Annotated in this window: 46 protein-coding genes and 1 tRNA gene (1 of these 47 running past the window's edge); 9 read left to right on the forward strand and 38 right to left on the reverse strand. The window is 63.1% G+C overall.

The features are described 5' to 3' along the window. From AC1D1J_RS08945 to AC1D1J_RS08960, 4 genes are all read right to left on the reverse strand, one after another. Positions 1-5,637, reverse strand: a 5,637-nt coding sequence (locus tag AC1D1J_RS08945) for a hemagglutinin repeat-containing protein (RefSeq protein ID WP_477694497.1), incomplete at its 3' end; no start/stop codon positions are given. Positions 5,638-5,666: 29 nt separating this feature from the next. Next, a complete protein-coding gene (locus tag AC1D1J_RS08950; RefSeq protein ID WP_477694782.1) occupies positions 5,667-7,337 on the reverse strand; it encodes a ShlB/FhaC/HecB family hemolysin secretion/activation protein in 1,671 nt (556 codons plus the stop codon). Between the two features lie 343 nt (positions 7,338-7,680). Beyond that, positions 7,681-8,583 (reverse strand): pirin family protein, encoded by a 903-nt coding sequence (locus tag AC1D1J_RS08955; RefSeq protein ID WP_477694498.1) that lies wholly within the window; start codon positions 8,581-8,583, stop codon positions 7,681-7,683. Between the two features lie 28 nt (positions 8,584-8,611). After that, positions 8,612-10,387, reverse strand: a complete 1,776-nt coding sequence (locus tag AC1D1J_RS08960; protein WP_477694783.1) for an amidohydrolase — start codon at positions 10,385-10,387, stop codon at positions 8,612-8,614. Between the two features lie 277 nt (positions 10,388-10,664). Here AC1D1J_RS08960 and AC1D1J_RS08965 point away from each other — a divergent pair, with 277 nt between their 5' ends. Together AC1D1J_RS08965 and AC1D1J_RS08970 are read left to right on the forward strand one after the other, a co-directional pair. Further along, positions 10,665-11,591 carry a LysR family transcriptional regulator gene (locus AC1D1J_RS08965; protein ID WP_477694499.1) on the forward strand — a complete coding sequence of 309 codons (927 nt, stop codon included), beginning with the start codon at positions 10,665-10,667 and terminating at the stop codon, positions 11,589-11,591. A 111-nt stretch (positions 11,592-11,702) separates the two neighbouring features. Beyond that, positions 11,703-11,984 carry a hypothetical protein gene (locus AC1D1J_RS08970; RefSeq protein WP_477685972.1) on the forward strand — a complete coding sequence of 94 codons (282 nt, stop codon included), beginning with the start codon at positions 11,703-11,705 and terminating at the stop codon, positions 11,982-11,984. A 197-nt stretch (positions 11,985-12,181) separates the two neighbouring features. Here the strand turns inward: AC1D1J_RS08970 and AC1D1J_RS08975 are convergent. The 5 genes from AC1D1J_RS08975 to AC1D1J_RS08995 all read right to left on the reverse strand — a co-directional run bounded on the left by AC1D1J_RS08975 (position 12,182) and on the right by AC1D1J_RS08995 (position 16,247). Next, a tRNA-Ser gene (locus tag AC1D1J_RS08975) sits at positions 12,182-12,269 on the reverse strand. Positions 12,270-12,410: 141 nt separating this feature from the next. After that, positions 12,411-13,751 carry a serine--tRNA ligase gene (gene serS, locus AC1D1J_RS08980; RefSeq protein ID WP_477694500.1) on the reverse strand — a complete coding sequence of 447 codons (1,341 nt, stop codon included), beginning with the start codon at positions 13,749-13,751 and terminating at the stop codon, positions 12,411-12,413. Positions 13,752-13,798: 47 nt separating this feature from the next. Continuing rightward, entirely contained in the window at positions 13,799-14,740 is a 942-nt protein-coding gene (locus AC1D1J_RS08985) for a threonine/serine dehydratase (protein WP_477694501.1), read from the reverse strand. A gap of 23 nt (positions 14,741-14,763) precedes the next feature. Beyond that, positions 14,764-15,762, reverse strand: a complete 999-nt coding sequence (gene ispH / locus AC1D1J_RS08990) for a 4-hydroxy-3-methylbut-2-enyl diphosphate reductase (RefSeq protein ID WP_477685975.1) — start codon at positions 15,760-15,762, stop codon at positions 14,764-14,766. After that, entirely contained in the window at positions 15,759-16,247 is a 489-nt protein-coding gene (locus tag AC1D1J_RS08995) for an FKBP-type peptidyl-prolyl cis-trans isomerase (RefSeq protein ID WP_477694502.1), read from the reverse strand. Before AC1D1J_RS08995 ends, ispH begins: the two co-directional genes overlap by 4 nt. 246 nt (positions 16,248-16,493) lie before the next feature. Between AC1D1J_RS08995 and AC1D1J_RS09000 the strand changes: the two genes are divergently transcribed. The 3 genes from AC1D1J_RS09000 to AC1D1J_RS09010 are packed head-to-tail and all read left to right on the forward strand — an operon-like array spanning position 16,494 to position 18,835. Further along, positions 16,494-17,798 carry a Zn-dependent hydrolase gene (locus AC1D1J_RS09000; protein WP_477694503.1) on the forward strand — a complete coding sequence of 435 codons (1,305 nt, stop codon included), beginning with the start codon at positions 16,494-16,496 and terminating at the stop codon, positions 17,796-17,798. Then, positions 17,795-18,292, forward strand: coding sequence for an ureidoglycolate lyase (locus tag AC1D1J_RS09005; protein WP_477694504.1), 498 nt, complete (start codon positions 17,795-17,797; stop codon positions 18,290-18,292). The genes AC1D1J_RS09000 and AC1D1J_RS09005 overlap by 4 nt, the downstream gene beginning before the upstream one ends. A 57-nt stretch (positions 18,293-18,349) precedes the next feature. After that, positions 18,350-18,835: a metallophosphoesterase family protein gene (locus AC1D1J_RS09010; RefSeq protein ID WP_477694505.1), complete on the forward strand. Its 486-nt coding sequence runs from the start codon at positions 18,350-18,352 to the stop codon at positions 18,833-18,835. Positions 18,836-18,934: 99 nt separating this feature from the next. On the opposite strand, the gene AC1D1J_RS09015 is transcribed toward AC1D1J_RS09010, so the two are convergent. The 6 genes from AC1D1J_RS09015 to AC1D1J_RS09040 all read right to left on the reverse strand — a co-directional run bounded on the left by AC1D1J_RS09015 (position 18,935) and on the right by AC1D1J_RS09040 (position 25,834). Next, positions 18,935-20,113, reverse strand: coding sequence for an amidase (locus AC1D1J_RS09015; RefSeq protein WP_477694506.1), 1,179 nt, complete (start codon positions 20,111-20,113; stop codon positions 18,935-18,937). Between the two features lie 17 nt (positions 20,114-20,130). Continuing rightward, a complete protein-coding gene (locus AC1D1J_RS09020) occupies positions 20,131-21,120 on the reverse strand; it encodes an ABC transporter ATP-binding protein (protein WP_477694784.1) in 990 nt (329 codons plus the stop codon). A 58-nt stretch (positions 21,121-21,178) separates the two neighbouring features. Further along, positions 21,179-22,216: an ABC transporter ATP-binding protein gene (locus tag AC1D1J_RS09025; RefSeq protein ID WP_477694507.1), complete on the reverse strand. Its 1,038-nt coding sequence runs from the start codon at positions 22,214-22,216 to the stop codon at positions 21,179-21,181. Between the two features lie 4 nt (positions 22,217-22,220). Continuing rightward, positions 22,221-23,159 carry an ABC transporter permease gene (locus tag AC1D1J_RS09030; RefSeq protein ID WP_477694508.1) on the reverse strand — a complete coding sequence of 313 codons (939 nt, stop codon included), beginning with the start codon at positions 23,157-23,159 and terminating at the stop codon, positions 22,221-22,223. Positions 23,160-23,161: 2 nt separating this feature from the next. After that, complete coding sequence (locus tag AC1D1J_RS09035) at positions 23,162-24,115, reverse strand: ABC transporter permease (RefSeq protein WP_457279581.1); 954 nt, start codon at positions 24,113-24,115, stop codon at positions 23,162-23,164. A gap of 96 nt (positions 24,116-24,211) precedes the next feature. After that, positions 24,212-25,834 carry an ABC transporter substrate-binding protein gene (locus AC1D1J_RS09040; protein ID WP_477694785.1) on the reverse strand — a complete coding sequence of 541 codons (1,623 nt, stop codon included), beginning with the start codon at positions 25,832-25,834 and terminating at the stop codon, positions 24,212-24,214. A gap of 324 nt (positions 25,835-26,158) precedes the next feature. Here AC1D1J_RS09040 and radC point away from each other — a divergent pair, with 324 nt between their 5' ends. Then, positions 26,159-26,833 carry a RadC family protein gene (gene radC, locus AC1D1J_RS09045; RefSeq protein ID WP_477694509.1) on the forward strand — a complete coding sequence of 225 codons (675 nt, stop codon included), beginning with the start codon at positions 26,159-26,161 and terminating at the stop codon, positions 26,831-26,833. Positions 26,834-26,851: 18 nt separating this feature from the next. On the opposite strand, the gene AC1D1J_RS09050 is transcribed toward radC, so the two are convergent. Continuing rightward, positions 26,852-30,343: a tetratricopeptide repeat protein gene (locus AC1D1J_RS09050; protein WP_477694510.1), complete on the reverse strand. Its 3,492-nt coding sequence runs from the start codon at positions 30,341-30,343 to the stop codon at positions 26,852-26,854. A gap of 214 nt (positions 30,344-30,557) precedes the next feature. Between AC1D1J_RS09050 and AC1D1J_RS09055 the strand changes: the two genes are divergently transcribed. Next, entirely contained in the window at positions 30,558-31,211 is a 654-nt protein-coding gene (locus tag AC1D1J_RS09055; RefSeq protein ID WP_477685984.1) for a Smr/MutS family protein, read from the forward strand. A 386-nt stretch (positions 31,212-31,597) separates the two neighbouring features. Here the strand turns inward: AC1D1J_RS09055 and AC1D1J_RS09060 are convergent, their stop codons facing one another. The 4 genes from AC1D1J_RS09060 to AC1D1J_RS09075 all read right to left on the reverse strand — a co-directional run bounded on the left by AC1D1J_RS09060 (position 31,598) and on the right by AC1D1J_RS09075 (position 34,955). Continuing rightward, positions 31,598-32,692, reverse strand: a complete 1,095-nt coding sequence (locus AC1D1J_RS09060) for a patatin-like phospholipase family protein (RefSeq protein ID WP_477694511.1) — start codon at positions 32,690-32,692, stop codon at positions 31,598-31,600. Between the two features lie 193 nt (positions 32,693-32,885). After that, positions 32,886-33,554 (reverse strand): NAD(P)-dependent oxidoreductase, encoded by a 669-nt coding sequence (locus tag AC1D1J_RS09065; protein ID WP_477694512.1) that lies wholly within the window; start codon positions 33,552-33,554, stop codon positions 32,886-32,888. A gap of 10 nt (positions 33,555-33,564) precedes the next feature. After that, a complete protein-coding gene (locus AC1D1J_RS09070; RefSeq protein WP_477685987.1) occupies positions 33,565-34,038 on the reverse strand; it encodes an AtaL-like protein in 474 nt (157 codons plus the stop codon). Positions 34,039-34,079: 41 nt separating this feature from the next. After that, positions 34,080-34,955, reverse strand: a complete 876-nt coding sequence (locus AC1D1J_RS09075; RefSeq protein ID WP_477694513.1) for an SDR family oxidoreductase — start codon at positions 34,953-34,955, stop codon at positions 34,080-34,082. Between the two features lie 101 nt (positions 34,956-35,056). Between AC1D1J_RS09075 and AC1D1J_RS09080 the strand changes: the two genes are divergently transcribed. Together AC1D1J_RS09080 and AC1D1J_RS09085 are read left to right on the forward strand one after the other, a co-directional pair. After that, on the forward strand, positions 35,057-35,956 hold the full coding sequence (locus AC1D1J_RS09080; RefSeq protein WP_477694514.1) for a LysR family transcriptional regulator: 900 nt from the start codon (positions 35,057-35,059) through the stop codon (positions 35,954-35,956). A gap of 202 nt (positions 35,957-36,158) precedes the next feature. Next, on the forward strand, positions 36,159-36,497 hold the full coding sequence (locus AC1D1J_RS09085; protein ID WP_477694515.1) for a hypothetical protein: 339 nt from the start codon (positions 36,159-36,161) through the stop codon (positions 36,495-36,497). A gap of 99 nt (positions 36,498-36,596) precedes the next feature. Here AC1D1J_RS09085 and AC1D1J_RS09090 read toward each other — a convergent pair whose 3' ends face one another. The 18 genes from AC1D1J_RS09090 to AC1D1J_RS09175 form a co-directional block, all read right to left on the reverse strand. Further along, the gene (locus tag AC1D1J_RS09090) at positions 36,597-37,028 is read right to left on the reverse strand and encodes a group II truncated hemoglobin (protein WP_477666112.1); all 432 of its coding nucleotides are present in this window, start codon (positions 37,026-37,028) and stop codon (positions 36,597-36,599) included. 686 nt (positions 37,029-37,714) lie between these two features. Continuing rightward, a complete protein-coding gene (locus AC1D1J_RS09095) occupies positions 37,715-40,276 on the reverse strand; it encodes an ABC transporter permease (RefSeq protein ID WP_477694516.1) in 2,562 nt (853 codons plus the stop codon). A gap of 69 nt (positions 40,277-40,345) precedes the next feature. Continuing rightward, positions 40,346-41,923, reverse strand: a complete 1,578-nt coding sequence (locus AC1D1J_RS09100) for a C13 family peptidase (protein ID WP_477694517.1) — start codon at positions 41,921-41,923, stop codon at positions 40,346-40,348. A gap of 23 nt (positions 41,924-41,946) precedes the next feature. Continuing rightward, positions 41,947-42,843 carry a formate dehydrogenase accessory sulfurtransferase FdhD gene (locus AC1D1J_RS09105; protein ID WP_477694518.1) on the reverse strand — a complete coding sequence of 299 codons (897 nt, stop codon included), beginning with the start codon at positions 42,841-42,843 and terminating at the stop codon, positions 41,947-41,949. Between the two features lie 75 nt (positions 42,844-42,918). After that, complete coding sequence (locus AC1D1J_RS09110) at positions 42,919-43,305, reverse strand: hypothetical protein (protein WP_477685993.1); 387 nt, start codon at positions 43,303-43,305, stop codon at positions 42,919-42,921. Positions 43,306-43,332: 27 nt separating this feature from the next. Further along, on the reverse strand, positions 43,333-44,511 hold the full coding sequence (locus tag AC1D1J_RS09115; protein ID WP_477685994.1) for a formate dehydrogenase subunit gamma: 1,179 nt from the start codon (positions 44,509-44,511) through the stop codon (positions 43,333-43,335). Between the two features lie 11 nt (positions 44,512-44,522). Further along, positions 44,523-44,759, reverse strand: coding sequence for a hypothetical protein (locus AC1D1J_RS09120; RefSeq protein WP_477694519.1), 237 nt, complete (start codon positions 44,757-44,759; stop codon positions 44,523-44,525). Continuing rightward, positions 44,756-45,376 carry a formate dehydrogenase FDH3 subunit beta gene (gene fdh3B, locus AC1D1J_RS09125; protein ID WP_457279598.1) on the reverse strand — a complete coding sequence of 207 codons (621 nt, stop codon included), beginning with the start codon at positions 45,374-45,376 and terminating at the stop codon, positions 44,756-44,758. Before fdh3B ends, AC1D1J_RS09120 begins: the two co-directional genes overlap by 4 nt. Positions 45,377-45,378: 2 nt before the next feature. Further along, a complete protein-coding gene (locus AC1D1J_RS09130; RefSeq protein WP_477694520.1) occupies positions 45,379-48,348 on the reverse strand; it encodes a formate dehydrogenase subunit alpha in 2,970 nt (989 codons plus the stop codon). A 61-nt stretch (positions 48,349-48,409) separates the two neighbouring features. Beyond that, the gene (locus AC1D1J_RS09135) at positions 48,410-48,619 is read right to left on the reverse strand and encodes a formate dehydrogenase (RefSeq protein ID WP_477659077.1); all 210 of its coding nucleotides are present in this window, start codon (positions 48,617-48,619) and stop codon (positions 48,410-48,412) included. Positions 48,620-48,825: 206 nt separating this feature from the next. Further along, positions 48,826-49,443, reverse strand: coding sequence for a TorD/DmsD family molecular chaperone (locus tag AC1D1J_RS09140; protein ID WP_477685997.1), 618 nt, complete (start codon positions 49,441-49,443; stop codon positions 48,826-48,828). Positions 49,444-49,464: 21 nt separating this feature from the next. Then, complete coding sequence (locus AC1D1J_RS09145; RefSeq protein ID WP_477694521.1) at positions 49,465-51,600, reverse strand: 4Fe-4S dicluster domain-containing protein; 2,136 nt, start codon at positions 51,598-51,600, stop codon at positions 49,465-49,467. After that, positions 51,530-52,243 (reverse strand): DUF3306 domain-containing protein, encoded by a 714-nt coding sequence (locus tag AC1D1J_RS09150; protein ID WP_477694522.1) that lies wholly within the window; start codon positions 52,241-52,243, stop codon positions 51,530-51,532. Before AC1D1J_RS09150 ends, AC1D1J_RS09145 begins: the two co-directional genes overlap by 71 nt. Further along, positions 52,236-52,748 carry a DUF3305 domain-containing protein gene (locus tag AC1D1J_RS09155; RefSeq protein ID WP_477694786.1) on the reverse strand — a complete coding sequence of 171 codons (513 nt, stop codon included), beginning with the start codon at positions 52,746-52,748 and terminating at the stop codon, positions 52,236-52,238. Before AC1D1J_RS09155 ends, AC1D1J_RS09150 begins: the two co-directional genes overlap by 8 nt. A 136-nt stretch (positions 52,749-52,884) precedes the next feature. Further along, complete coding sequence (locus AC1D1J_RS09160; protein WP_477648462.1) at positions 52,885-53,109, reverse strand: formate dehydrogenase subunit delta; 225 nt, start codon at positions 53,107-53,109, stop codon at positions 52,885-52,887. Beyond that, positions 53,106-53,921: a formate dehydrogenase accessory sulfurtransferase FdhD gene (fdhD, locus tag AC1D1J_RS09165; RefSeq protein WP_477686001.1), complete on the reverse strand. Its 816-nt coding sequence runs from the start codon at positions 53,919-53,921 to the stop codon at positions 53,106-53,108. Before fdhD ends, AC1D1J_RS09160 begins: the two co-directional genes overlap by 4 nt. After that, positions 53,908-56,808 (reverse strand): formate dehydrogenase subunit alpha, encoded by a 2,901-nt coding sequence (gene fdhF / locus AC1D1J_RS09170; protein ID WP_477694523.1) that lies wholly within the window; start codon positions 56,806-56,808, stop codon positions 53,908-53,910. Before fdhF ends, fdhD begins: the two co-directional genes overlap by 14 nt. Positions 56,809-56,854: 46 nt before the next feature. Beyond that, positions 56,855-57,671 carry the 3' portion of a formate dehydrogenase beta subunit gene (locus AC1D1J_RS09175; protein ID WP_477694524.1) on the reverse strand. Its footprint extends 746 nt past the window's final position, so 817 of the gene's 1,563 nt are visible here — the last part of the coding sequence; its start codon lies off the right edge, out of view; its stop codon occupies positions 56,855-56,857.

Genomic DNA, 57,671 nt, shown 5'->3' on the forward strand with positions numbered 1-57,671 from the left:
CGAGGTGCTCAAGGTGTTCTTCGAGGTGCTCAAGGTGTTCTTGCTTTTGTCGGCTTCGCTGGTGATGGCTGCGCCTTTGAGGTCGGTGGCGCCAGCCACCTTGATGTCGAAGCCGCCGGTGCCGGCGGCAATGCCACTCTGGCCGACTGCGCTCAGGTAGTTGTGGTCGACTTGCTCCTTGCTGGCGCTCAGGTTTCCGCTGACCGTTGTGCCGTAGCAGAACGGTGGGATGCACAGGCTCAAGCCAAAGCCTCCGGTGGTTTGCTTGCTTTCGTAGCGGCTGCTGTCTTGCAGTGTCTCGATGTTGAGCTTGCCGCCGACATCCATCTCCACAGTCTTGCCGGCAAGCTGTGCGCCGATCAGGTTGGTGTCGCTGCCGCTCTTGACGCTGAGGTTGTTGGTCGCCGTGATCTGAGTGTTGTCATAGGTGGTTTCGCTGCCGTCAGCGCGGCCCTTGGCGTTGTTGGCGCCAATCTGGAAGCTGATGCCGGTTTGTTCACCAAACCCGAATGTCACGCCAATGCCGGCCGAGCTGGAGTTGTTCCTGCTCTGGATCTCTGCGGTGTTCTGCGCAGCGGTCAGGTTGACATTTTTCGCAGCTTCAAGCGCAATGTTTTGCGCCTGCAACTTGGCGCCGACCATATTGATATCGCTCTCGGTGGCCTTGATATCTATGTTCTGGGCCTGAAGGTTCGTACCGCGCTGTTCGGTACTGCTTTGGCGGCTGTCCTGGCTGCTGCTGCTGGTGCCCAGGGTTACGCTGACTCCGAAGGCGCTGTTCGCGGGGTCGCTGGCACCGCCGGGCTGGATCTTGTCGGCACTCGCTTTGGCGTTGGCGTTGATCGCTCCAGCGTTCTGGGCCGATGAGTCCGATGCGAGCTTGTACGCGTCGTAGCCGGCCTTGAGCGCGGCCGCACCTTGTAGCCGGCTGTTGTCGCCCTGCCGGGCCTGCTGCGCCAGGTCGGCAATTTGCGTGATCTTGCTGCCGATCACGCCTGTGAGCTGGCTGCCTATGGTCAGGCTTTTGCTTTCGGCGTGGAACTTGCTGCTACTGGTGTTAGCAGCCGCCTGCAGGTCGATCTTATTGGCGCTCAGCTTGATTGTGTCGCCGGCCAGCAGGTCGGCGCCTTGCGTCGTGAGATTGCCTTGGCCGGTGTTCTTGTATTGGGCGTCGGTGCCGGCTGTCAGCGTGAGGTTGCCGGTATTGGCGCTCAGCAGGCTGGTCGCAGAGGTCGTGCTGCTGCCGCTTCCGTCCTGCACAGCGCTGGTCTTGCCGAACATCGTGAACCGCGGGCCAAGGCCTGGCGCGATGCCGATGCTCGTTGAGCTGCTGTGCGAATCGTTCTGTGTGTTCTCAATGTTGGTGGCGGCCAGCACGTTGATGTTGCGGCCGGCGGTGACCGCGACATCGCGATCAGCCAAGACAGCACTGGCATTGATGCTGGCGTCACGGCCGGCTACTACGGTGACATTGCTGCCGCTGACGGTACTGCCGGACTGGCTGACGATTTGCTGGTTCTGGTTCTGGTCTTGCGCGCTCTTGCCGTAGCTGATGCCGCCCATCAGGCTTCCCGAGAAGCCGCTCTTCTTTTCTTCACGGAAGCTGTTGCGGGTGGCGGTGCTGGTTGCCGCTTCAATTGTTACGTCGTTGACGGCCGCCAGTGTGGTCTGCCCATTACCGACCACCGAGCTGCCGCGCACCGTGAGGTTATTGCCAGCGCTGATGCTGACGGCGTTGCCGCTCAGACTGCTGCCAATTGCCACGTTGGAACTGCCGGTGTCGTGCCCCGTCTGGCTCTTGCTGCTGAGAAAGCCGCTGCTCTTGGTCTGGTTGAAAAGGTCGTACTCGCCCTTCTCCCTCGCCTCAATGATGTTGACGTTGTTGGCGGCCACCACGTTGAGCTGGCCGGTGACGGCGTTAACGCTGGAGCCCTGCACGGTGATGTTGCCCTTGCTGCCATCCGGTGCGGTCTGCAGGGCTGCCAGGGTGACGTTGCCGCCGGCCAGCAGATTGCTGCCGACTACGCGCTCTTGGGCGGTGTGGTCGTTGCGCACATAGCCTTTGGCGCGTATGTTTTCGTCAAGCTGGGTGGTGTCGGTGGCGGCCAGGATGTTGAGATTGCCATTGGCGATGACACTGAGGTTCTGGCCCACGCCGATTTGGGCTGCCCTGAGGGTAATGTCTGCACCGGATGACAAAGCCAGGTTGCCGCCGGTTTGCAAAGTGCTGCCCAGGTTGGTGGTGCCCTGTGTGCGTCGCACGCCCACGCCGCTCACGTCTTGCGTGCTCTGCTGGGTCTGGATGGTGTCGACCACCAGGTTGGCGCCGGCGCTGAGGCTGGCGTTGCCCTGCGCGGACACCAGCGCGCCGGCGAGCTTGATGTCGCGCCCGGCGCTGATGAGCAAATCACCTCGTGAGACCACGCTGCCTTGCGGCCCGACTTCGGTGTTGCTGCCGTTGAGGTTGCCGGCGATGGTCTGGCGGTTGATACTGAACTGGCGTGTTACCGCATCAATCTGGATGTCGCGGGCGGCATCAAGCTGCACGCTGTTGCCGCTGATCATGCCGGAGCGGTTGATGATGTCGGTGTCTGACACGATGGTCGTGCTGCCATGGCTCGCGTCGATCAGGCCCAGCTCGTTGGTGACCTTGTTGGCGGCCAGCAGGATGCTGTCTTGCGCTTGCAGGGCGCCGCGGTTGGTCAAATCACCCTTGGCGATGATGCTTACGCTCTTGCCGGAGATAAGCGCGCCGGTCGGGTGCAGGTCTGCCGTGTGGGTCTGGCTCAGGTAGACCACGGGCACCCAGGCCTGGGTTTTGCTGCCGTCTGAGAGGGTCACGGTCTGCTCGACCAGCCAGACGATGTCGCTGGTGAGCTGGGAGATTTGCGCGGCCGTCAGCGCGATGCCGGGGCGCAGGTTCCACTGCTGGGCTACCGTCACGCCGCTGGCCATCAGGGCCTGGTACTGCGCTTCTTCGCTGGTGTAGCCGTCCAGAAAGCGGCGGCCTGTGAGCTGGCCGACCTGGTCGCGGATCAGCTTCTGCTCATAAAACCCGTCGCCCAGCCGCTTCTGGATGAGCGCTGGGTCGGTGTTCAGCGCCGAGAGCATGTAGTCGCTGGACAGCCATTGCCGGTAGCTTGTAAAGCGCGGGTCGCTTTCGATCAGGTAGCGCTGGCCGGGGTTGGTGAGCGGGGGGATGACCAGCGCGCCCAGCGCCGGCAAACTGAAGGCAGCGCCGGCCGGGCCGGGGGAGGCAGGGCCGCTGACGCCGGACTGCCCGGGCAGCGCATTGGTATTGGTGACGGTGGTGGCATTGATGGAGAAAGTGGAGCCCGGGCCCGCGCTCATGGTGCCGCCCACGCGGCTTAGCACCGCGGTGCTGGCCTGCGGCGCCAGGCTTTGCGAGGTGGAGGTGCCGTAGCTGCGGTTCCAGCGGAAGATGGAGTATTCGTCGACCACCGTATTACGGTTCAGCACGGCGCCGATATTGGTCACGCTGGCGGTCTGGTAGCTGCCCAGCGGGTCGGCGTTGCCGATGGTGACGTTTTGCCCGGCGGCGATGTTGCCGTATTCATTGCGCAGGTTGCCGACGTTTTTCAGGATGAGGTTTTTGCCGGCAAGAATTTTTGGCTCTGCCTGCAGCGCGCCCTGCAATTGCTCGTCGGTCACGGTGGTGGTGGTGTAGCGTTCGGTCTCTACCGCATGGCCCCCAATCCACACGCCCGGCTTTTCAGCCAGCGGGTCGATGTGGATGGCCGGGTTGTACCAGCTCAGGTCGGCATAACCGGCCGCGCAATAGCCGGCAAAGCTGTCGACGTAGTTGCCGTACTCGCACATCCAGTAGCCACTACGTTTGAGCAGGGTCTTGCTGGTGCTGCTGCTGGTGCTGGTGATCTGCGGTGCTGCGCGGGTGTTGTTCAGCGTTTCAGCCGCAATCTGCATGTCGCCGTCGGCTTGCAGGAGCGAGGTGTTGTTGTTGACCAGCGTGGTTCGGTTGAGCAGGGTGCCGTCGGCATCGCGGGTGCTGTTGGCGGCGATGTTCAGGGCGTCCAGACTGTAGACGGTGGCGCCGCCGGTGTTGTTGAGGGCGTCACGCACGTAGAGATTGACCTCGGCCGTGCCGGCCACCAGCGCGGCTGCGCCCTGGTTGTTGAGTGTGCCGGCGTTGACGGTGACGGTGTTGCCGGCAATGCCGGCGCTGTTATTGACAGTTTGCGCGGTGACGTCGAGCGTGTCGGCTTCGATGCGGCCGCTGCCCTGGTTGTTAAGCGTTGCGGCTTGCACATTGGCCTGCTGGCCGGCCAGCTTGCCCTGGTTGGTGAGCGTGCCGATGCTGGACACATTGAGCTGGCCGGTGGCCACGATGCGCCCGTCGTTGCTCAGGCTCTGGCTGGCCGATGCATCAAGGCTGCCCCCCTCCAGGCGGCCGGTGGCGAGGTTGTTGATGACAGCGGCTTGCAGGCTGGTTTGCTGCCCGGCGATGGTGCCGCTGTTGGTGAGGGTGTCGGCCAGCGTAATGCCGGTGCGCCCGCCGGCGCTGATCTGCCCATCGTTGTTCAGCGACCTGGCAGCGATGCTGGTGTCGCCGCTACTGGTCACGCGTGCGGTGGCGGTGTTTGTCAGCAGGCCGTCTGCGCTGATGGCAATGTTGCCGGCAGTGGCCGCCAGCGTGCCGGCATTGCGCACACCCAGTCCGGCTTCAGTGCCGACGAGCGTGATCTTGCCGGCATACATGCCGCCCAGTTGCGAGGTGTCTATGCCGAAGGCGGGCGCTGCGCCCACCGCGGCGCCGGGCGCGGCCGTGGCCACGCTCTGGTCGGCATTGACCTGGTTGGCGCCTGCGGTCAGTTTGAGCTCTTTGGCCCAAATGCCGGCATTGACCTGAATGGCCCGGGCCATCAGGCCGGTGAAGTCAGTCTGGCTGCTGTCCAGGCCTGCGCCGCTGATGGTGATCAGGCCCTTCTGGACGACAAAGCCTTCAAGGTTGCCCCCGTTGATGACCGGCGTGCCGGTGGTGAGCGTGGCGCGGCTGGCGTTGATGAAACCGCCACCATCCACGTTGACCCCGGCAGGATTGGCAATGATCACTTCAGCGCGCTGGCCGGCCACCTCGATAAAGCCGCGCAGCTGCGTCGGGTTGGATGAATTGATTTCGTTGAGGATGATGCGCGCGCTTCCGCCCGCCAGAGACGGGTTGCCCTGGATGAAACCGCCCAGTTGCGTCTGCACATTGCTGCGCGAGTTGTTGAGGATCGCGCCCTGCGACTGGATGTCGAACTGGGTGAAGGTGTTGCGCGACACGCCGCCGGCGCTGGGCGTCTGGATATTGACTTGCGGCAGGCCGTTGGCGGTGTTCAGTATCGTGGCTTGCTGGCTTCTGGGGGCGTTGGGGTCGACCACGATTTGCGCCTGCGCTGCGGGAAGCCATTGCAAAGTGGCGCCTACGGTGAGCAGCGCCGCAAAACTCAGGAGCTTGAGCCTGGCAAAGGCGGGGGCGAGCACCGCCGCATCCGTTGCGCCCGCGGGGCCGTTCGTCGCGCCGTTGGCCTTGCCGGCGCTGGCCGCTGTTTCCTGCACGACCATGCGTTGGCCACGTGCTGCGTTGAAGATGATGCGGTGCAGGTGCTTGTTCATAAAAAGTGCTCGATCTCTAAGTTCGGTGACTAGAAGCTGTAATTCAGGCTGACGCCTGCTGTGGTGTTGGCAGTCTGGAAGCCGGTGGGCTTTTGAACGGGCTGACCGACAAAGACGTCGTATTGCAGGCTTTTGATGTTGCCTCGCAGGCCGATCACCATGCCCATCAGACTTTTGCCAATGAGGAATTCGCTCGAAGGCCCGTCGACACGGCCATAGTCCAGGCCCACATAGGCTTCCTGTCCACTACCGCCCAGTGCGACAGCCAGTTCATTGCGCCACAGCCAGCCGCGCTCGGCGGAGAGGGACGATTCACCGTCAAAGCCGCGCACGGTGTAGCGCCCGCCAATGGCGAAACGGTCTTGCGGTGTTAGCGGGGTGTGGTTGGTCTGGCTGCGGAGGACTCCGGTATAACGAAAGCTCTGCCCTGCCGCTTTAAAGGGTGCACTGAGGTTGGCGTCCAGGGTGGTCAATTGCATACGCGAAGTGCCTTCACCAAAGGCTTCCTCCGGTGCGGGCAGGGAGCCGAAAGCGCCGGTACCGCGCTTGTAAGCCAGGTTCAGGTCCAGCGTGGCGCTACCGATAAATTCGCGGTGATTGGCGCTGAGCTCATAGCCGCCGACAATCCGGCGCTGCACCTCAATTTCGGTATCGTCAATGAAATTGCTGGATGTACGCTGGAAGGCACGAGCCGCCAAAGTGGTTTTTCGCGCAGCATCGCGGTAGACCAGGCGGGACAGCTTTACTTCCATATTGCTACTGGTGCCGCTGTAGACGTAGGTTTGGTTGATACCGGCGACAGCCTGCCGGTAATTACTATTGCTGGCCGTAACACCCAGCAGCCAATAGCCGAAAGGCACGGAGTAGTGCATCGTGTCACCGCGCGTGCCACGCTCACCGGCCATGCCACCGCCCAGGTCGCGGTTGAGCGAGACATAGAACAGGTCATTGAGCGTCAACCAGTTGTCATATGACAAAGTGACACCGCCCTGATATTTTCCGGTGGCTTTGGAGCCACTGTCGTCGGCTGACAGCGACACGCGGAACGGGAACGCCTGCCGGTAGCTGATGACCAGGTCGCTCTGGCCGGGCTGCGCATCCGGGCCGGTCGCCGGTTCGATCTGGATGTCGGCCTCTGCCGTGGGCACGCGCTTGAAGTTTTCCAGGGCTTGCTCGATATCGCGCAGGTTGAGCAGGTCGCCAGGTTTGGCAGGGACGGCATTGAAGGCATTGCCGCGGCGGTCGCTTTGGGCAGAAAAGCGTATGGCACGTATGCGCCCAGGCAACACGGTCAATGTAAGGGTGCCGCTTTTGAGGTCTTGCGGCTCGGCCAGGATGCGCGTTGTGACATAGCCGCGTGCAATGACCGCATCCTGCACCCGCTTGAGGACGAGGTTGATACTCTCCGCACCCAGGCAACGATTGAGTGGCGAATCGCTACGATCAGGACCGGATGCGGCATCCAGTGCCCAGATCCACTCGCCCGCATGGGCTTGGTCGCTACCGGCCGCCTTGAGATTGAGTTCGCGCACCGTAAAGCACGGAGATTCCTCCGTGAGTAGCTTGGTGGGCTCAGCCGCTGGTGCCGAAGGCAATCGCACATCCGGCGCGCGCTCCTGCTGCTCACGCAAGAGGCGGTCCCGTTCTTCAGCGCGGCGCTGCTCCTGCTCGGCACTGGTAGATGGGGCCGGTTGGGCCATGGCATGCCCGGCCAGGGCGGCAATAGCCAAGCCGACACACAGGCGCAATGCGCCGGTTTTTTGTTTTACTGATGTTTTGATGCGCGCTGGCACCACCCCGAGTGATACACCCAAGTCATCGTGTGGCTTGGCCAATCACGCTCTCCCTGATTTCGCAGTTGTTATCGCCAAGCCGTGTGCTTGGTGCTGCTCGCTATTTTAAATTTCGCCGGGAGGGAATGTAAGCACTGTTACTTCGGATCAGTCGCAAGTGTTGGTTTTTGCGCCAAGACTGGGGCAATCATTAGATCTCTATCCATATGTGAGAAGACAAGCAGTTGTCTCGCCCCAAGCATCAGGATGCTCACTCCTTGAAGACTGGGATCGAGCCGCTGACGTTTCGTCGGTCGCCGGCGGCGAGCAGGAGCCGTCGCAATCGCTCGATGTTGGCCTCACCCTTGGCCAGTGAGTCTGCAGAGGTGTGCACGGAGTAGCTCCCAAGATGCAAGTCATGGGGATGTGGTGTTGCAGAACCAATCACGAAGATTGCGTCGCCAGTTGAGCCAGCCTTCAATGTGACAGGCTGAACTCCCTGCTCAAAAATGACCAGTTCGCCGGCGTCGGCTGGAGTCTCTCCGATCAAAAGACCGCTGGAGACCGCCATCCAGGCGAGCGGCTCTGCCCCCGGTGGCGTGAACGTCCACTCGGTGCCGGCGGCCAGCCTCACCAGCAGGTAAGTCACACCCTCAGGGGCGCGTGCCGGGCTGCGGGCACCTTCGTAGCTGCCGAGAATCACGTGTGCGGGCCCGGCAGCCGGGACGTGCCTGGCTTCAACGTACTGGCTGTCTACAGCTTCATGCTCAAGGTCGGAACGCAACGCAATCCAGAGCTGAAATCCCTTTGCTCTCGGAGTCGTCCCGCCTGACAGCTCTTTACCGTGCCACACGCCGTTGCCCGCGCGCATCCACTCGAAGCCGCCGAAACCGATGTGACCAGTGCCGTCTGTGGGGTCATCGAATCGCAGGTCTCCTTCGGTGATGACGGTGATCGTCGCAAGCCCCGAATGCGGATGAATGGAGAAGCCTGCTCGCGGGTCGTGGAGGTCAATGTCAAAAAAGTCGAGAAACACGTAGGGCTTGAGCATGTGGCCAAGGTCCGACGGGCTCATCAGGCGGGTAACTGGACCGTGGGTATTGCCGCGCGTCCTGAAGGTGACGCGGCGAAAGCTTTCGTCGGCAGAAATCGGCAGGTCTTTAACTGAATTCATGGTTTTTCTCCTTTCAAACTGCGTCGCCTTAGCGGGTTTGCTGGTAGCCCCCGAAGTGTTTGATCGGTGACCAGGCGGGCAGGATCTCGGGCAATGCCGGCGAAAGCGACTGGTAGTCCTGCGCGCCGTACACCACCCGGCCATCCATGACGGTCAAGACAGAGGCGATGGATTTGATCTGGGATTCCGCAACCTCGAAGTAGTCCCTGTCCAGCAGCACGAAGTCGGCGAGGTGGCCAGGGGCGATCATGCCCAACTCGGTTTCGGCGTTCATGAACCACGCCGCATTGCGAGTGAAGAGCCTCAGCGCTTCGGCGCGTGACAGGCGGTTGTCCCTGGCCAGCACTTCTGTTCCGGAGACCGACTTCCCCGACACCATCCAGCTGATGCCGACCCATGGATTGAACGAGGACGCCCGGAAGGCGTCTGTGGTCATGGCCAGGGGGATGCCACTATCGACGAGCTGACGCAGGCGGGGAGTCAACAAGGCCTTGTCACGACCGTGCGTCTTGATGAAGCCGTCGCCGTGCATCGCCATCTTGGCGTCCAGGGCGATGCCACCGCCCAGAGCCTTCACCCTCGCAATGTTTGCGGGACTGATGGTCTCGGCGTGTTCAAGACTCCACCGCAGGCCGTCGAGCGGCATCTTCTCGTTCAGCTTCTCGAGCGCATCGAGGAAAGGCGTGATGTTCTCGTCGTAGCTGATGTGCTCGCGAAAAGGAATTCGCCGCTGGACCAGCCTGGAGATGTCCCGCTCCACCAGTTCCCGCATCTTCTGCGGCTCGATGATGACCGCCGGGCGGTCGAAGTTCTCGTGATCGTGGACATCCACCGACAGCAACTCGCCGGCACCGCGGTAGACGTGGCCGTGCGCAAGTTGCGGGTGCAAGTTGTGCCCCGGACTGATAGGCGCAGTCTTGGTGATCGCCTGGATCTGCGCGTCCACCACGTTGAAGGCGGCACCTTCTCCAAACTGGATGTCCACGAAAGGCATGCGGATGTTGAGGCGGTTGTCGCGGGCGACGACGTCCACGGTGCGCTGGGCCTTGGGATACCCGCGAAAGCCCGTGCCCGCATCGACGATGGACGTGACCCCGAAACGGTTGAGGCTGTGCACCGTCTGGACCAGTGAACTCACCTCCTCATCGAAAGAGAGCTGGGGAACCATGGTCTCCAGGGCGATGAACGTGAACGTGTAGCCATGAACCACACCGGTGTACTTGCCCTGCGCATCCTTCTCCAGCTCGGTGCCCGGCAGCTTGGGAAATCTGTCAGTGCCCACGCCGAGGGCGTCCATCGCCTGCTGGTTCATGAAGGCGCGGTTGTAGGCGTACTGCACGATGAGCGGGCGATTGGGGACGGCCCGGCGGAGTTCTTCCAGGGTGGGGAAGCGGTTCTCCTCGAACTGGTAGGGAGACCAGCCGCCAATCACTTTCACCCAGTGGCCTTCCGGTGTTCGTTTGGCTTGCTCACTCAGCATCGCCAGGGCCTGGCGCAGCGTCGGCACGCCTTCCCATCGCAGGGTGTAGTTGTATCCGCCCTCGTTAAGCACATGGGTGTGCGCGTCGATGATGCCCGGGATGAGCCGCCGGCCGCGGGAATCAATAACCCGGGTGTTCGCGTTCTTCAAACCCAGCACCTCGGCATCCGTGCCGACCGAGTAGATGCGACCGTTTTTGACGGCCACGGCGGACGCCGCGGGTTGTCCGGGATTGCCGGTGAAGATCCTGGCGTTGTGCACGATCAGGTCCGCGCCTGGCGCCTCTTGCCTGGCTTGCGCATAGGTGTTGGTCAAGCCATTCACCACCATGAATCCGATCAGTAGTATCAACTTCACTGCTTACTCTCCATTTGAGGGATTTGAAAGAACACCACCCTGCGCCGATCTCGATCAGCGAACCGAACTCCGCAGCGGTGTGCGTTAAATGTGGATATGACCTGCTTGATCCGGCACAGTCATTGATCGTTTTTGCTTGCGGCAGCACGATTCACTGATGGTCTTGGGCGCATCTTTGCATCTTTCTTTGTGGTACGGTAGACCTCAAATTTGCGTATCTGTGTCGCAAAAACAGGAACACTGGATGGATATCGAAGAACTGCGAACCTTCGTGGAAGTTGCCGACGCGGGAGGCATCACAGCGGCCGCCGTTCGTCTCGGCATAGCCAAGTCCATCGTCAGCCGGCGGCTCATCAAGCTTGAGTCGGAGCTGGGGGTCCAGTTGCTCGCCCGCACCACGCGGGGCGCATCTCTGACGGAGGCTGGTGCGACATTTCGTGACTATGCGGCCAGGGCGTGTGCAGACATAGAAGTTGCCAAAGAGACGATCCTGCCCGCCGGCGAGCTTCGCGGCCGCTTACGCGTCGCGGCGCCACTGTCCTTCGGCCCTACCCACTTCGCGCCCGTACTCGCCGAGATGGCGAGCCGGCATCCACAGCTTCACATCCAGACCTGCTACAGCGACCGGTTCGTCGACCTGGTCGCTGAAGGCTACGACTGCGCAATTCGCGTTGGCCATCTCGCGAACTCCAACCTGGTCGCTCAATGTGTGGGCCCTGTGAACGGGAGCCTGGTCGCAAGTCCTGCCTACATCAAAGCGCACGGCGCGCCTCAAACCCTGGGCGAACTCCTTGATCACGAAGCGCTGATGCAGGGTACGGAAACCTGGCAATTGATGAATGAAGGCAAAGTCGTCTCTGTTCGACCCCAGGGCCGCTTCAAAGCAGATAACGGAACTGCTCTCGTCGCCGCGGCGGTAGCGGGTTTAGGCATCGGCTACTTGCCTCTTGGACTCACACGTCCTTATCTGGCTTCCGGTGCATTGGTGACCGTCATGCCGCAACATCCCACCAGACCAGCAGGCGCGTACGTTGTGCGCCCACCGGGTCAGCATCCCGCGCGGAAGATCAGGGTGTTGACAGAAATGCTGACGGACTACTTCAGCAAGTTTCCCGATTTCAATTTTGGGGAGCTCGAGATAACAAAATCGCGGAAACAGCGCGCAATTTGAGGCCAATCCGCACGTGACAGGTGGCCTGGGTGGGGGCATCCTCTAATTGGAGAATGGATTTGGCGTTTAGCAGCAATGCGCTGCGCTACGATGAAACGAAAGGGAGCACCTATGCCACGACGCCGAAGACCGAAATACTTCAGATCGCTTGTAAACCTGTTGCCAGGACTGGTGGCCGGCGGAGGGGCCGGTGTCATCAGCCGTTTTGACGAGTGCTCAATGATGCCGGCCACTGTTGAATGCCCGGGACTGATCCCAGCCTGGGGTTATCTCGTGGCATTTGCGGTGGTTATTGGATCAATCGCCTGGACCTGCTGGGCTTGGTACAAAGATCACGTCCGCGGCGACTACCAGATCGACGTGATGATGGGTAAGGACAGATACAGGAACTGACCAATCAGCCTGCGCTCAGTCATTGCCATTGATCGAAAAGATGGACGTGTGACGATACGGGGGAATTCCCGCCGCCATTCCCCAAAAATGCCCGGATGTCCAAAGACGAGATGAGATGATCTGAAACAAAAAAGCCCCGATTTACGGGGCTTTCAGGGCATTTCTCAGATCAATCTGGATTTCTCTGGATGCAATTTTGGCGGAGAGGGTGGGATTCGAACCCACGGTACCTTGCGGTACGCCTGATTTCGAGTCAGGTACATTCGGCCACTCTGCCACCTCTCCAGTGTGGAGCCGATATTCTAGCAGCCCAGAACGTGGCCCCCACGGTCGCTCACTTCGTGTAGCTCCCTGCCCCCCCGAGGGGGCCGCCCGCCTGCGGTCTGGCTAAGCCAGTCCCGCGGCTCATGCTGGGTTTAAGACGCCCTACTTTCCAGTTGGCGCCAGCACCTTGATGCCGCCCATATAAGGCTGCAGCACTTCCGGCACGGTGACTGAGCCATCGGCGAGCTGGTAATTCTCCAGCACGGCGACCAGGGTGCGGCCTACGGCCAGGCCGGAGCCATTGAGGGTGTGCACGAACTCGTTTTTGCCTTGTGCGTTCTTGAAACGGGCCTGCAGGCGGCGTGCCTGGAAGGCTTCACAGTTGGAGACCGAGCTGATTTCTCGGTACGTATTTTGTGCGGGCAGCCACACTTCCAGGTCGTAAGTCTTGGCGGCGCCGAAACCCATGTCGCCGGTGCACAGCAGCATGACGCGGTACGGCAGGCCGAGCTTTTGCAAAATCACTTCGGCGTGGCCCGTCATGGCTTCGAGCGCTTCGTAGCTTTTGTCGGGGTGCGTGATCTGCACCATCTCGACCTTGTCGAACTGGTGCTGGCGGATCATGCCGCGGGTGTCACGGCCGTAGCTGCCGGCTTCGGACCTGAAGCAGGGCGTATGGGCGGTGTACTGAAGCGGCAAATCCGCTTCAGCAACGATTTCATCGCGCACGAAGTTGGTCAGCGGCACTTCCGACGTGGGGATCAGGTACAACGCGGTGCTTTCGGCCTCGGCTGCGCCTTCTTGCCCGCCTTTTTTGGCAGCAAAGAGATCTTCTTCAAACTTGGGCAACTGGCCGGTGCCACGCAGCGAATCGCCGTTCACGATGTAGGGCGTGTAGCACTCGGTGTAGCCGTGCTCTTGCGTCTGCACGTCGAGCATGAACTGCGCAAGCGCGCGATGCAGGCGTGCGAGCTGGCCCTTCATCACGGTAAAACGCGAACCGGTCAGCTTGGTGCCGAGTTCAAAGTCCAGTCCCAGGGGCTGGCCCACGTCAACGTGGTCTTTCACTTCAAAAGCGAAAGCCGGCGGCTCGCCGCCCGGGCCTTCAATCGGGGCCCATTTGCGTACTTCGACATTGCCGGCTTCGCCCGCGCCCTGCGGCACGCTTTCATGCGGCAGGTTGGGCACAGCCAGCAGCAGGGTTTGCATGTCGCTCTGGATCTGGTCCAGGCGGGCAGCGGATGATTCGAGTTCGGCCTTGGAAGCGCTCACCTGGGCCATGATGGTGCTGGCGTCTTCACCCTTGGACTTGAGCTGGCCGATCTGCTTGGACAGCGTGTTGCGCTGGTTCTGCAGCTCTTCGGTGCGGATCTGCAGGGCCTTGCGTTCGGCCTCCAGCGCCTGGAAGGCTTCCACATTGAGGAAGGCTTGCGGGGTTTTACGGGTCTCCAGCCGGCGAATAGCCGAAGGCAGGTCTTTGCGAAGCAGGTTGATATCTAGCATGGGGCCATTGTATTTTGTAGGACTGCGGTGGACAGGGCCCGTTCAGCTCAGTTCAGGCTGGCCGGGTCCAGGTTGGCGCCGCAAATGATGAGGCAGACTTTTTCATCGGCGCGTGGCAGGTAGCGGCCGCTTTGCAGTGCGGCTAGCGGCAGGGCCGCGGCAGGCTCCACGGCCAGTTTCAATTCTTTCCACAGCCATAGCTGCGCGGCGCGTATCGATTCGTCGGTCAGTAACAGCGCATCGCGCACATGTGCCTGGGTGGCCTCCCAGGCCAGGCTGCCGATGCGTTTGGCACCCAGCGAGTCGGCGGCGATGCCGCCAACGGCCACGTCCACCGGCTCACCGGCCTCGCGGGCTTTGTACAAGGTGGGCGCCAGCTCAGGCTCCAGCGCCACCACACGGCTGCGCTGCTCAAACCAGCTGGCCACGCCGCCTATCAGGCCGCCACCGCCCACGCTGACCAGCACGGAGTCGGGCACGCCGCCCTGCTGCTCGATCTCTGCGGCCATCGTGCCAGCGCCGGCAAGCACTTCGGGCTGGTCATAGGCATGTGTCAGCAGCGCGCCGGTTTCCTGCTGGCGCGCCAGGCAGGCTTTCAGCGCGTCGGCGTACGCCGCGCCCGTCACCACCACCTCGGCACCCAGCGCGGCCAGCTTGGCGCGCTTGGCGGGCGTCGAAACTTCAGGCACAAAGACTTCGCAGCGCACGCCCAGCTCGCGGGCCGCGGCGGCTGTGGCAATGCCCGCGTTGCCGCCGGAAGCCACGATCACGCCGCTGGCCGGAATGGGATTGGACAGCAGGCGGTTGAGCATGCCGCGCGCCTTGAAGCTGCCGCCGGTTTGCAGGTGTTCGAGCTTGAGCCAGACCTCAGCGCATTCCACGCCCAGCGCCTTGCCAGGCAGCTTCCATAGCGGGGTTTTATGAATAAAGTGGCTGTAGCCCGCTTCGAACGTGCGCAAGCAGCTCTCAATTTGATAGCGATTGGTCATATTGGAAAAAAGAACAAATCAGATCAGAGCTGATGCAGCTGGCTGTCGTTGACTTCCAGCATCTGGCCCTGCGCATCGAGCTTCAGGCCCTTGGGCAGCGGGAACTTGATGGTTTCCTCAATGCCTTCCATCTTGCGCACCGACACGGCGCCCAGCGCCTTGATGCGGTCAATCACCTGCTTGACGAGAATCTCGGGCGCCGAGGCACCGGCCGTCAGGCCGACCCGGCCCTTGCCCTCAAACCACGATTCCTTCAGCTCGCTGGCGTCGTCCACCATATAGGCCTCGGTACCCAGCTTGGCGGCCAGCTCGCGCAGGCGGTTGCTGTTGGAGCTGGTCGGGCTGCCGACCACGATGAGGATGTCGACCTGCGGGCTCAGCACCTTGACGGCGTCCTGCCGGTTCTGCGTGGCGTAGCAAATATCCTGGTGTTTGGGTTCGCGCACTTGCGGAAAGCGCGCCTTCACGGCGGCGCTGATCTCGGCCGCGTCGTCCACGCTCAGCGTGGTCTGCGTCACCACGGCCAGGCGCTCGGTCTGGGCGGGACTGATGCGCCAGACGTCGGCCACGTCTTCCACCAGGTGGATGCCGCTGTCGAGCTGGCCCATGGTGCCTTCGACCTCGGGGTGGCCCTTGTGGCCGATCATGATGAATTCGTAGCCCTCTTTGTGCAGCTTGGCCACTTCCACATGCACCTTGGTCACCAGCGGGCAGGTGGCGTCAAAAATCTGGAAGCCGCGGCGCTCGGCCTCTTTCTGGATGGCCTGGCTCACGCCGTGCGCGCTGAACACCAGCGTAGCGCCCGGGGGCACGTCGTCGAGCTCTTCAATAAAGATCGCGCCTTTTTCCTTGAGGTCGTTGACGACGTAGGTGTTGTGCACGATCTCATGGCGCACGTAAATCGGCGCGCCAAATTTCGTTAATGCCCGCTCGACGATTTCGATGGCACGGTCCACACCTGCGCAAAAACCGCGCGGCTCAGCGAGCAGGATTTCCTGGGGAAGTAGTCTGGATTCAGTCATAGAACGCCTATTACTTGCACTTCAAACACCACCGGCTGGCCGGCCAGCGGGTGGTTGAAATCAAACTGCACCGCGTCGCCGCCCTCTTTGACCTGCTGAACCGCGCCCGCGTATTGCCCCGCGCCATCCGGCGTGGGGAACTGCACCACATCGCCCACTTTGTAATGCTCATCCGGGTCGCCCAACTCATTGAGCAGCTTGCGCGCCACCCACTGCACCAGCTCCGGGTTGCGGTCGCCAAAGGCAACGCCTGCGGGCAACTCAAACGTTGTGCGCGTGCCTTCGGGCAGGCCAATCAGCCGCTGCTCAATGGCCGGCGAGAGCTCACCCGTGCCCAGGCTCAGGGTGGCGGGCTTGCCGTCAAAGGTGTTGATGATGTCCGCGCCCGGTTTACCGTTCACAGACGGCCCGGCCATGCGGTAGTGCAGGGTCAGGAACGAGCCTTGCTGGACGAGGGTTGCGTCGGGGGTTTCCACGGTGGGCATAGGGCTTTCGGGGCCAGGCAGACAGCCGGCAACGGTTTGTAAAGGGAGGATCAGCCCCCCTATTGTAGAAAGCCGGGAGTGACCAGGCCGATCATCGGTTTTTTCGGAGGTTTTCGAGAGGCTTTTCGGAGTTTTTGGAGGTTTGTTCCCAAATTTCACGGCAAGCAGCCAGTCCGCCGCTTGCGGTGGGTTTTTCGTCAGCGCCGCATCGTGGATGACTGGCATGCTTTCTGCTGACTCACTTCCATGGACACTGCCATCACATCCCCACACACGCCAGCCCCGCCGGCCGGCCCGGATCACGACCTGCGGATTGACCCGCAGCGCCTCTGGGCCTCACTCATGGATCTCGCTGCCGTGGGGGCGACAGAAAAAGGCGGTGTATGCAGGCTGGCCCTGACCGAGCTTGACCGCCAGGGGCGCGCGCTCTTCGTGCGCTGGGCAACCGAAGCAGGCTGCACGCTGCGCGTGGATGCCATCGGCAACCTGTTCGCGCGCCGCGAGGGGCAGGACCCTTCGCTTCCTGCCGTTGCCACCGGCAGCCACATCGACACCCAGCCTACCGGCGGCAAGTTCGACGGAAACTACGGCGTACTGGCCGGGCTGGAAGTGCTGCGCACGCTCAACGACGCGGGCATACGCACCGTCGCGCCGCTGGAGGTCTGCGTCTGGACCAACGAGGAAGGCTCGCGTTTCGTGCCGGTGATGATGGGCTCGGGCGTCTACGCCGGGGCTTTCACCCTGCAATCAGCGCTTGAGGCCGCCGACCGCGACGGTATCCGCGTCGGCGAGGCACTCCATGCCATCGGGTTTGACGGCACGGCGCCCGCTGCGGTGAACGACGGTGCACCGCGCTTCGGCGCCTATTTTGAGGCCCACATCGAACAGGGGCCGGTGCTCGAAGATGCCGACATTCCTCTGGGTGTGGTCACCGGTGCGCTTGGCCAGCGCTGGTATGACGTGGTGGTTACCGGCCAGGAAGCGCATGCCGGCCCCACGCCGATGACACTTCGGCGCGATGCCCTGCAGGGTGCCACCGGCCTCATGCAGGCCGTGCGCAGCATCGCGTTGGACGAACAGCCCGACGGCCGCGGCACCGTGGGCTATGTGCAGGTGCACCCCAATTCACGCAACGTGATCCCGGGCCGCGTGACCTTCACCGTGGACTTCCGCCACGGCGACGACGAAGGCCTGAGCCGCATGGACGGGCGCCTGCGCCATGCCTGCGCCGCGCTCAGCCAGTCAGGCGGCCTCACGGTCGGGATTGAGCAGACCGTGTACTACCCGCCGGCACGCTTCGCCGAGCCGCTGGTGGCCGCGGTGCGCGAAGGCGCGAAGCGCATGGGCCTGGCGCACCTGGACATCGTGAGCGGCGCCGGCCACGACGCCGTGTACGTCGCCCGCACCGCGCCGGCCGCCATGATTTTTGTCCCCTGCAAGGACGGCATCTCGCACAACGAGATCGAAGACGCCAAACCGGAACACCTGGCAGCCGGCGCCAACGTGCTGCTGCACGCGATGCTCGACCAGGCGGGTGTGGACGCAGCATGAAGGTACTGGTACCGCAGCCGCTGACGCCAGACGCATTTGCGACCTACGGCAGCGTGGTGCAGGTGCCGGCGGGCGCCGAAGGCCATGCCATCAACGGCGGGACATCCGAGCGCTTCGACCTGATCAGCGACCTGCAGCTTGATGCAGACGGAGGGCGGCCGATGCTGGCGATATTTCGCGCACAGGCGCGGCGCTTTCCCCATGCCGTCGATGAAATGGAGCGCCATGCGCTGGGCAGCCAGACTTTTGTGCCGCTGGGCGAGCGCCGCTTTGTCATCGTGGTGGCGCCGGCCGGCGCGGCGCCTTCTGCCGATACGCTGGCCGCCTTCATCACCGACGGCTGCCAGGGCGTGGCGCTTGCGCCCGGCACCTGGCACCACGCCTTGCTGGCGGTAGACGCAGGCGATTTTGTGGTGCTTGAGCGCGCCGCGGCAGCCGTCGACTGCGGCACCTGCCGGCTGCAGCAACCCGTGATGGTTGCAGCGCTTGCATGAACCGCTTGAACTGCATAAGCTGCATGAATTACGCAACGGCATGAAGGAACCAGGCCTGTGGTTCGCATTGGATTGATCTCCGACACCCATGGCCTCCTGAGGCCGGAAGCCCTCGCGTTCCTGCGCGGATGCGATCACATCATCCATGCCGGGGATATCTGCGAGCCGGGCGTCCTCGAAGCGCTGGCAACGCTGGCGCCGGTGACGGCGGTGCGCGGCAACAATGACCGGGGCGCCTGGGCCGACGCCCTGCCCGTCTCGACATGGCTGAACATCGGCGAAGTCACGATTCATGTGATCCACGATCTTGCCGAGCTGGACATCGACCCGGCCGCAGCGGGTGTGCAGGTGGTCGTGTCGGGCCATTCGCACCAGCCCCTGATCGAGGAGCGCGAAGGCGTGTTGTTCGTGAATCCCGGCAGCGCCGGTCCGCGCCGCTTCAAACTCCCGATCACCCTTGCCGAACTCCAGATCGACGGCCCTGCCATCAACCCGCGCATAGAAAAGATTCAGGCAGAGATTCAGGCCGTCGAGACAGGCTGAAGGCGCCCTTTAGCTATTAAATCAATAGCTGCTTGCGCCCGTCCTATCTGCCCTGGAGGCCGATTTCTCTTGAGAAAATCGAAACCCGATTCTGCAGCATCAAGCCGCAATACGCTGCGCCAGTGCCACCAGCGCGCGGTCAGAGCCCGCCGGCCCCAGCAGCGACAGGCCCAGCGGCGCGCCTTCACGCTGGGCCAGAGGCATCGACAGCTGCGGGAAACCACTCAAGCCGGCGATGCACAGCAGCCGGATGGCGCGGTTGCGGTAGTCCTCCAGCCCGGCCTCGCCTTCACTGCGCAACGGCGCAATGTCGGGCATGGTCGGCATCAGCAATACGCCGTCGCTGCCAAGCAGCGCGGCCAGGTGACTGCGAAAGGCCGCGCGAAAAGCACGGCCCGCACCGGCCTGCGCATCCGTCACATCACGCGACCAGGCAAAGCGCTCGGCCACGCCCGGGCCCAGCGGCGGCGCGTAGCGCTCAATCAGCGGCCCGTCGGTCAGCCAGGCCTCGTGCGCCTGTACGTACCGGAAGTTCCAGTACATCGCATCGAAGGACTCCAGCGCCACGGTGGTGCCCTGTGCAGTGCCGAGCACGCCCTGCACCCGTTCGGCAGCGCCCTGCAACGCAGCGGCTGCCGCCGGCACGGCCAGCGACCACACGTCTTCAGGATGCAACAGCCGCACGCGACCTGGCAGCGCGGCGGCATCGGGGCCAAGCAACACGTCGGCCACCCGTGCGAAGGTGTGAATATCGCGCGCGAACCAGCCGCAGGTGTCCAGGCTGGGCGCTAGGTCCAGCGCGCCCTCCAGGCTGATGCGGCCATGCGTTGGGCGCAGCCCATACAACCCGCAGTGATTGGCCGGCGCCCGCACGGAGCCGCCGGTGTCCGTGCCCAGCGCGAAATCGCACAGGCCCGAAGACACTGCCGAGGCCGAGCCTGATGAACTGCCGCCGGTGATGCGGTCTTTGGCTGCTCCGTTGATGGGGGCGCCGAAGTGCGCGTTATTGCCGTTCATCGAAAAGGCCAGCTCATCCGTGACCGTCTTGCCGGAAAACCGCGCGCCTGCATCGAGCAGCCGCTGCACGGTGGGCGCGGTATGCGTCTTGATGCCGGACATCGCCAGCACGAAAGGGCTGCCGCCGCCTGTGGGATAGCCCGCCACATCGAACAGGTCCTTCACGCCGAAGCTGAGATCCGACAGCGGGCCGGTGGCAGCGCGCGGAACCGGGGCGTCGGGGTAGGGAACGAAGGCGTGGGCGGGGTCGTGCAGGGGCATAACGTGAAGGGCAGTGATCAGGCAACCAGTGTGGGCGCAATCGCCGCGGCGGCATCGGTGTGGATGCAGCGAGCACGGTGGTTAGGCGCCAGCTCGACCACCGGCGGCTGCGCGGCCCGGCAGGCCTCAGTGGCCAGCGCACAGCGCTCGGCAAAGGCACAGCCGGGTGGCAGCGCCGACAAATCGGGCGGCGCGCCGCCTATGGTTTCCAGCCGGGTGCCGCGTGCCAGCGCGCCGTGCGCCCGGCTCTTGAGCAGCGCGATCGTGTAGGGATGGCGCGGTGAGCGGATCAGCTCGCGCGCCGTGCCTTCTTCGACGATGCGGCCCGCGTACATCACGGCGATGCGGTCGGCCACCTCGACGGCCGCGCCGATATCGTGCGTCACGAAGATCACCGACAGGCCCAGGTCACGCTGCAATTCGCGCAGCAGCAGCAAAATCTGGATCTGCACGGTCGCGTCGAGCGCGGTGGTCGGCTCGTCGGCCAGCAGGAGCTGCGGCTTGCAGGCCAGCGCCAGCGCGATCATCGCGCGCTGGCGCATGCCGCCCGACATCTCGTGCGGATAGGCCGCAAGGCGCCGCTCGGGGCTGGGGATACGCACGCGCTCGAACAGCGCCAGCGCGCGCTGGTGCGCTTCGGCCTTGCCCACACGCTCATGCCGGCGTATCGACTCCATGATCTGGGCACCCAGCGAATAGACCGGGTCCAGCGCCAGCAGCGGCTCCTGGAAGATCATCGAGACGACCTTGCCGCGGAAGTCGTCGAGCTCGCCGGTTGACATGGCGAGCACATCACGCCCGGCCACCTGCACCTGGCCGCCCATGCGGGTGCGGCGCTCGGGGTGCAGGCGCAGCAGGGTGCGCATGGTCACGCTCTTGCCAGAACCGGATTCGCCGATCAGCGCGACCACCTCGCCGCGCTGCACCTCCAGGCTCACGCCGCTCACGGCCTGCACGGGCTTGCGCCCGCCGCTGAATGTCACGCTGAGGTCCTTCAGGCGGACCATCGGCTCGCCAGAGGAAGGAAACGAGGAAGAGGAAGAAGAGGCGTTCGCAGTCATGGGGTCACGCCGCCCTGGCCAGCGGTGCAGCATCCGGGTGTCCGCTGCCGGGTTCATGAATCAGGCAACTCACGGCGTGCTGTGCGCCGGTGGCGATGCGCGCCGGCACCACCTGGCTGCACACCGGCGCGGCCAGCGCACAGCGCGGGTGAAAGCGGCAGCCCGAGGGCGGGTTGATCGGATTCGGCGGGTCACCGGCCAGCGCCGCTTCTTCGGTGCGGTGGTCCGGGTCCATTGAGGGCATCGACGACAGCAGCGCGCGTGTGTAGGGATGGGCCGGCGCGTCGTACAGTGCATCGGCCGGGCCGATTTCGGCAACCTGGCCGAGGTACATCACCATCACGCGGTCGCTCACGTAGCGCACCACATTGAGGTCGTGGCTGATAAAGACATAGGTCAGGCCGAACTCGGCCTTCAGGTCGAGCAGCAGGTTGATGACCTGCGCCTCGACCGACTTGTCGAGCGCCGACACCGCTTCATCAAGAATCACCATGCGCGGCTGCAGCGCCAGCGCACGCGCAATATTGACGCGCTGGCGCTGCCCGCCCGACAACTCGTGCGGGTAGCGCTCGGCAAAACGTTGCGGCTCCAGGCCCACGCGCGCCAGCAGGTCGCGCGCCCGCGCAATCGCCTCGCGCCTGGGCACGTTGTGCACCTGCGGGCCGAAGGCAATCGAGTCTTCGATCGTGAGCCGCGGGTTAAGCGAAGCGTAGCTGTCCTGGAAGACCATCTGCACCTGGCGCCGGAACTCCTTGAGCGGCAGGTCGCGGCCGCCGACGGTCCGCCCGTCGAAGACAACCTCGCCGCCGGTAGGCGCGATCAGCTGCATCAACAGCCGCGCCGTGGTCGACTTGCCGCAGCCCGACTCGCCGACAACCCCCAGCGTCTCACCCTTGAGCACTTCAAAATCAACACCATCAACGGCGCGCACCACACCGCCGCCACGGCCCAGCGGATCCTTCTTGAGCGGGAAGTGCTTGACCAGCCCGGAAATCGTGAGCAAGGGTTGCGCGGGGCCTCCGACGTCGTTCATTGCGTCCATGGTTTCAGCCCTTGTTGTCCATGGCGGAGCGCAGACCATCGGACAGGATGTTGAATGAGATGGAGGTGATGAAGATCATCGCCCCGGGCAGTGCCGCGACCCAGGGCTGCACGTAGATCGCGGTGCGCAGCGTGTTGAGCATCAGGCCCCACTCCGGCTCAGGCGGTTTCACGCCGAGCCCAAGGAAAGACAGGCCAGAGGCGAGGATCATGGAGACCGCGATCAGGCTGGTGGCGTAAACAAAAATCGGCCCCAGCACATTACCCAGAACATGCACCCGCACGATGGTGAAAGGGCCGGCACCCGAGGCCCTGGCCGCCTCCACATAGTCGCGGTTACGCACCTGCGTGGTCACGCTTTCGGCCACCCGCGCAATCTGCGGAATAAACACGATGGTCAGCGAAATCAGGGAGTTGACGATGCCCGCGCCCAGCACGCCGGACAGTGCAATGGCCAGCAACACTGACGGAAAGGCATAAAACACATCGATGGTGCGCATGATGGCGGTGTTGACGAATCCGCCTGCGTAGCCGGCCAGGATGCCGATCACCGAGCCGATGGCAAAGGCACAGACCACGGGCGTGATGCCGATGAAAAGCGAGAGCCGTGCGCCCACGATCAGGCGCGAAAGCATGTCGCGGCCGAGTTCGTCACTGCCCAGCGGCAGGCCTTCGGTGCCGATCGGCTTGAGCCGCTTGAGCATTGACGAGGCGTAGGGATCTGCCGGCGCGAGCCACGGGCCGAACACCGCCAGGCCGATCAGCAGCAGCACCACAAAAGCAGCACCCATCGCGACCGGGTCGCGCGTGAAGCGCAGCATGGCCGAGGTCCAGTAGCCGCGCGAGCGCTGCATCGGCAGCGGCTTCACATCGGCGGCGGCAGTGGAGGCGCTGGATGCGCTGGAAGTGGCGGATACGTCGGAGGTGGCGGTCACGGTGCTCATGGTCATGCCCTGGCGATGCGGGGGTCCAGCAACGTTTGCAGCACGTCGACCAGCAGGTTCAGCACCACGAAGAACAGTGCCAGCACCAGAATCGTCCCCTGCAGGAGCGGCAGGTCGCGCTGGAAGATGGCGGAGTTCAAAAGAAAGCCGGTACCTGGCCAGGAAAACACGGTTTCGATCAGGATGGAGCCGCCCAGCAGGTAACCCAGCTGCAGGCCCATCACGGCCAGCGCCGTGGGGGCGGCGTTTTTTACCATGTGGCGGAACACGCCGAAGTGCGTGAGGCCCTTGGCGCGCAGGCCGACGATGAATTCCTGGTCGAGGATGTCGGCCACCAGCGCACGCACCGTGCGCGCGATGATGCCCATCGGGATCACCGACATCGTGATCGCCGGCAGGACCAGGAACTGGATGTGCTCCCAGTCCCAGGCCCAGTCGCTCGAGCCACCCGGGCCGGCGCCTGTGGCCGGCAACAACATCAGCTGTGAACTGAAGACGATCACCATCACCATGCCCAGCCAGTAGTGCGGCACACTCACGCCCAGCACCGACAGCATCGAGGCCAGCCGGTCGACCCAGGAGTTGCGGAAGTAGCCGGCCACAAAACCAAACAGGCAGCCCAGCACAAAACCGATGAAAGTGGCCACCACCGCCAGGCGCAGCGTATTGCCGACCGCGGTCATGACCTCGCCGGCAACCGCCCGGTTGCTCGCGATCGACACGCCCAGGTCGCCGTGCATGGCGCGCCATACCCACATCGCGAACTGCTCGGGCAGCGAGCGGTTAAAGCCGTAGAGCTCGCGCAGTTGCGCCTGCAGGTCGGCCGACGCGTCCGGCGGCAGGATGGACACCAGCGGATCGCCAGGCGCGAGATGCACCAGAAGAAAGCACACGAGTGCTACGCCGACCATGATCGGCAAGGCATAGATAACACGGCGCAGGAAATAGGCAAGCATGGGCTGGCGTTAAAGCTGACTCGAATAAGGAAAGAGAGAACGAGAAAGCGATAAAAGAAGCCCTTCCTCAGCGGAGAAAGGGCTTTTCCACCGTGATCAGTCCATCGTCATGGTGGCAATGTCGATGAACCAGCTCTTGGGCTGCACCACGTTCTTGATCTTGGCCGACAGCGCACGCGGACCGACGTCGTGCGCAATCCAGACAAAGGGGGCGTCGTCCACGATGTGGGCGTGCAGCTTGGCCAGCGCGGCGTCGCGCGACTTCTCGTCGAAGCTGGTACGCGCATCGGCCACCAGCTTGTCGATATCGGCGTTGCCGTAGTAGCCCCAGTTGTTGGACACCGGCGGGAAGGCCTTGGTGCTCACGAAACGCACCATGGCAAAGAACGGGTCCATCGCCGCGAAACTGATGTTGACCGCATTGGCGCCATTGGCCGACGGGTCTTTCGCGCCCTTGCGCCAGTTGGTGAACAGCGTGTTCCACTCGATCACGTCGAACTGCACGTCAAAAAAGCATTGCTTGAGCGACTGCTGCGCAAACTCGTTCATCGGCAGCGGCTGCATCTGGCCCGAGCCTGAGGCGGAAATCTGCACCTTGACCTTGAGCGGCTTGGCGGCCGAAAAACCCGCCTGCGTCATGAGCGCCTGGGCAGCCTTCACGTCGTACTTGATGTCGAACTTGGGGTTGCCCCACCATGGGTGCCCGGGCGCCACCGTGCCCTTGGGTTCGGCCATCATGCCCCCCAGCAGTTGCTTGATGCCCCCGCGATCCACGCAAAGGTTGGCCGCCTGGCGCACGCGCTTGTCGAGCCAGGGCGAGCCTTCGGCGAATGACAGCTGCCACGGCCACACGTGCGGCTGGGCGTTGGAATAGATCTTGAAGCCGCGCTGCGTAATCTGCGCCATCGCATCAGGTGCAGGGGCCTCGATCCAGTCGACCTGCCCGCCTAACAGCGCCGCGGTGCGCGCATTGGCTTCGGGCATGGGCAGCATCACGACCTTGTCGATCCTGGGCACGCGTTTGGCGTCCCAGTAGGCCTTGTTGGCAGCCAGCTCAAGGCGCTCACGCGCCACGAAGCGCGTGACCTTGAAGGGGCCGGAGCCGGCCGGATCGGCGGCGAAAGCCGTCCAGGCCGCCTTGGCCCGGTCAGCGGGTACGGTGACGCTGGCCGGCACGGCCGCGAGCTTGGCGGACCAATGCGCCGGCGAGGCCATGAACAGATTCGTGAGGTTGATCGGCAGGAAGGAGTCGGCCTCGCTCGTGGTGAGTTCGACCGTCATGTCGTCGATCTTGCGGGCGGTGCGCAGGGTCGGCATGCGCGAGGCGGTCACACCGACCTGGCTGGGGTCGAACTGCGAGGCGTCCTTGTCGAGCACCTTCTGCACGTTCCAGATCACGGCATCGGCATTAAAGGCTGAACCGTCGTGGAACTTGACGCCGGGGCGCAGCTTGAAGACCCACTTGGTCTTGTCCTTGGCATCAACGGCCCAGGAGGTTGCAAGCGCGGGAATCAGCACGCTCGGCGCGTCGGCCTTCGAGAGATCCCATTGGGTCAGCGAGTCGTAAATCGGGATGCCGGTAAAACGGTTGCCTTCAAAGCCCTGGTCGGGCTGGCCCAAGGTGCGCGGAATGTCGGCCGCCGTCATGGCGATGCGCAGTACTTTTTCCTGTGCGTGCAGGCCGGTGGCAGCCAGCGAGGCGGCGGCAAGCAGGGCCATGGACACCGGCGCGCGCAGCCAGACCAGAGACAGACGGGACCCGATAACTTTCATGGAGCACTCCTGTAAATATGGATATGCCCGCAAGGAATATGCCAATGGTTTCAGCGCTGATGCTCGTCAGGTGAGCTCCGCCGCAGTGCATGCGTCACTGCCTTGGTGCATCGCTTCAAAATCTCGCGAACCGTCTCGCGTGGCATGGCATTCGTGGGGGGACGGCAACTGTTTGTAAACTGTTCCCGTCCAGAGCAAGGGAACCCGTACGGCTCTGGCACTGCTTTTGGTGGTTCTTTCCCCTCACCCCTTTCACCGGCTTTTTCTTCCATGCTTCTCAAAGACCTCCCAGAGGACGCCCGCCCCCGCGAAAAACTGCTGGCCCGCGGCCCCGGCGCGCTCAGTGATGCCGAACTGCTGGCCCTGCTACTGCGCACCGGCCTGCCCGGCAAGAATGCGCTGCAGATGGGGCAGGAGCTGGTCGACACCTTTGGCGGCGTTGCCGGGCTGCTGCACACCGGCCCCGAGGCGCTCAAAAGCATCAAGGGCCTGGGCCCGGCCAAGCGCGCCGAACTGGTGGCGGTGCTGGAACTTGCCCGGCGGGCACTTGCCGAAAAGCTTCGCGAAAAAACGCTCTTCGAAACGCCGCAAGCGGTACGCGACTATTTACAGCTTCAGCTGGGCAGCAGGCCGCACGAGATTTTTGCGGTGCTGTTCCTCGACAGCCAGCACCGGCTGATCGTGCTCGAAGAGCTGTTTCGCGGCACGCTGACACAAACGTCGGTCTACCCGCGCGAGGTGGTGGTGCGCGCCCTGGCGCTCAACGCCGCCAGTGTGGTGCTGGCCCACAACCACCCCAGCGGCACCGCCAAACCCTCACGCGCCGACGAGGCGCTGACGCAAACGCTGAAGTCCGCGCTCGCGCTGGTCGATGTGCGTGTGCTGGACCATTTTGTGGTGACCAGCTCCCAGGCTGTGTCGATGGCCGAGCTGGGCTTGCTCTGAAGGCGTAAAACCCCTGCCCTAGATGGCCTCTTTTTTGACAACTTTCGGTACGAGTTTCAGCAGCGGATTGGATGCACCATACGTTTTCACAGCGGCATCCACTTCCGCTTGGCTCAGCGATGACAGGGTTTCTGATTTGGGGTCGAGGTAGGCCAGCATGGCGATGGCCCGCTGGCGCTCTGCCGGATTGCCGGTCAGCCTGACAAGCTGGGCATAGGGTGCCGACTTCCATGGCCCCGCCATGACCCCCTTCTGGGCCCAGTCCAGGGCCAGTGCCTTGATTTTTTTGCTGCCGGTCGTTTCCACCAACAGCGCGGAAATTTCTCCAAAAGTCTGGTCGGTCGGCAATGCCCGGCCTCCCGTGCCTGGCCGATGGTACCTGGCACGTTCAAGAAGTCTCAGCGCGTCATCGTTCTTTTTGGATGCGGCAGCCAGAATCGCCTGGGTCAGGTAATAGTCAAAGCCTCGAGCGGTGACCTTGACCCCGGCGAGGGTCTTCTCGATATCCGCCGTATCCCCAACCTTCGCCGCCACGAAGGCGTAATAAGGCAAATAGTCCTGTCCTCCCCATAGCACCCGCCCCTCGGTGAAGACAGCATGTGCAGCCGCGAAATCCTTGAGCTTCATCGCCCGGTAGCCTTCCACAAAGTAGGCATGTCCGGACTTCACACGTACCACCCCCCTCATACCTCTCGGTTCGCCATACATGGCCATTTTGGCGTCGGGAAACTTCCATCCCGGCGCATCCAGCGCATTAACCATCCTGGATAGATCAGCAGAAGGTGTTCGGTCCATGGTGGCAAAGCGCGTCAGATAAATAGCTGCCGCGTAAGGGCTCACACCTTCGGTCTTCATGTCGCTTTGCCGCAACCAGTCCACGACCTCGGTTTCCGACAGGGCAGCCTTATGGTGCCCGACCATGGCCGACTCCCATATCGCGGGGGCCTTTTTCTCCTTCATCAACACCCAGAAACCGGTCCAGGCCTCTTTGGATTGGCCGCTGGCGTGCAGGAGTCCCAGATAGTCGCGGTAGGAATAGGCGTCCTGGTAGCGCTGGGCGTTCTGCAAAGTACCAAGCATGGCGCCTTGAATATCGCCGGCGAACAGCTTCAGGCGCGCAGCACTATAAATTTCGGCGCTCGCTCCCGAACCTTGAGACGCAGCCATTTGATAAAACGGCTTGGCAAGATCGAAGTAGCCTTGCGAGTCAAAGAGGATCGCCGCTCCATAAGCGTAATTTGCGGTAGCTACCGGACCGTCTCCGTTCCCCTTCTTGAAGCCTGTATAAGAATGAAAAACTTTGGCAGCCGCCTTGGGATCACCCGAATCAAGAAGCATCCCGGCCAGCTCTGCATAGGCCTCCCACGAGGCGGGCGCAATCCTGATGTTCTCGCGAAAGTAGGCTTCCGCCGTCTTTTTGTCTTCTTTTCGCCGGGCTGCAATGCCCAGCAGGTTGTTGCGTTGAGGGGCACCAATGAAACGGCTTTCCGTTGTCGCCAGAAGTTCGATGTCCCGAGTTTCATTGGGGTAATACTGCCGATAAAGGTACACGAGACCAAGCAATGTACCCACTTGCGACGTCGCGTTTTTCAGGCTGGCGAGGGAATTTTCTACTTGCGTCTGCGGCAGCGGATTGCCACCTGAAGTCAGGTAATAAGGGCGGTAGGGAATATCGGTGTAGTAGAAGTTTTCGTGGGGCCCCAAAGTAGGGTCCGGATTTGCGGAGAAGGCCGTGATGGCCCTTGAGGAAACCAGCGACTGGCCTTGCTCCCAGTAAGCCGCATTCAAGGCATTTTCACGCGCGGCCTTGTTCAAGGCATCCCGTTGCGAGCCCGCACCGCTCGATGCCATTGTGGTTTCCGCATGTGATCGCTCAATGGTGTAAGGAGGATAGCCCTTGTAGACGCCCTCAATGCTGTTCGCGAAAGCGAGCGCCTCGGCAGCTCTACCCTGAACGCCATACAGGAACCAGATGCGACGGATCAGGTTGTCGTGGCCTATCCCTTGAAGCAGTTCCAGGTAATCCAGCTTTCCGGGTTTTCCAGATGTGAATTCACAACACAAGCTGGCCGCGTTCGCCTCTATGAATTGGCGGCCGTGATGGAACACAGACAGGTCGATCGCCGTCCGAACCTTCTCGGGTTCGGCCAGGGACAGGGAGCCGCGTGCCATCTCTTCGAGCGAATGGCCCTTTACCGGCAGCTCATGGTCAAGAAGCGATTTCAGGCTCGCATTGTTGTACTGCGACCATACATCCGACTCCACAAAGGCGCGCGTGACGAAAAACGGCCATATCGATCCCGGCAGCTTGAGGGCGGTGGCTTCCCGGTAAGAGTCCCGGACTTTCAGGAGGCCATAGTTCGTGCCGATGGCATTTTCATCCAGCTTCTGGAGCAGGCGCTTTAATGGATTCGTCTCGGCGGTGGCCAGGGCGTGAACCTCCGGAAAATTGCCGTTCAGGGCAGCGAGCAGTTCCTTTTCCTCGGGGGTTTGCGGTTCTTCCACCACTTTCATGGCGGCCAGGCGCAAGCCCAGGGCCATGTAAGTTCTCGCAAGCAGCGCGCGGTATTCGGGCGAGGCTGGTGACAGGTGCAAAAGTGCCAAATAGGCCTTCTCGGCAAACAGGCCTTTCGTCTCCTCGATGTAACCCGGTGCCAAAACGTTGTAGAGGAGGAAACCGTAGGCATCCTGCGCCGGGTTGCCTGCCGATTCAATCAGGTTGAACGGAGACGCCGGCAGTTCAGCCATTTCCAGCCTGCCCTCCGCTTTCGCGAAGTTCCATGGTGCGGTACCGGGTCCCAACGATTTCAGTATCTCGGGCAATACGGACTCATAGGCCCGGATGGCCGGAAAGTCGTCGCCGAAGGCAATGTTCTCAAACTTCCGGCTGACGACCGGGCTGCTCCAGACGGCGCCATTACGCGCTGCGCCCGTATAGTCCTGGGTAAGGATGGCGACCGTCATTTTCCCGGCCCGGTCATGTCCGGCATAACCCCGGACAATCCGCTTCGCACCGACGGCGTCCGCAAGCCGGTAGATATCTTCATGTTTTAGTTGGCGCCTCCCATTCCCAAGGGCTTTTGCTACCAAGAATGGGTCCGGGACTTGCACCTTCTGGGATTGGGAGATTCCCAAGGCAAGCTCAGCAGTCATGATGGACCGCGCAGACTTGTCCAGCCCCCAGCCTGCGACCTGGAAGGGCACCACCAGCACATCGAACTTTCCGCCCGACAGTATTTTCTCGTAGAAGGCCTTTTCATTGCTCTGCCACTCAGACGCCGGCTGCTTGTACGGTTTTGGTAAAAACCGGGCCATGGCGTTGTCGGTAAAGGGCTGCTGCGTGAGCGTTTTGAATTCCTCTGCAACTTTGGCTGCCCGGGCCTTCGCCTTCGCTTCAATTTCTTGCGCTTCAATGCGGCGCTTTGCAAGGTGTTCTTCCAGGTGCGGCCAGCCCCATATGCTGGTCGCGCAGATCAGGGCGGCGCCAAGCACAACGGTGGAACGTTTCATTTTCTTCTCCCTGAATTCATTAAGCTGCGCCGCCTGCGCGTTCTTGCCATGTGTATTTTTTGCGGCGCATGAACGCCTCCGGCAGGCAAGCTCAGGATAGTACCGTGGGCGCTGTCTAGATCGCCTTTCAGTGACATACAACGTGGTTTATCCGCACTCGATGACTAGGAGAGGGAAACGGCAGCGCGCCATACGTACTGATAAAGTAAACGTCATGAAAGCGCCCGCACTCAAAAGCCTGCAGGACCTCAAGGCCGTCAAGCGGGACATTGAAGCCCGCGCGAAGCTTGAGAAAGAACAGGAAGCCGCGCGTGTGGCAGCAGCCGCCAAAGCCAAAGCCGAGAAAGAACTCTTTTCGCGCGCGGTCGGCCCCGTCAAGGCCCTGCCGGCCAAACACCTGCCGGGCCACAAGGCGGCATTGCCGGTGGCGCAAGCCGCACCCATCGCTGTACAACAGCAGCGCGATGAACTCGCGGTGATGCGTGAAGCCATCTCGGACGAGTTCGATGTGGAAACGTTGCTGGACACGGATGAAGCACTGAGCTTCAGGCGGCCCGGCATGGGGCCCGACGTGGTGCGCAAGCTGCGCCGAGGCGGCTGGAGCATCCAGGGTCAGCTGGACCTGCATGGCCTGCGCCGCGAGGATGCGCGCGAAGCGCTGGCTCACTTCATCCGGGATGCGCACAAGGTCGGCTGGCGCTGCGTGCGCGTGGTGCACGGCAAAGGCCTGGGCTCGCCGGGCAAGACGCCGGTACTCAAGGGCAAGGTGCAAAGCTGGCTGATCCAGAAGCAGGAAGTGCTGGCCTTTGTGCAGGCCAGGCCGGCCGAGGGCGGGGCGGGGGCGCTGGTGGTGTTGCTTGAAGGCTAGATATAGGTACACCCCTATCGACACTCACTACGTGTAGTGTCTTTTCCCCTTGCAGGGGACGGCGCCCTGCGGTCCGGCAAAGCCGGTCCCGCGGCGCCCGCTGGAACTTGGGCAAGGTTGGCTGACTCCTCACATTGCTATCAATTCAATAGCTGCTCGCGCATGATGTGATTGGGTGGGAGGCGTATTTGATGTCTGAAATCCACCCAAAAAGGCCTCGAGGGGCTGCTTTTTGTCCGGCGGGCACCAAAAACCTGGTTTGACGCCGTAAAAAGGCTCTTTTTACGAACAGAAAGTGCCTGTAGCCCAATCAGAATCTGCGCGAGCAGCTATATTTTTGATAGCAACCCACACTGCAACCAGCTCCCAGCCCGCCGCCCTCCGATTTAAAGCCCGAACCCCGCCCGCCCGGCAGCGGCGCATTCATAGCCGTGCCTGAACAGAAGCTCATACGTGGGCAGCGGCACTTTCTTCAGTGAGGTGGGGTAGGCAGCGGCCGCCCTCACGCTCTTCGCGTCCAGCCAGTCGCCAGCCGGGCAGCCCGCGCCGGCGCGTTCGGCAACTTCCCGGGCGGTGGCGCCTATGCGCAGGTAGGCGGCGCGACCCGGCTCGCGCGCGGCGTAGGCCATGAGCCCCCTGGCGCGCAGCGCGCGGACCTGGTCGGACATGATGTCGGCCACGTGCTTGAGACGAAAGATGCTGAGGGGGCCCATCGCAAAACCCACCGGCAAGGGCGCGCCTGCATCAGACGCGATGATCACGCCGTCGATTTTGGGCTTGGGGCCAAAGCCGGCGTCAAAGAACGGCTCCAGCCCGAGGTTGTCGTACACACCGCCGTCGTAGAGGTGGATGCGGGCAAAGCGGTCTTCGGCAGGCCGGGCATCGTCGCCGGAGGCGAACATCGGCAGGTTCCAGTCAAAGCTGTCGGTCGGCAGTACGTAAGGGCCGATCAAGCCCGGAAAAGCCGCCGACACCGCCATCGCATCTCGCAACGGCAGTTGCTTCAGGCGCGTGGAGCCCAGCATCCAGTCGCGCAACGCGTCGCCTTCGATGCTGGCGCGTTTGCCGGTCTCGGCCGTGGTGGCGTTGACCACCCAGGCGGGTGACGCCGGAACATCCTCCATCAGCGCATCGACACCCCAGGCACTGCCGATGGCCGATGCCAGCACGTTGGCACGCGACAGCGCAAAGCGCCAGTTGCGCGGGTGCAGCATGGCGCGCATGGCGGCGTTCTGCAGGTCTGAGGTGGTCAGCAATGTTTTCACGCGCGGCAGCAGCACCTCCAGGCATTCATTGCTGCCGGGCCAGCGCATCGCGTTGAGCTGCAGCAAGAGGCCCACCAGCAGGCTGCCGCCCGAAACAGTAGACACCTTGCTGACCCGCTCCAGCGCCTGGTGTTCCGCCAGGAAGCTCAGCACGCCGCAGTGAAACACCATGGCGCGCGTGCCGCCGCCCGAAAGGGCCAGGTAGACCGGCTTCATGCCGCAGCCTTGCAGCGCACATATAGAGGAAGCGGGCGATGCGCAGTGATCGCTGTGGAGAAGCCGTATTGCATGTTATTTGCCGTGGATGGGTAGCAGGCCCGATTCTCCTATGCCTGCCGGCTCGATGCCTATGGCAAGTCCGGGGCGGCCGCTGTCGCCAGCGCTTGCCGCCCTTGTCTCAAAGCCGGAATCACCAAGATATCAGAGGGGACCGGTGCAGCCAGACATCCATCTGCACCTGGTCCAGGACGAAGTCCGCGACGTCCTGCCTCGCAATGGTTCCTCCGTGAAAACCGGACAAGTCTGTCAGGGTGCGGATCTTGCGCCGCGCTGGCTTGTCGTTCAGCACGGAAGGGCGCACCAGAACCCAGTCCAGCCCGCTGGCGCGGACGGCAGCCTCCTGCCGATTCTTGTCGGCGTAGACCTTGCGCAACAGAACGGGATGGATCAGCCGGTCGAACAGGAACCCGCCATGGCCGGCGCTGTCGCCTGCGCCCATGCCCGTGATGCAGACAAGGCGCGAGACCTGCTCCGCTTTCATGGCGCTCACGAGTGCCCGCGTGGCCGAGGAGAGAACGGTCACCTCGCGCAGCGGGCTGACCGGTGTGCCCAGGGCGCTCACGACGGCATCGCGACCTCGCAGGGCCTCACGCAGCGCACTTTCGTCAAGGGCATCGCCGACGATGATCTCGGCGCCCTTGAGACCGCTCGCCTTCTGCGGGGAGCGCACGAGCGCGCGAACGTCGAATCCCCGTGCAAGCGCTTCCCTGACGATCAGCCGGCCCGTGCCGCCGGTAGCGCCAAGAACCAGAATCTTCGGGCGAGCCGGCGAGATGCCGGCAGTGTTCAGTGTGTTCATGGTCTGGCCTTTAAAGTTCGCCCTGCGCGAGCAGTTCACGGGTGCGCTTGAGTGTCGAGACGAGCGCGGTTTTGTAGCCTTGCTCGCCGTCCATCCAGGCTTGCTCGGCCTGCTCTTCGGGGCCGCCCGGCGTCTTGCCGCGAAGGCCGAGATAACCGTAGAAGCGCAGCTGGAGCTCTCCGGCTTCGTCTTCGAACAACTCGTTGACGATCGCGCCTTCGCGCGGGCCGGTGGCCTGGAAGAAGGTCACCTTGCTTTCGGGCTCGAACGCGATGATCTCGCGCAGGTCGGCGCCGGCGATGGTGGCTTCGCGGACGATGTGCGTCGCGCTTTCCTCGACGACTTCGCAGCGCGTGCAAAGCGCTGGCGGCAGGAAGCGGCGCGCGTCACGCGCCTTGAGAACCAGGCCGGCCCATGCCTGGGCGCGTGTGAGCTTCACTTCGCCTTGCGGATTGACGGGCACTGTAGCGGTTGAATAAATCATGGTGGTATTCCTTTTCGTGTGGCTTGCTATACCGCTGGCTCTTATGCCGATGCGGATGCGGAGATTTCGGTAGCGAACTCGCGGTAGGACCGCAGCGGGCGACCAAGCAGCGTCGTCAGGCGCTTGACGTCACCCGATTCGGGAACCATCCCCACCGTGAGGAAGCGCTCGCTCATGAGGCGCATGTCGTACGCCATCCAGGGTGGCATGAAATTCAGCAGGTTCTTCTCAAAGCCGGCGGTGTCGTCGCCGCCATAGGTGATCGGGCGGTCCAGCACGGCCGACCAGATGGCGGCAACGTCCTCGCCTGTCAGCGTGTCGGGGCCGACGAGGTTGATGCGCTCCAGCGGAAGCGGCTTTGAAGCCTGCTCGCGGCGCAGCAGCTCGATGGCCGCGATCTCGCCGATGTCGCGCGCGTCGATCATGGCCAGGCCCTTGCTGCCGATGGGCATCGGATAGACGCCGTAACCGGTGACCACGTCCTTGATGGTGAGGTCGTTGTTCATGAAGTAGGCGGGGCGCAGGATGGTGGCGGCAAAACCCATCTCTTCGAGCATCCGCTCGACACCGAATTTGCCCGCGAAATGCGGAACGTTCAGGTAGCGGTCGCTATGAATTACAGAGAGGTAGACGACGCGCTCGACGCCGGCCTCACGCGCCAGATTGAGCGTGAGCAGGGCCTGGGTGAACTCGTCGGGAACCACGGCGTTGAGCAGGAACAGGGTGGACACGCCTGTGAACGCGCTCCGCAGTGCCGCCACGTCAAGCAGGTCGCCTGGAACGACTTCGACGCCGGCCGGGAAGTTCGCCTTTGCCGGGTCGCGGACCAGTGCGCGCACTTTGGCGCCACGCTGGACGAGCTGCTGGATAACCTGGCGGCCGACGTTGCCAGTTGCGCCAGTAATGAGGATGGTCATGAAATTACTCCGTTGTGTGTTGAAGGAGCCTCAATCTTGATTGATCCACCCAGTATCCGATAGCCGTTATATTTAGACACTTCGTCTCACTGGTGGAACATATGGACTTGCTTGCCCTTGCAGACTTCAACCTCGTGGCCCGGTATGGGGGCTTTGGGCGGGCCGCCCGCGAATCAGGGCGCCCCAAGGCGACCCTGTCACGCAGGGTGGCCGACCTGGAGAGCGGCCTCAACCTGCGTCTCTTCGAGCGGGGAGCGCGGGCCCTCAAGCTCACCGAGGAGGGACGCTCGCTGTACGAAAAGACCTCTGTTTTGCTGGCCGAACTCGACGAGACGGTCGCCACGATTACCTCTGGCGGTGAGACGCCGCGAGGCACGTTGAGGGTGAGTGCGCCCCTGCTCTTCTCGCAAGCCGCCATGGGCAAGCTCGCCGCCCGGTTCGCGCTGAAGCATCGCGAGGTCCGGCTCGAGGTCATCCCTGAAGATCGCCCGGTCGATATGGTGGAAGAGGGCTACGACCTGGTGATCCGCGTCAACCCCGACCCGGACGAAAACCTGGTGGGGCGGATTTTCTTGCGCGACCGCCTGGTTGTGGTGGCCAGCCCTGACCTGAGCCGCCCATCAGGCAAGGCGCCTGTTCCGGTGGTGATGCGGGCAGGCGGGGCAGGAAACCCGAATGAACCCTGGGAAATGACGGGGCCAGGCGGTGAACAACGGTTTGCGGTGGACCCCGTCCTGCGCCTGTCATCGCTGTTCATGGTCCGCGACGCAGTCCGGGCAAATGTCGGGGCGGCGCGTATTCCCCTGTCGCTGATCTCCCACGATCTCGCAGCTGGAACCCTGGTCCATTGGGGTGACGTGAAGGGGCCGGAGATTGCCCTCTGGGCGCTCTATCCATCACGCCGCCTGCTGAGCGCCCGCGTATCCGCTTTCCTGGACTGCCTGAAGGAAGCCTTTCCCAACGGATCACCGGAGGAGTTGGCGGACTACATCGGGAGATGAGGCCTGCACAAACGCCCGATTCTCGAGCCTGGCGATCCGGAGCGAGCCGCCATGGATGTGAACGAATGCTCATTTCCGTTGGCCTCAGGCCACTGGCGCGTGGAATATGGCGCCGACCTCTTCTTTAGTTGCCAGGGGCATCCGCGCAATGCGTCACATGCCGTTAGAGTCGCCCTACTAAAAACAAAGAGGAGTTGTCTGGATGAACGCGCTGCACAGGAAAAAACTTGGCATTGAAGATGGCCACCGGATCGTCCAGAGGGACATCAAGGTGGAAGCCAGTGAAACCCACGTGACGTCGGTGTACTGGTATGACGAAATTGACGGGCAGGGAGATTTTGTGCGCGGCCATGTACTCAGGGAAACCAACTTCATCCAGAAAGACAGGCAACCCGAACCCGCCAAGGCAGCAGAAGCCCCGCGCAACCGCGGTGAGGATCATCCGGATGATTTGTCGGCCAATTCGCTACGGGCGCACATTCGTGAGCGCATGTGGCTTCACAACGTGCTGCCTCACGGCCGGCGCCGATACGCCCTCTAGCGGGGATCAATACCGGCTGCAGCCCTTTTCAGCCGGGCGCGAGCAGCTATATTTTTGATAGCATCCGGTGACCCGGCATTGCAACGGGGCGCTGCATCATCACTCGCCCCTGTTGCGCATCCAGTCCGCCGTCTGGAAGAACGACGCATTGAGCCGTGTACGCAGCGCTTCATCAACACCGGTTTCACGCATGGCCTGGTCCATGCACGCCAGCCACTGGTCGCGCTCGGCAATGCCGATCGAGCCCCCGCCGGTTTGCTGCGGCATGTGGCGCATGCGCAGGCGCGGGTGGCCGAAGCGGTCGGTGTAGTACTGCGGCCCGCCCAGCCAGCCGCATAAAAACCAGAAGAGGCGCTGGCGGGCGTTGTCCAGGGTGCTGCCGTGCGCGGCGCGCAGGGCTGTGTAGCCGGGCTCCAGGTCCATCAGGTCGTAGAAGCGCTCAACCAATGCCTTGACGCGCTCCTCGCCACCTATCCAGGCGTAGGGGGTTTCGAAGGGAGGGTTTCCTGGGGGCTTTTCTTCTATCTGCATCTTTGGATTATCGAATGTTGGGGTTTGGGGTTGGTTGGGAGGGGTCATTGGCCGGTTCTTGCTCCGGCTACGTGCTCYTTGCTGAGTTCTGCTGGCCGGGGGTTGCCCGGCATGCAACTCACTTTCTTTTGCGTCGCCAAAAGAAAGTAAGCAAAGAAAAGGCGACCCTGCTGTCTGCGTCCCTCCGCTTCGCTACGGGCAACCTGCGGTGCTCGGTTCATGCGGGGTCTCGCTCGAACTCGCTTCGCTCAGACAATCGCGATCCCTGATCCGCCTGAACCTGCGCTCCTCGGCGCAGACAGAAGGGGTGGCGGAAGGAATACCCAACAGCCGAAGACAGAAACCCGAATACCTGAAGAAACAAGGACTCGCCGTGGCGAATCCTTGTTGGTATTGGATTTGGCTTTTCCCCGCTCCCGATTGGCCCTTGTGGATGCGCCGAGGAGCGCAGGACCAGACGGATCAGGGCAAAAACTTGTTTGAGCCGCAGGCGAGTTGTTTTTGACCCCGGCTGGACCGAGCACCGCAGGTTGCCCGTAGCGCAGCGAAGGGACGCAGGAACCAGGGTCGCCTTTTCTTTGGTGACTTTCTTTTGGCGAAGCAAAAGAAAGTGAGTTGCATGCCGGGCAACCCCCGGCCAGCTATCCTTTGATGAGAGCGCTACGCCGGAGCAAGAACCGGCTCGGCTACTGAGCCTTCCGCAGCGTCTCCACCACTGGCGTATTCAAAACCGACCTCAACCCCCACCACCCCGCCGCCAACGCCAGTACCGCTCCGGCAAGGCTGCCCATCAGCGGCACCGTCCACGACCCGGTCCAGTTGAAGTCAAACACAAACCTCGCCAAGCCCCAGCCCACCGCAAGCGCAACAACAGACGCCAAAAACCCGGCGAGCAAACCAACCCCAGCCAGTTCAGCCCGCTGCACCTGCCGCAGCAGCGAAGCACGCGCACCCACAGCCCGCATGATGGCGAACTCGCGGGCGCGCTCTTCGCGCGTGGCGGTGATGGCGGCGAAGAGCACGACCAAACCTGCGGCCAGGGTAAAGCCGAACAAAAATTCCACCGCGCGTATCACCTGGTCGAGCACACGCTGCACCTGCGCCAGCGTGCTGCTCATGTCGACATTGGTGATGTTGGGAAACGCCCTGACCAGCGTGTTGTCAAAACTCTGGGGGTGCGGCTGGCCTGGCGCCACAGCGGGGGCTTCGGGGGCACGGAACGCGCTGATGAAGGACACCGGGACATCGGCAGGCAATTGCGCCACCGGGTACATCACAAAGAAATTGACGCGCATGGAGCCCCAGTCAACCTTGCGCAGGCTGGTGATCTTTGCTTCACTGATCTGGCCGCCGATGTCAAAACGCAATGAATCGCCGAGCTTGAGGCCCAGCGTTTTGGCCAGGCCGTCTTCCACGCTCACGGCGTCTTTTTCGCCGCCCGTCCAGCGCCCGCCGGTGACCTGGTTGTGACCGGGCATGTCGGCACTGTTGGAAAGATTGAACTCGCGGTCCACCAGGCGCTTGGCGCGGTCGTCTTCAAAGTCGTCGGGCGTGACGGCCTTGCCGTTGACCGCCACCAGGCGGCCGCGGATCATGGGGTACCAGTCGAACTTCTTCACACCGCCGTCGCGCAGTGCTTTCTGGAAAGCCTCGCCCTGCTCCGGCTGCACGTTGATGACAAAACGATTGGGCGCATCGGGCGGCGTCGCCTTGCGCCAGCTGCTGATGAGGTCGGTGCGCAGCAGCACGAGCAGCATCAGGGCCAGCAAGCCGACCGCAAGGGCGCTGGTCTGCACCACGGCATACATGGGCCTGGCAGACAGCTGCCGCGTGGCCAGTACCAGCCAGCGCGGGGCCGTGACTTCGTTGACGCTGGCGCGCAGCAGCTTGACGGCGGCAAAACTGGCCACGGCAAACACCAGCACCGCGCCGGCAAAACCGCCGACCGCGATCAGGCCCAGTTTCAAATCACTGCTGGCGGCGACCAGCAGGGCCGCAAAGCCGGCCACACCCACGCCCAACACCGCCATTGACGCGGGTTTGAGGTTGCCGACGTCGCGGCGAATGACGCGCAGCGGCGGCACCTGTGCCAGCTGCAACACGGGCGGCAGGCCAAAGGCCAGCAGCAACGTCAAGCCCATGCCCATGCCGAACACGACGGGCCACCAGGTGGCCGCCGGCAACGCGGTTTCAACCAGCCCGGCCAGCAGCAGCACAAAGGCGTAATGCACGGCGAAACCCACCGCCACGCCAAGCGCGCTGGCCAGCATGCCGGCCACGACAAACTCAAAGGTGTAGGCCAGCGCAATGGTGCGCTGGGGCTGGCCCAGCACGCGCAGCATGGCGCAGTCGTCCAGGTGCTTGGTGGCGAAACCGCGCGCGACGATGGCCACGGCCACCGCGCTCAGCAGGGCCGCCAGCAAGGCCACCAGGTTGAGGAATTTCTCGGCGCGGTCCAGCGTCTGCCGCATCTCGGGGCTGCCCGATTCGAGCGACTCCAGCCGCACGCCGCGGATGCCGGACTCTGCACCGGGTTTCTTGATCTCGTCTGCGGCCCATTTCACATAGGCCTTGACGGCCTTGTCGTCGCCGGCCACAGCAAAGCGGTAATTGGTGCGGCTGGCGGGCTGAATCAGGTTGGTGGCGGCCACGTCGGCCTGGTTGATCATCACGCGGGGAGAAAAGCTGATGAACCCGGCGCCGCGGTCGGGCTCCTGCACGATGATGCGGGTGACTTTGAAGCTGGCGTCGCCCATCAAGAGAGCCTGGCCGAGCTTGAGGCCCAGCGCGTCGAGCAGCGAGGCGTCGGCCCAGGCCGTGCCGGGGGCCGGCACCTCCCGCGTGTCCTCGCCGGGGCCGTCCAGGCTGTCGGCGATTTTCATGCTGCCGCGCAGCGGATAGCCTTCCGGCACCCCCTTGAAAGCCACCAGCTTGCTGGCGCCGCCGTCAGCGTCGGTTGCGCGGCCCATGGTGGGAAAGGTGACGGTGGAGATGGCCTTCAGGCCCAGCGCCTGCGCCTTGGCAATGAAGGCGGCCGGCGTGATGCCGTCGCTGCGGATCACGGCGTCGCCGCCCAGCAGCTGACGGGCATCGCGTTGCAGGCCGCCCTTGAGGCGATCGGCAAAAAAACCGACCGCGGTGAGCGCGGCAACCGCCAGGGTCACCGCGACGATCAGGAGGCGCAGCTCGCCGGCGCGCAGGTCACGCAACAGGGTTTTCCAGCCGAGCTTGAGGAAAAGGGTGTTCATGCGCAGACCATAACGCAAAGTCCGCATCCCGGCATCATGGCCGGGCTTTGCAAGGGATTTGGCGAAGGGTTACGGGGACGTTTTGAAGCCAGGCCCCGCCACCACCGGGGCCTGGGCTGGAACCGGGGCCGAAACCGGAGCGCCCGGCGGGGCATCCAGCCGCTGCTCCAGCGCGCGCAGCACGGGCCCGATGCCGGTACCCGCCTGGATCTGCGGGTTGGAAAAGCCGTCGTCCTTGCCGGCGTCGATTTCGCGCTGCTTGATCACCGGAACGGCACGGGAAAAAGCCTGCTCAAAAGAATGTGTCTTGCGCAACTGCTCGTCAAACATGGCGCGGCCGAAGAACGTGAGCTCAGACAGGCGCCCACAACCGAAAGAAGTGTGGGTGGCGTCGGCCGCCGTCATGACCAGGGTGGTGTCGCTGGCCAGGGTGTCGATCCAGCCGCCGGAATAGCAGGCCGATATCGCGATGACGCGGTGGCGGATACCGGCGTTGTCGAGCGCCTCGCGCAGCTCGCCGGGAGTGAGCGGCGGTACCTGCAGCGGCCAGTGGGAGGCGGCCAGTTTGAAGTCGCTGGCGCCGTGCGAAGTCATGTAGACCACCAGCACGTCGTTGTCGCGATCCATGCGCTGGGCCAGCGCGTCGATGGCGCGCTGCAAATTCAGCGTGGTGGCCCAGGGATGGGTTTTCAAGGTGTTGGCATGGTTGACCAGGTGCATCACGCGGCCTTCGGCATCGAAGCGCTCGGCAAGCACGCGGCTGACCATGGTGCTTTCCCGCAGGAACACATCTTCCGCGGCATAAGGGGCAAACACCAGGCCGTAGACGTCGGTGATACCGCGGCGCTGCGGCTCGATGGCGGCCATCGTCTTTTCCATCAGCGCCTGCTGCTCTTCAAAAACCTGCTGGCTCAGCTGCAGGCGGGGCCGGCTGTCTTCGGTGGCCTGGCTCGCGTAGTCCACCCCCCAGGTACGCGCCTCGAATTGCCAGGCGGACACGCCTGTGGTTGCCAGCAAGACCAGCGCAAATACGGCAGTCCGCCAGGTCCATCCGGCGAAACGCACGAAGAGGAAAAGGCTCACGCCAAGCGCCCAGACCGTCACCGCCGAATAGAACGCCCAGTAAAACCAGGGAGCCGAAAACACCGCCGCCTTGATCCAGCCGTGCGCAATCGCAGCAACCACGCCCTGGGCGACGAACACGTTGGGCAGCGCTGACGCCAGCCACAGCGCGATAAAGGCCGCCACGCCGCGAGGCGGTTGATCATCAGGAATCGGCTCCCCCGCGTCAGGCGCAGGCACAACTGGCGAAGCAGGAAAAGCCCACCACGCCAGGCCAATCCCCAACCCGATGGTCCACCATGTCGACAACCAGGCCTGCAGGTTAAAAACCGCAGGACCTGCAACTTCCAGCCGCATCAATGCAACTTCCGTTGCTGAGACCAGAACCGCAATGCCCAACACTTGCAAGGGCGTCGGCGTTTTCCCCGCCACGCGGACGGGGAGGAAAAACGCAGCACGGAGCCCCTCTGCTATCCAGCGTGATGTGCTCAGCCAGCCGGAGGTATCAGGACGATCGCGGTCCGCCTGGCTCAGCATGGGTTCCGGGATGCCAGGCGAGGTGTGTTGAACGTGGGCGTCGTGCATGGCGGCATCATGCCATGACAGATTCAGGACTCAGCGCCCACCATGCGAGGGTGGGGGCCAGCCAGTTCGGGCTGCAGCTTGAGCCGCTGTGGGTTGGCATAGCAGACAAAGCGCTTGTTGGTGGCGCGGCCGATGGCGCACAGGCCCACTGTCTGTGCGACCTGGTGACCCATCTGCGTGATGCCGCTGCGCGAAACCACAATGGGCACACTCATCTGGGCAGATTTGATGACCATTTCGCTGGTGAGGCGGCCGGTGGTGTAGAAGACTTTGCTTGCTTCGTTTACAGATGGGCTGTCTTGCATTGCCATCCAACCCGCTATGGTGTCTATCGCGTTGTGGCGGCCAACGTCTTCAACAAATAGAAGCATTTCAGGGTCGCCCGCCGTCATCGCAAACAATGCACACGCATGCACCGAGCCGGCGGATTTGTACGTCGTTTCCTTGAGCCGTATGGTGTTGACGAGGGAATACAGCTGGGCCTGGGTGATGTGCGCATCTGCGGGCAGCACGATGCCATCGACCTCGTCCATCAGGCCGCCGAACACACTGCCCTGCCCACAACCCGTGGTGACCACGCGGCGCGAAGTCTTCTCCTCAATGTCTTCAATACCGCGGTGTGTCTTGACAGCGGCTGCGCCCACATCCCAGTCGACGGTGATGGATTCGATATCGGCGACGTCCTTGACGAGCCGCTGGTTGCGCAGGTAGCCGAGTACCAGCAACTCGGGATGGGCACCCAGGGTCATGAGCGTGACGAGCTCGCGCTTGTCGACATACACAGTGAGTGCGCGCTCGGCGGGGATGGCGACTTTTTGCGCTTCACCGTATTCGTTGACGGCGTCGACCTCGCACGTCAGGGGCGCCTGGGCCATGGTGAGGCGCGGGAGACGGGGAAGGGTCGGTGTCGAGGCGGTCATGAGGGAAGACTACAACAAAAAAGCCGGCCCCTTGCGGAGTCGGCTTTTGGGAAAGCGAATACGTCCGGGAGTGGGTCAGGACTTCTTGGCGGGATTAACGACCGCATCGGGCTGTTTGGTGCTGGGCGGGCTGGTGGCCGTGCCTGCGGGTGAATGTGCGCCGGCCGCTTCGATCGGCTTGGCTTCAGGCGGGGTGTAGACGAAAGCGCCGGGATCGGCACAAGCGGGCGCTGCAGCAGGCGGCTTCGTCTCTTTGCCGGCGGCCTTGGCCGTTTTGTAATAGCTGGCGGCGACCTTGTCCTGCGACTTGCACAACTGGTAAGCATCGACCTTGCCGCTCCAGGCGGTCTTGGCGGCGGCTTCAGCGGCCTTGGCCTTGGCTTCGTCGCTCAGGGCGGGCAGCTTGGCCAGCGACGCGGCCGATGCGGCGGCCAGCAAGCTCATGATCAGAATTTTTTTCATGGGATTCCTCACTACAACTCTTGTGGCTTATGCCTGTACCGTCTGGCCGGGCGGGTCAACAGGTTTGCTGCGCTGGGCCGGGATGTTGCCGGCCTTGACTTCGTCGTACCAGTATTCGTGGTGCTCACGAGCCCAGGTTTCGTCGACATAGCCGGTCCGCATCGCCTTGTAGGCGCCCTGCATGCCGATGGTACCCAGGTAAATATGGCCAAGGAACAAACACATCATGAGCACGGTGGCCACGGCGTGCACCATGTGTGCGACCTGCATCGTCGAGCGCTCATAGATCAGGCCAGGCAGCAGCTTGTCGAGCACAAAGCCCGACGACACCACCACGATGCCCAGGAAGAACACGCCGCCCCAGAAGATAAGTTTTTCGCCGGCATTGAAGCGGTTGGAAGGCGGTTCTTCGCCGCCAGTGATCAGGCCACCGCCTTTGGCCAGCCAGTGCAGATCGCCCTTTTGCGGCCAGTTGTCGCGCAGGAAGGTCAGGAACACGATCACCAGCGACACCGCGAACAGCGGGCCGGCGAAGTTGTGCATGGTCTTGAGAGTCCAGGTCAGCCAACCGAAGAGCGCTCCACCAATGACGGGCAGCAGGAAGAATTTGCCGAATGCCATGACCAAGCCTGAGACGGCCAGGATGCAGAACGCAATCGCGTTGGACCAATGCGCGGCACGCTCAAACGGCGTGAAGCGTTCGATCTTGCGCCCGGTGTCGACGCCGTGGGTTTTGATCGAGCCCTTGCTGAAGTAAAAAATCGCGATGGCCAGCAACACGATCAGAAACAGTGAGCCGCCGTAGGGAATGATCCAGTTGTTACGCACCTGGCGCCAGGCTTCGCCGGCGTTGGTCAGGCGTGAGCCGGGGTACTGCACAAAGGGCTGGATCAGGTTGCCGGCCTCGGGCGCTTCGCTCTTGGGCAGGCTGCTGTAGCCGGTGACGCCCTCGCCCACCTGGCGCCACATGGGCGCGTTGTTGCCCGGTTGCACCTTGGCGCGTTCGCCATTGGTCTGTTTGGCGTAGTTGGGGTCGGCGCTGGCCTCGGGCTTGACCTCAAAGATGTTCTGGCCCTGGATGCCACCGGTGGCGGCGGGAGCGGTGGCCGGCGCGGCGGTGGCCGGCTGGGCCGCAGGCGCTTGCGCACAGGCAAGTCCCGCCAGGCTGGCCGCTATGAAAAATATAGCTGTTCGCGCACGATACATAAGGCCTCCGGTCACTTTTTCGAGCTACCGATCTTGTTGTACTCGTTCTGGCTGTTCTGCGCGCGGGCCTTGAGGCCTTGCTCCCAGCTGGTCTTGTCGCCGGCCTTCCAGCCCGGCGCCGCAAACTGGTTCTGCACGCCCTGATAGGCGGCGCCGTCGCTTTTCACACCGCTGCCCAGGGTTTGCGGTTTTTCGCCGCAGGCCGACAAAGCCGACAAGGAGAGGGTCAAGACAAGAAGGCGCATCATGATTTGGCTCCTGCGGGCGGCTGGCCTGCCTGTTTGGATCCGTAGGCCGTGCCCCAGCCCCAGACTTCGGCGCCCTTGCCGCGTTGCACCACACGGTTGCGGAAGATGTCGGCGACCACATCACCGTCGCCGGCGAGCAGCGCCTTGGTCGAACACATTTCGGCGCAGGCCGGCAGCTTGCCTTCGGCCAGGCGGTTGCGGCCGTACTTCTCAAACTCGGCCTGGCTGCCGTTGACTTCGGGGCCGCCGGCGCAGAAGGTGCATTTGTCCATCTTGCCGCGCACGCCAAAGGTGCCGGCAGCCGGGAACTGCGGCGCGCCGAAGGGGCAAGCGTATGAGCAATAGCCGCAGCCGATGCAGACGTCCTTGTCATGCAGCACCACACCCTCTTCCGTGCGGTAAAAGCAGTTGACGGGGCAGACAGCCATGCAGGGTGCGTCGCTGCAATGCATGCAGGCCACCGAGATGGATTTCTCGCCGGGCACACCGTCGTTGAGCGTGACCACGCGTCGGCGGTTGACACCCCACGGGACTTCGTTTTCGTTTTTGCAGGCGGTGACGCAGCCGTTGCATTCGATGCAGCGCTCCGCGTCACAAACAAATTTCATGCGTGCCATGGTTAAGCCCTTTCGACGTTACAGATCGTCGTTTTTGTTTCTTGCATCATCGTCACGCTGTCGTAGCCGTACGTTGTTGCCGTGTTGACCGCCTCGCCCCGCACCACTGGCGCTGCGCCGTTGGGGTAGTAGGCCAGCATGTCAGCGCCCTGCCAGCGTCCCGAGAAGTGGAAGGGCATCCACACCGTGTCGGGGCCGACGCGCTCAGTCAACATCGCTTGCACGTTGAGGCGTGCACCGGTCGGGCTGTTCAGCCAGACACGTTCACCGTTCCGGATGCCGCGGTCCGACGCAGTCTTCGGATTGATTTCGACGAAGGCTTCCTGCTGCAGCTCGGCCAGCCAGGGGTTGGAGCGGGTTTCTTCGCCGCCGCCTTCGTACTCGACCAGCCGGCCTGAGGTCAGGATGAGCGGGTACTTTTCGCCGACCTTGTCCGCGATGTTCTTCTGCTGAATCGTCTTGTAGAGGGTGGGCAGGCGCCAGAACGCTTTCTTGTCGTCGTGTGTCGGATACTTGGCCATCAGGTCGGCCCGCGTGCCGTAGAGCGGCTCGCGATGCTGCGGGATGGCATCAGGGAAGTTCCACACCACGGCACGCGCCTTGGCATTGCCGAACACGTGGCAGCCGTGGACCTTCATGGTGACGCGGATGATGCCGCCTGATGAATCGGTCTTCCAGTTCTTGCCTTCGGCCGCGGTTTTTTCGGCGTCGGTCAGGTCGGCCCACCAGCCCAGCTTCTTGAGCAACAGGTGGTCGAACTCGGGATAGCCTGTCGTGATGTCGGCGCCCTGCGAATAGGAGCCGTCTTCGGCCAGCAGGTTGACGCCGTCTTTTTCAACGCCGAAGTTGGCACGGAAATTACCGCCGCCGTCCATCACATGCTTGGAGGTGTCGTACAGGTTGGGTGAACCGGGGTGCTTGAGCTCGGGGTTGCCCCAGCAAGGCCAGGGCAGACCGAAGTAGTCACCGGTTGTGTCGTAGCCGGTGGCCTTGTCCTTGCCGCCTTTGGACTTGAGGGTCTTGACGTCGAACAGGTGCATGTTGCGCATGTGGGCCTGCAGGCGCTCCGGGCTCTGGCCGGTGTAGCCGATGGTCCATACGCACTTGTTGATCTCGCGCAGGATGTCGTCCGGCACGGGCTCGTCCATGCCCTTGACCTTTTGCATCTTGTAGTTCTTCGACAGCTCCTTGGCGAAGCCGAGTTTTTCGGCGAACTGGTGCATGATCATGTGGTCGGTGCGGCTCTCCCAGAGCGGCTCGATCACCTTTTCACGCCACTGGAGGGACCGGTTGGAAGCTGTCACCGAGCCGCTGGTTTCAAACTGGGTGGCGGCAGGCAAGAGGTAAACCGCGCGTTTGGGGTTGAGGTCTTCCGCCTTGCCGGGCATGGCCGCCATGGCGGCGGTGGCCGACGGGTACGGGTCCACCACCACCAGCAAGTCCAGCATGTCCATCGCCCGCTTCATCTCGAGGCCGCGCGTTTGCGAGTTAGGCGCATGGCCCCAGAAGAAGACGCCGCGCAGGTTGGAGTCCTGGTCGATGAGCTCGTTTTTCTCCATCACGCCGTCGATCCAGCGCGAGACCGTGATGCCGGGCTTGCCCATCATGGCGGCCGATGCGTAGCGCCCCTTGATCCAGTCGAAGTCCACACCCCAGGTCTTGGCAAAGTGCTTCCACGAGCCCTCTGCAAGGCCGTAGTAGCCGGGCAGTGAATCGGGGTTGGGGCCGACGTCGGTCGCGCCCTGCACGTTGTCATGGCCGCGGAAAATATTGGCGCCGCCGCCGGACACGCCGATGTTACCCAGCGCCAGCTGCAGGATGCAGGAGGCGCGCACGACCGCATTGCCGGTGGTGTGCTGCGTCTGGCCCATGCACCAGACGACGGTGCTGGGACGGTTCTGGCTCATCATGGTGGCCACCTTGAGCGTGGTGGCCTCGTCCACGCCGCAAGCCTCCAGCACCTTGTCCGGCGTCCACTTGGCCATTACGTCGGCCTTGACCTTGTCCATGCCGTAGACACGGTCGTTGATGTATTTCTTGTCTTCCCAGCCGTTCTTGAAGATGTGATACAGCACACCGAAAAGAAAGGGGATGTCGGAACCGGAGCGGATGCGGACGTACTCGTCGGCCTTGGCCGCCGTGCGGGTAAAGCGCGGGTCGACCACGATCATCTTGCAGCCGGCCTCCTTGGAGTGCAGCATGTGCAGCAGGCTGACCGGGTGGGCTTCAGCGGCGTTGGAGCCGATGTACAACGCGCACTTGCTGTTTTGCATGTCGTTGTACGAATTGGTCATGGCGCCGTAGCCCCAGGTGTTGGCAACGCCGGCCACCGTGGTCGAGTGGCAGATGCGGGCCTGGTGGTCGCAGTTGTTGCTTCCCCAGAAGCTCACGAACTTGCGCATCAGGTAGGCCTGCTCGTTGTTGTGCTTGGAGGAACCCACCCAGTACACCGAATCAGGGCCACTTTCCTTGCGCAGCTCCAGCAGCCTGGCGCTGATTTCATTGAGCGCGGTATCCCAGCTGATGCGCTCGTACTTGCCGTTGACCAGCTTCATCGGGTAACGCAGGCGGTACTCGCCATGGCCGTGTTCGCGCAGCGCGGCGCCCTTGGCACAGTGGGCGCCCAGGTTAATGGGGGAGTCAAACACCGGCTCCTGGCGAACCCAGACGCCGTTTTCAACGACCGCATCGACAGCGCAGCCCACCGAGCAGTGGGTGCAGACGGTGCGCTTGACTTCGATCTTTCCTGTGCCGTCGCCGGCGCCCGGTGTGGCGGCCTTGGCCTTTTTGACCAGGGTTAATTGCGTGGCAGCCAGGCCGACGCCGACCCCCAGGCCGGAGCGCCGCAGGAAAGCGCGGCGGTCCATGGTAGGCAGCGCGTTGGACAGGCCCCGCGACAGGCTTTGCACAAAGCGCGCGGAACCCGCGCGATGCACGGGATGGACGTCAGAAGATTTTTTCGTGAGCAGCATGAAGCTCTCCGTAGAAGGTGAAATCGGGGGCCGGTCGGACGGAACTGGAAGCCAGGGCTACCTAGATGCGGGTGGTCTTGTAGTAGCGCTTGACGTGTTCCGAGAGGCTGTAGCCGCCGCCTTTTTCAGGGGCCGGCTTGGGCTCTGGAAGTTCGGCTTGCTGCAGTGCCGGTGCGCCGGGCAAAGCGACGATGGCCGCAGCGGCCGCGCCGGTGGCGGCTGCGCCGAAAAAGAATCCCCTGCGTGAGGGTTTTGGCTGGCTGTCCTGCATGAGTAATCTCCAGGGGAAGGCTTGCTGGCTATGTAACCGTTTGCATAGTACTGTAAGGCAGAGCGCTGGGCACCACAATGGTTAGCGCCGCGCAACACTCAAGTCTAGGGAAAACGATAGGCGATCTTATTGTCGGCCCGGCGGATCTGGCCGATTGGCCATTCAAAAGCTGTCTCATTTTGAGAAAAAAAGTTCATGCGCGCCTCTCAGGCCAGCATGTCGAAGCCCTGCGCTTCAACACTGACGAAGGTCTGCGTGAAGGCCGCCAGCGCCGCATAAAACCGGGCCTTGGGGTGTGCGGTAATGGCTTCGCACATCAGCGGCACCCAGGGCTGGACATGGCGCGCGAAAAATTCGCGCTGCCGCGTGAGATTGGCGACCTCCATGTCGTCACCGGCAATCAGGTAGCGCATGACTTCGCACAGGTAGGCCACGTGGTCTTCGGTTTCGGGCATGGCCTCGTCACGCGCCAGGCCCAGCGCGGCAATGTCGGTGCGCAAGGCCGCCAAAGGCTTCTCATTGAGGAAACCGCTGAGGTAGTGCGAACCAAAGAGGTACACCTCAGGCTTGCCAACGCCGCCGAACAGGGCGTCGTGCTCCCGCGTGATATCTGCAAGGCTCTGCGTGCGGGCGGCGGCCACGAGTTCGCTCCACGAACTTTCAAGCAGCCCGCCGGCGGCGGGTGCCTCGGTCACGGCAATGCGGAGGTTTTCATGCAGCTCCGCCGAAGGCGCAGCGTAGTAAAGCGCGGCCAGCAGCCCATAGACTTCGGCCCGCGCGGTTTCTTCGTCCAGGGTGGAGGCGGTGAGTTGGGCTTGCGTCATGGTGCGTCTGGTTTTATGGGCTTACCGGATGTCGGTGATCTTGAGTTCGTTTTCGGCGGAGTAGATGTCGATGACCCGGCAATCACCGCACATCTTGAGGCGATCTGCTGCCGCGCCCTGGAACATCGCATGCCCCGCGAGCTTGCCCAGCATGGATTCGATGGCCTTGAGCGTGCCGAAGGGTTTGCTGCAGCGTATGCACTGGTAAGGCAGGCTTTCATTGAGCACGCGCGCCTCTTTGCGCTGCGGCGTGAGCAGCAGGCGCGGCTGCAGCGTGATGGCGTCCTCAGGGCAGGTGGTGGCGCACAGGCCGCACTGCACGCAGTTTTTTTCGATGAACTTGAGCTGGGGGCGGTCCGGGTTGTCTTGCAGTGCGCTGGCGGGGCAGGCGCTCACGCAGCTCAGGCACAGCGTGCAGGTGTCTGCGTTGACGGTCAGGCTGCCGAAGGGCGAGCCTTTGGCGGGCAGCGCAATCGCTTCGGGCAGGGCGGCGGGCGCCTGGCTCATGAGGTGGTCCAGCGCCATGTCGAGCGTGCTGCGCTTTTCTTGCGCCACGGCAAAGCGCGCCGCAGTGGCGGGCACTGTGGGACGGCCGCGCGCCAGTGACTGCAGGCTGGCGTCCAGCCCGGCGATGGCATCAGCGCCCTCCCCGGCCTGCACCAGATGAAGGTGCACGCCGGCATAGCCCAGGCCATTGAGCAGGGTTTGCGCCACGCGCATCTGCTCAGCCAGGCCTTCAAGGTATGCCGGCGCTTCTTCACGCGTTACCAGTACCGCCACTTGCGACGCGCCGAAGGCGATGGCGCTGAGCCACAAATCCAGGCCCACGCTGGCCGTGTGCCACAGCGCCTGAGGGATCACATTGGCCGGCACGCCCCGCACGGTTTTTTGCAGCCGCGCGGCGCGGCCCAGAGCCTCGACCGCCTGCTGGCCGCTGTCCTGGCTGTGAAACAGCAGCACCGGTTGTGTGCCGCCGGCTTTGGCGTACGCCGACAACAGGGTCTTGATGCGTACGCCCTGCTCGCTAGCGCGCGGGTAGGCATAAGTGAGCGCACCCGTCGGGCAGACGGTGGTGCAGGCGCCACAGCCTACGCAGAGATTGGGATTGACGACGATCTGCTGGCGCTTTTTCTCGCTGCTGACGGCGCCGGCCGAGCAGATGTCGATGCAGGCGTTGCAACCCACGGTTTCGTTGCGGCTGTGGGCGCAGAGTTTTTGTTTATAGGCAAAAAATTTGGGCTTTTCAAACTCGCCCACCATGTCGCGCAGCTTGACCACGGTGGCCAGCAAGCCGGGTGAGGCGAGGCCGGCGGAGGCATTCAGGGCGAAGTAGCCTTGCGGTGGCGCATGTAGCGCGACCAGCGGTTTGGCGCCGAGGTCGAGCACCAGGTCAAATGCTTCCGTGAGTGTTTGCGGCGAGCGGTTGAAGTCAATGGCACCGGCCACCTTGCACACGGCCACACAATCACGGTGGGATGTGCATTTGGCCGCGTCAACCTGGTAGCTCAGGTCGATGGCGCCTTCGGGGCACACGGCGACGCAGGCATTGCATCGTGTGCAAAGGTCCAGGTCGATAGCGTTGGTCTTGTCCCAGCTCGCCTCAAACGCACCCAGCCAGCCTTTGAGCGCGAGCCGCTCACCGCTGATCACAGGATATTTGCGTTCTTGCGAGGGAAACCCGGTCTGCGCCTGGGACGAAACGCCCTGGGCGAAGATGGTCACGTCCAGCGTGTCGGCCACAAGGGCCGCCACCTGCTCGGCCTGGTCGATCGTGCCCACGATGAGCAGGCGCCCGGCGCTTTTGTAGGTGACAGTCGACACCGGTTCGGCATCCGGCAAATGCGCCGCGGCAAGCAGGGCTGCGATTTTTGGCGTGGCGCTGGCAGCGTCTTTGCTCCAGCCGCCGGTCTCGCGGATATTGACGAACTTCACCACCGAGGTGACGCCCTGGGTCTGCTCGCCCACTTCGGCAAAGAGCCGCTTTTCCTGGGTACAGGCCACGACGACATCGTCGCCGGACTGCGCCGCCTTCTGGAAGGCGCCCACCTCACGGCGGCACAGCGCCGAATGCAGCGTCAGGGTTTCGTTAAGTGCCGCGCCCAGCGCCTGGGGCTGGAGCGGCATGGTCTGGTTGCAGTCGCAAATCAGTGTGGGCATGGTCTTCTTGGCTGGCACCGGCCGGGTCGGGCTGGGATTGGCTGGTTGATAAAGCGCCTGGCGCTTGCGACGGGGCTATGTCCGGATTTTCATAGGACTGTGCCACGGTTTCGCCCGTGGGGTTATTGGCGCTTTCCCGTGGCAGGTAGGCGGGGTCGTCTTGCGGGCCGGTGATTGAGCCTTCAGCCTGCTTGTCGTTGTCTTTTTCTTTCCCTTTGTCCTCGTCGTCATCAAAGAGGTTGAGAAACTTCGCACTGGTCATCTGCCGCAGCATGGACTCGGGGATGGGGTCGGATTTGGAATAGTCGTCGATATAGATATCCAGGCCGTCCATCACATTGAAATGCGGGTCGGTAAAGAGCTGCTTCATGGCCGCGTTGCGCACATCAGGTGTCACACCGCCGGCCATGAAAGGCTTGAAGTCGGAATCCTTGGTCAGCAGTTTGGCGTCTGCCAGTGTGAGCGCCTTCTTTTCCGGTGGCGGCTCCACGGGTTCCTGTTGTGCCTGGCTTTGTGCGGCGGGTGCCTTGGCATCCGCTGGCGGCGGGGCGTGCGCCACCGGCTCTTCCAGCGGTTTTCCCTGCGCGATGTCAACCTTGCGGCGGGACCACCGCCCCAGAAAACCTGTGGGCTCGTCAGCCATGCTGGCCCCCACCGGTTTTCTTTTCGGTGCTCACCCGCGCCGGATTGCCAAAGCGGTCCGTCAGCGGCTTAAAGCTTTGCGGACGCTGCCGGCGCTTGACCTCCGGCACGTAATGCTGCTCCACAAACTGCTGCAGCCACTGCACGACCTGCGGCGGCGCGGGCACCTGCTCTACCGTTTCCTGCGCATCCAGCCAGCGGCCGGCGTCGTGATAACTCAGGGTGACGATCTGCGGCACTGCGATAGGTTCATCAGCCAGCAGGGCTTCTTCTTCCATGCGCCAGACCACCCAGAAGCAGGGCTGCGCGGTGGTGACGTTGAGGTAGTAGCCTTCACCGTCGTCGGTGAACAGCTCGACCTTGAAGCCGGGGTGCAACCAGCGCTCTTCGCGCTCGTCTTTGAGCAGCAGGCGCGGCGCGGCGCCAAAACCGTCTTCGTGCGGCACGATTTCATCGAGCGACCAGCGCCAGGGCTGCCAGCGATTATCGATGCGCTCGCGGCGCATGACAACGGCCACGGCGGTGCACGCCCGGTGCAGCGTGGCATCTGTTTCAGGGGACTGCAGCAGGAAATCCGACATGCCCGCAGTGTACGGCGGGCAAAAGCGGACCGTTCGCAATAACCCTGTCCCCAATAAACCTCTAGACCAGCAAGGACCGGTGTTCCAGGGCGGCACGACGCACCACGTCGCTGATCCCGTCGCCGCCGTTACCTTCTATCAACTCCAGCAGTGCCTTGCGCATGCGAGGGTCCCAGAATTTCTTGAGGTGCATGGCCAGTTCCTGCAGGGCTTCCGTGCGGTCAGGCATGGTTTCAAAGAATGCGCCGATCTGGTTGACCATGCGGATCAGGTTGTCGTTGTTCACAGGATGTACTCCAGGTTGACGCGCTCTTTGTGGCTGTACACGGAAAGATCTTCCCCGCGCACAAAGCCCAGAAGCGCCACGCCGGCGGTTTGCGCCACATCAATCGCCAGGCCGGTCACGCCAGATACAGCCGCCAGCAGTGTCACGCCGGCCATGGCGGTTTTGTGCACCATCTCATAGCTGGCGCGGCTGGTGACGACGATAAAACCTTCGTTGGCTTTCACACGGCGGCGCTGCAGCGCGCCTATCAATTTGTCCAGCGCGTTGTGCCTGCCGACGTCTTCACGCAGCACCACGATGTCGCCGTCCGCATTGCACCACGCGGCCGCATGGGTGGCGCCGGTGGCGCTGAGCAGCAATTGCTGCTCGCGCAGGTTGACCAAGGCGCGGGTGATGGCGCTCGCTTCAAACTCAGCGCCGCCTTGCAGGCGCGGCGGCAGCCGCACTGCATGCGCCAGGCTTTCCGTACCGCACAGGCCGCAACCGGTGCGGCCCGTCATGCTGCGGCGCCGGTCTTTCAGCCGTGCAAAGGACGATGCCGCGATGGTCAGGTGCAGTGTCTCCCCCTGCTCGCTGCTGGACTGTTCAATGTCGTGAATCTGGGTGTAATCGTCCACGATACCTTCGGTGACGGAAAAGCCGAAGGCAAAGTCCTCCAGGTCCGAGGGGCTGGCCAGCATCACGGCATGCGAGATGCCGTTGTACTCCAGCGCCACAGGCACCTCTTCAGCCACCCAGTCCGAGCGGTCGAACGCGCGATGCGCCCGCACCCCCGTCACAGGGGCTTCACGGCAACCTTCAACTACCTGCATGAGCGGCCTCCGCTGCAGAGCTGCCCGCCGGTTGTGACGCTGCATCCAGCAACTGCAGTTGCTGCTTGTTGAAGCGCGAGTAGGATTTTTGCCATTCGGACGGTTGCGCCACCGGCATCACCTGCACCGCCGTGACCTTGTATTCCGGGCAGTTGGTGGCCCAGTCGGAGCTGTCGGTGGTGATGACGTTGGCGCCCGATTCGGGGAAGTGGAAGGTGGTGTAGACCACGCCCGGCTGCATGCGTTCGGTGACCACCGCGCGCAGCACGGTCTGGCCGGCGCGGCTTTCAATGCCCACCCAGTCGTCAGGCTTGATGCCCCGGTCTTCCGCGTCGTGCGGATGGATCTCCAGCCGGTCTTCGCTGTGCCACTGGTTGTTGTCGGTGCGGCGCGTCTGGGCACCCACGTTGTATTGCGACAGGATGCGGCCGGTGGTGAGCAACAGCGGGAATTTGCGCGTGACCTTCTCGTCGGTGGCCACGTACTGCGTGATGATGAAGCGGCCCTTGCCGCGCACAAAACCATCCTTGTGCATGAACTCGGTGCCGAGCTCTGCCGTGTCTTCATTGCACGGCCACTGCACGCTGCCGTGCTTTTCGATCTTGGCGAAAGTTACCCCCCGGAAGGTCGGCGTCAGCGCCGCGATCTCCGCCATGATGTCGCGCGGATGCACATAGCTCATGGGGTAGCCCAGCGCATTGGACAGCTTGACGGTGACTTCCCAGTCGGCCAGCCCTGCCTTGGGTGGCATGACCTTGCGCACGCGCGAGATACGCCGCTCGGCATTGGTGAAGGTGCCGTCTTTCTCCAGGAAAGAAGAACCAGGCAGGAACACGTGTGCGTACTTGGCGGTTTCATTCAGGAAGATGTCTTGCACCACGATGCATTCCATCGACGTAAGCGCCTTGGCCACGTGCTGGGTGTCCGGGTCGGACTGCACAATGTCTTCGCCCTGGCAGTACAGGCCCAGGAAGCTGCCCGCCACGGCCGCGTCAAACATGTTCGGGATGCGCAGGCCGGGCTCTTCGTTCAGCGTCACGCCCCAGGCTGTTTCGAATTCGGCGCGCACCGTGCTGTCGGACACATGGCGGTAGCCCGGCAGTTCATGCGGGAAGGAACCCATGTCGCAGGCGCCCTGCACATTGTTCTGGCCGCGCAGCGGGTTCACACCCACGCCTTCACGGCCGACATTGCCGGTGGCCATGGCCAGGTTGGCAATACCCATGACCATGGTCGAGCCTTGTGCATGCTCCGTCACGCCCAGGCCGTAATAAATGGCGGCATTGCCGCCGGTGGCGTAGAGGCGTGCGGCTGCGCGAACGTCTGCGGCCGGCACGCCGGTGACGGCTTCCATGGCTTCAGGGGAATTGTCGGGGCGGGCGACGAACTCGCGCCATTCGCGGAAGGATTTTTCGTCGCAGCGCTCGGCGATGTAGTCGTCGGCCAGCAGGCCTTCCGTCACCACCACGTGGGCCAGCGATGAGATCATGGCCACGTTGGTGCCGGGGCGCAGCTGCAGGTGAAATTCAGCTTCCACATGCGGGGAGCGCACGATGTCGATCTGGCGCGGGTCGACCACGATCAGGCGGGCGCCTTCACGCAGGCGCTTTTTCATGCGCGAGGCAAACACCGGGTGGCCGTCGGTCGGGTTGGCGCCGATGATGAGGATGACATCGGCTTTTTCGACCGACTTGAAGGTCTGCGTACCGGCGGATGTACCGTAGGTCTGGCTCAGTCCGTAACCGGTGGGCGAATGGCAGACGCGGGCGCAGGTGTCGACGTTGTTGTTGCCAAAGGCGGCGCGCACCAGCTTTTGCACCAGGTAGGTTTCTTCATTCGTGCAACGCGACGAGGTGATGCCGCCAATCGAATCCTTGCCGTGCTTGGCCTGGATGCGGTGGAACTCGCTGGCGGCGTAGTTGATGGCTTCGTCCCAGCTCACTTCCTGCCATGGGTCGCTGATGTTCTTGCGGATCATCGGCTTGGTGATGCGGTCCTTGTGGGTGGCGTATCCCCAGGCAAAGCGGCCCTTGACGCAGGCATGGCCTTCGTTGGCTTTGCCGTCTTTCCACGGCACCATGCGCACCACCTCATTGCCCTTCATCTCGGCCTTGAAAGCGCAGCCCACGCCGCAATAGGCGCAGGTGGTGATCTTGTTGTGCTCGGGCTGGCCCAGCATGATCACGGTTTTCTCCTGCAGCGTGGCGGTGGGGCAGGCCTCGACGCAGGCGCCACAGCTCACGCATTCGGATTCCATGAAGGGCTGGTCTTGGCCCGGCGACACGCGCGACTCAAAGCCGCGGCCGCTGATGGTCAGTGCAAACGTACCCTGGGTTTCTTCGCAGGCGCGCACGCAACGGTTGCACACAATGCATTTGGAGGCGTCGTAGCTGAAGTAGGGGTTGGAATTGTCGATTGCCGGCTTGCTCTCGTTGCGGAAATGGTTGGCGCCCTCCATGCCGTAACGTACTTCGCGCAGCCCGGTCACGCCGGCCATGTCCTGCAGCTCACAGTTGCCGTTGGCCGAACAGGTCAGGCAGTCCAATGGGTGATCAGAGATGTAGAGCTCCATCACGCCCTTGCGCAGCTCTTGCAGGCGCGGCGACTGGGTACGCACCTTCATGCCGGCTTCAGCCGGTGTGGTGCAGGATGCGGGGAAGCCCTTGCGCCCGTCGATTTCGACCATGCACAGGCGGCAGGAGCCAAAAGGCTCCAGGCTGTCGGTGGCGCACAGCTTGGGCACCTGGATGCCTGCGTCGACCGCCGCGCGCATGAGCGAGGTGCCCGCGGGAACCGTGACGCTTTCGCCGTCGATCTCCAGCGTAACTTCCTGCGCGGACTCGCGTTTGGGGGTGCCGTAGTCGGTTTCTTTGAGGTGTTCGAGCATGAAAGTCTCCTGTCCGTCTTGTGGGGGTGCTGCCGTTTCTGTCGATTCAGGCTGCTTTGCGGTCCGGCACAGTCATGCCAAAGTCCTGCGGGTAATGGTCCAGTGCCGAGAGCACCGGGAAAGGCGTCATGCCGCCCATGGCGCACAGCGAGCCGTGAACCATGGTGTCGCACAGGTCGCGCAGCAGCTTGATCTGCTGCGGTCGCTGCTCACCCGGGCCGTTGGCGATGCGGTCAATCACTTCCACACCGCGTGTGGAGCCGATGCGGCAGGGTGTGCATTTGCCGCAGGACTCAATCGCGCAAAACTCCATGGCGTAGCGCGCCAGGCTGGCCATGTCGGCCGTGTCGTCATGCACCACGATGCCGCCGTGGCCCACCACCGCGCCCACGGCCGCATAGGCTTCGTAGTCCAGCGGCGTGTCCCACTGCGATTCAGGCACATAGGCGCCCAGCGGACCGCCGACCTGCACGGCCTTGATGGGACGGCCGGAGGCCGAGCCACCGCCGTAGTCGTACATCAGCTCGCGCAAGGTCACGCCGAAGGCTTTTTCCACCAACCCGCCAAACTTGATGTTGCCCGCCAGCTGGATGGGCAAGGTCCCCCTGGAGCGGCCCACGCCGTAGTCCTTGTAGAAGGTTGCGCCCCGCGACAGGATGATGGGCACGGAAGCAAAGGTGATCACGTTGTTGATCACGCTCGGCTTGCCAAACAGGCCCTGGATGGCGGGGATGGGCGGCTTGGCGCGGACGATGCCGCGTTTGCCTTCGATGCTTTCCAGCATGGCGGTTTCTTCGCCGCAGACATAGGCGCCCGCTGCCTTGCGCACGTGCAGGTGAAAGCTGTGGCCCGAGCCGAGGATG

The organism is Polaromonas sp. P1_F8, assembly GCF_056405635.1.

Bases quoted from the DNA above. Each gene is read 5' to 3' on its own strand.
- AC1D1J_RS08950 (WP_477694782.1), bottom strand. From the start codon at position 7,337: ATGGCCCAACCGGCCCCATCTACCAGTGCCGAGCAGGAGCAGCGCCGC.
- AC1D1J_RS08955 (WP_477694498.1), bottom strand. From the start codon at position 8,583: ATGAATTCAGTTAAAGACCTGCCGATTTCTGCCGACGAAAGCTTTCGC.
- AC1D1J_RS08965 (WP_477694499.1), top strand. From the start codon at position 10,665: ATGGATATCGAAGAACTGCGAACCTTCGTGGAAGTTGCCGACGCGGGA.
- AC1D1J_RS08970 (WP_477685972.1), top strand. From the start codon at position 11,703: ATGCCACGACGCCGAAGACCGAAATACTTCAGATCGCTTGTAAACCTG.
- serS (WP_477694500.1), bottom strand. From the start codon at position 13,751: ATGCTAGATATCAACCTGCTTCGCAAAGACCTGCCTTCGGCTATTCGC.
- AC1D1J_RS08985 (WP_477694501.1), bottom strand. From the start codon at position 14,740: ATGACCAATCGCTATCAAATTGAGAGCTGCTTGCGCACGTTCGAAGCG.
- ispH (WP_477685975.1), bottom strand. From the start codon at position 15,762: ATGACTGAATCCAGACTACTTCCCCAGGAAATCCTGCTCGCTGAGCCG.
- AC1D1J_RS08995 (WP_477694502.1), bottom strand. From the start codon at position 16,247: ATGCCCACCGTGGAAACCCCCGACGCAACCCTCGTCCAGCAAGGCTCG.
- AC1D1J_RS09000 (WP_477694503.1), top strand. From the start codon at position 16,494: ATGGACACTGCCATCACATCCCCACACACGCCAGCCCCGCCGGCCGGC.
- AC1D1J_RS09005 (WP_477694504.1), top strand. From the start codon at position 17,795: ATGAAGGTACTGGTACCGCAGCCGCTGACGCCAGACGCATTTGCGACC.
- AC1D1J_RS09015 (WP_477694506.1), bottom strand. From the start codon at position 20,113: ATGCCCCTGCACGACCCCGCCCACGCCTTCGTTCCCTACCCCGACGCC.
- AC1D1J_RS09020 (WP_477694784.1), bottom strand. From the start codon at position 21,120: ATGGTCCGCCTGAAGGACCTCAGCGTGACATTCAGCGGCGGGCGCAAG.
- AC1D1J_RS09025 (WP_477694507.1), bottom strand. From the start codon at position 22,216: ATGGACGCAATGAACGACGTCGGAGGCCCCGCGCAACCCTTGCTCACG.
- AC1D1J_RS09030 (WP_477694508.1), bottom strand. From the start codon at position 23,159: ATGAGCACCGTGACCGCCACCTCCGACGTATCCGCCACTTCCAGCGCA.
- AC1D1J_RS09035 (WP_457279581.1), bottom strand. From the start codon at position 24,115: ATGCTTGCCTATTTCCTGCGCCGTGTTATCTATGCCTTGCCGATCATG.
- AC1D1J_RS09040 (WP_477694785.1), bottom strand. From the start codon at position 25,834: ATGGCCCTGCTTGCCGCCGCCTCGCTGGCTGCCACCGGCCTGCACGCA.
- radC (WP_477694509.1), top strand. From the start codon at position 26,159: ATGCTTCTCAAAGACCTCCCAGAGGACGCCCGCCCCCGCGAAAAACTG.
- AC1D1J_RS09050 (WP_477694510.1), bottom strand. From the start codon at position 30,343: ATGAAACGTTCCACCGTTGTGCTTGGCGCCGCCCTGATCTGCGCGACC.
- AC1D1J_RS09055 (WP_477685984.1), top strand. From the start codon at position 30,558: ATGAAAGCGCCCGCACTCAAAAGCCTGCAGGACCTCAAGGCCGTCAAG.
- AC1D1J_RS09060 (WP_477694511.1), bottom strand. From the start codon at position 32,692: ATGAAGCCGGTCTACCTGGCCCTTTCGGGCGGCGGCACGCGCGCCATG.
- AC1D1J_RS09065 (WP_477694512.1), bottom strand. From the start codon at position 33,554: ATGAACACACTGAACACTGCCGGCATCTCGCCGGCTCGCCCGAAGATT.
- AC1D1J_RS09070 (WP_477685987.1), bottom strand. From the start codon at position 34,038: ATGATTTATTCAACCGCTACAGTGCCCGTCAATCCGCAAGGCGAAGTG.
- AC1D1J_RS09075 (WP_477694513.1), bottom strand. From the start codon at position 34,955: ATGACCATCCTCATTACTGGCGCAACTGGCAACGTCGGCCGCCAGGTT.
- AC1D1J_RS09080 (WP_477694514.1), top strand. From the start codon at position 35,057: ATGGACTTGCTTGCCCTTGCAGACTTCAACCTCGTGGCCCGGTATGGG.
- AC1D1J_RS09085 (WP_477694515.1), top strand. From the start codon at position 36,159: ATGAACGCGCTGCACAGGAAAAAACTTGGCATTGAAGATGGCCACCGG.
- AC1D1J_RS09090 (WP_477666112.1), bottom strand. From the start codon at position 37,028: ATGCAGATAGAAGAAAAGCCCCCAGGAAACCCTCCCTTCGAAACCCCC.
- AC1D1J_RS09095 (WP_477694516.1), bottom strand. From the start codon at position 40,276: ATGAACACCCTTTTCCTCAAGCTCGGCTGGAAAACCCTGTTGCGTGAC.
- AC1D1J_RS09100 (WP_477694517.1), bottom strand. From the start codon at position 41,923: ATGCACGACGCCCACGTTCAACACACCTCGCCTGGCATCCCGGAACCC.
- AC1D1J_RS09105 (WP_477694518.1), bottom strand. From the start codon at position 42,843: ATGACCGCCTCGACACCGACCCTTCCCCGTCTCCCGCGCCTCACCATG.
- AC1D1J_RS09110 (WP_477685993.1), bottom strand. From the start codon at position 43,305: ATGAAAAAAATTCTGATCATGAGCTTGCTGGCCGCCGCATCGGCCGCG.
- AC1D1J_RS09115 (WP_477685994.1), bottom strand. From the start codon at position 44,511: ATGTATCGTGCGCGAACAGCTATATTTTTCATAGCGGCCAGCCTGGCG.
- AC1D1J_RS09120 (WP_477694519.1), bottom strand. From the start codon at position 44,759: ATGATGCGCCTTCTTGTCTTGACCCTCTCCTTGTCGGCTTTGTCGGCC.
- fdh3B (WP_457279598.1), bottom strand. From the start codon at position 45,376: ATGGCACGCATGAAATTTGTTTGTGACGCGGAGCGCTGCATCGAATGC.
- AC1D1J_RS09130 (WP_477694520.1), bottom strand. From the start codon at position 48,348: ATGCTGCTCACGAAAAAATCTTCTGACGTCCATCCCGTGCATCGCGCG.
- AC1D1J_RS09135 (WP_477659077.1), bottom strand. From the start codon at position 48,619: ATGCAGGACAGCCAGCCAAAACCCTCACGCAGGGGATTCTTTTTCGGC.
- AC1D1J_RS09140 (WP_477685997.1), bottom strand. From the start codon at position 49,443: ATGACGCAAGCCCAACTCACCGCCTCCACCCTGGACGAAGAAACCGCG.
- AC1D1J_RS09145 (WP_477694521.1), bottom strand. From the start codon at position 51,600: ATGCCCACACTGATTTGCGACTGCAACCAGACCATGCCGCTCCAGCCC.
- AC1D1J_RS09150 (WP_477694522.1), bottom strand. From the start codon at position 52,243: ATGGCTGACGAGCCCACAGGTTTTCTGGGGCGGTGGTCCCGCCGCAAG.
- AC1D1J_RS09155 (WP_477694786.1), bottom strand. From the start codon at position 52,748: ATGCGCCGCGAGCGCATCGATAATCGCTGGCAGCCCTGGCGCTGGTCG.
- fdhD (WP_477686001.1), bottom strand. From the start codon at position 53,921: ATGCAGGTAGTTGAAGGTTGCCGTGAAGCCCCTGTGACGGGGGTGCGG.
- fdhF (WP_477694523.1), bottom strand. From the start codon at position 56,808: ATGCTCGAACACCTCAAAGAAACCGACTACGGCACCCCCAAACGCGAG.